Below are 48,032 nucleotides of genomic sequence, written 5' to 3'. Positions count from 1 at the left end.
TGGTCTTTTTTTTGCCTGAAATTCAGTGGTTTTAAGCTGGCATAGAAAGCGTCGGGCTCGGCCCTTTATAAGGGCAGGAAGGTCGTTGGTTAAGATCTGGCTCCGCTACCAACGTAATAATCAGAGGTGTATCGAAAGGGTATGCCTTTTTATGTCTGATGTAAGTCAAGCGTGTCGTATCTTAATTATTCGTTAACTGAGATAGCCTTTATTTTGTGGATAGCCTTTATTTTGTGACTTCAATCTTAAAGTCTTGCTGAAGCTTAGCCCAATGCGATCTAAGGTCTTCTTTGTGCGCTTCGTTCATCGGTAATGCTTTCAGAGCCTCAGGCCATAACTCTCTTGCCTTGCTCATTGTATCGTCCAAGTTAGGCTTGATCACTCGCCACGGAATGCCAGACCTGCCTGCCCACGACTGAAAGTGTGCCATGGTGACTGTATACCACTCTTTTGTTTTACCTAAATTGAGCGCGTATTGGGTTTCATTCTCGATATAGACATTGGTTGTTACGATATCGTATGCAGGAGAAAGTCGAGGCGTAACCTTATCAGGGTACAGGAAGCTCCAGTTCTTAAGGTGCGCATCGCCATTCGCCAAGAGAATATTCACCAGTAACCGCCTTGCGAACTGCTGAGCGTCGGCCAGCCCGTCGCCAGAAAAGTCATAGATGACTTTGCCGATATTCTCGTAATTAGCGGAAGTGTATTTTTCGTGCGGGTACTTCACCAGAATTTGCGCGAAGTCTTCCATGTGGATGCGCTGACTCATGTTTTGATCTACGGGGTCACGATCAAACCGCTTAATAGCAAAGGCTTGCTTTTCATCTGGCAGGTTAATTTGTGGCAGATTATCCAGCTTGTCCAGTTCAACCAGCTTGATTTCGGGAATATCAACTCCAGCTAATGCGGCTAAGGACATGGTAGTGTATTCGTTCAGAGGTACGAACTTATGCTTGGTTGAGGGCGTTTTGATAATCCAGTCGCCCAGTACATCACCTTTGGATAAGTTATAGCGTCCATCCTTTTCCTTCATAGAAAACTTCATCTGCACGCCAGCCAAGGAAAACTTGTTTTCTCTTCCTTTCTTGTGAAGAGTATCTTTATCGAACTTAATCGCCTTAGCCTTTCCGTGCGTGTTCAGTACGTAATCGGGAACATCATCCGGCTCCATTGGCGTGGCTTCTATAGCCCCCGGCAAGTCTTCGCCAAGATACGAGAGAATATGAAATTCATTATCAACGTGCACCTTCAGGCCTTGAGCGATTAGTTCTCGCAAAGATCCTTCCGGCAGCAAGTTTGAAAGCACGGGATGTAGTCGCTGATTTCTTGCCCATGACTCTGCCATGAGCCTGGCTGCATTCGGAAACTTCGGGTGGGTAATCAGGCTGAATGTTGGGCGATCAGGGTTGTTCCTGAATGAATCTGCAAAGCTCAACACATTGCGGCCATTCTTAAACCCTGCGAGATAGCCGATTAATACGCCATGAATTGAGAGCTGTAATACATTCATTTCATCGCCCACTTCATTTCTGGCATCTGCGCTCATTCATTTTCTCCCAACAAACCCTTCCATGGATCATCCGCCAATGGGTTACTTTGTTCTTTTCTCTTCTGGCTTTGCTTAGTTTGTGTCCCAGTTGATGCCAAATTATCGTCGGCCAGTACCGCCAGCACAGCATTCAGCTTTTCCTGTGGTATCAGCATCAATTCACCTTTTAGCCCCTTGGCGACAAGCTCAAGGGTATCCAGACGCGGATTGCCCTTGGATTCCAATCGTTGATATTGCTGGCGCGATATACCAACGCGCAGCATCATATCGTGCTGCTTGAGTTTTAGTGCGATACGGCGTTTTTTGATCTGTTCGAGTAATGAATTCATGATGAAACTTATATGTTGCTATTTTTCCATGAGAAACATATTAGTTTCTTTTTTGTAATAAAGCAACGTATAGATTGCTTTTTGGTATGTAGAGCGATTTGATTAGAAAAAGAAGCATATATGTTGCATCCTATCAATGAGTCTATTTTGAGTCGCTTGCTTATCGTACGCATTTAGGAAAGCTAAATATCAAAAGCTTATAAAGCTCCCCGGTCAGCTTTTCAGGTTGGCAAAGCAAGTGGCGTAAGAGGCTACGGGTCACCGGCTGCCAAGCCCATCCTGTGTCATCTGATGGCAATGCTATCGCGTTTCTACGGTTGCAGTTCGGCTGACGATCTACTGGGTTACTAAATCGTTATTATGCCTTCCATATAGGTTACCGCTTTACCTGATATGTGGACTTCATCGGCTGCGTTTTGGCAGAATAACGTCCCCTCTCTGGATGATAACTGCAATGCAGTCATCTGGTTACGGGATAGCTTCTCGGCCCAGTAGGGGATAAGAGAACAGTGGGCTGAACCTGTAACCGGATCTTCCAGAATACTCGCCTGAGGGGTAAAGAAACGAGAAACAAAGTCCACACTATCGCCTTTGGCAGTAACGATAATTCCTCCCGGATCCAGATTGATCTGATCAAGAATATTCCTGTTTGGCTGTATGCTGCGAATATCTGCTTCGCTATCAAAGACAAGGAGATAGTCACGGGCTTTAAGTACTTCGATGGGGGGAATATGCAAGGCATCCAATATCGCCTGAGGGGCTTTATCGGTTAATGGTTTTCGGGATGGAAAAATCAACGTAATCAGATCGTTATTGATTTTGACCGGGAGTTTGCCGCTTGTAGACTGGAAAATCAGATCTGATTTGCTATAGCCTAAGTGCTTTGTTATTACATGTGCTGCTGCCAGAGTGGCATGGCCGCACAGATCCATTTCAATTTCGGGCGTGAACCAGCGGATCTCAAAACCTACTTTATTCGGAACAAAAAACGCGGTTTCAGCCACAGAGTTTTCCATCGCTATTTGTTGCATCAGCGCGTCACTGATCCACTCTTTCAGCGGACAAACGGCGGCTGGGTTACCTCCAAATAGCGTGTCTGTAAATGCATCAACCTGGAAAATACGCAACTTCACTAGTGACTCCTTAAGGGGAAGGGGGAGAGATGGATGGAAGGTGGCCTATGCTGATGAAAGACAGCCCTAACTTTTTTGCAAAACTCAACCAGCTTACTGATTACATCAGCAGGCTGGTGGCGAGGAATAGCATCAGGCCCATACCGAGAATATCGGTAAAGGTGGTCAGGAAGATGCTGCTGGCCATTGCCGGGTCGGCACCAAAACGTTTCAGGGTTACAGGGACCAGTACCCCAAAAATTCCGCTGCCGATGCAGGCGCCCACCATGGCGACTAACACCACCAGTGCAAGTATTGCAGAATTTTCTGTGCCACTGATACCTGCATAGATCCACATTGCCAGTGCAGCGACTAAACCCACAAAGAAGCCGTTCATGGCACCAAGAATAATCTCTTTTCGCAGCACTCTGGAGATGGATATGCCGGCCAGTTCTCCCAGCGTCATACTCCTCAGTGTGATTGCCAGCGCCTGACAGCCGGTGTTGCCACTTTGCCCTGCGAGCACCGGCAGAAATACGGCAAGCACGACGATACGGGCGATGGTATCTTCAAACATCCCGACGACAAAGGCCGCAGCAAATGCAGTCAGCAGGTTGACCTGTAGCCAGGGGTGACGCATGCGAAATGATTCAAGTATCGGGGTGGTGATGCGCTCCTCTTTATCCACACCTACCATTGATCCTGCCTGAGCACTGATCTCGGTGGCGACATATTCAAACAACCGCCAGCCGTAGACCAGCCCCAGCAGGGTGCCCTCTTCATCGGTCACCGGATAGAGGCGATGGCGTTGTAACAGGGCCGCGTTGACCGCTTCAGGCATCTCAACATCGGGTGTGAAGGAAAATGGATCGTGCGTCATGATCTGTTCAAGAGTCTGTCCGGGACTTGCGAGCAGCAGATCGCGCATCGCCACAACCCCCAGTAGTTTCTCGTCTTCATCGGTAACGTAGATATAGGTGATGGTGATGGAGGGGTCTGCTCTGACAATGTAATCGAGAGCGCTGGCCACGGTATCATCCGGTGACAGAGTGCCGAAAACCTCTGTCATAAGTTGACCAATGGTTCCCTTGATGCCTTCGAGAGAGTGTTGTTCGTTGTCATCATTTTCTTTGCGGCCCGCCTCAGATGCGAGGTGGGCGGCTATTTTCAGCGTGACCTCACTCGGTAGGTCGTGAAGTGTGCTTTCAATCGTATGGGGTGCTTGCCGGGCCAGCAGTGATGCGGCAATCGCCGAATCCATATCGGCTAAGGTGATTGTGCTGGCGTCAGTGACACCGTTGTCGCTATTCATATCAGGAGCTCTCATGACCGATTATCAGCAGGTTATACGTAAACAGCTAAACAATAGTCCAGTTATATGACATACGCTACAGCTGTTGTTTTACAAACCCTTTTAAATTCAATGTCTTCACTACTTATAGAATATGAAAATTGTAATAGTGGTTGCAATTTAGTTAATATGTTAACAAAATAGGCGAATTAAACTGACTGTGGTCTGTCATGTAGATGATGTGATCGCGTGTGCTGAGTGCGGTCTGCCTGAATGGGGTTTTCAGTCTGACATATTCAGCCCCGTCTGTGGATAACAAGAGATAAGAGGAAACTGAAATGGGTAAACTGGCATTAGTCGCGAAAATTACGCATGTTCCCAGCATGTATCTGTCTGAACTGGATGGACCGCAAAAGGGCTCACGACAGTCTGCTATTGATGGCCATATAGAGATCGGCAGACGCTGCCGGGAGCTGGGTGTTGATACCATTGTGGTGTTTGATACCCACTGGCTGGTCAATGCCAACTATCACATCAACTGCGCGCCCCATTTCAAAGGGAACTATACCAGCGGCGAACTGCCTCACTTTATCTCTAATATGGAGTTTGAATATGATGGCAACCCGGAGCTGGGTAAAATTCTTGCAGCTGAGTGCAGTAAGCAAGGGGTAGAAACACTGGCTCATGATAAAACCTCACTGGGGCCAGAGTATGGCACTATTGTGCCTATGCGTTATATGAATGAAGACCGCCACTTTAAGGTGATCTCTGTGTCCGCGTTATGTACCGTTCACTATCTGAATGATTCAGCCCGTCTGGGCTGGGCGATGCGCGAGGCGATTGAAAAGCATTACGATGGTACGGTGGCCTTCTTTGCCAGTGGTTCACTGTCTCATCGTTTTGCGCAGAATGGTCAGGCGCCTGAGTTTGCCAATAAGGTCTGGAGTCCGTTCCTGGAAACCCTTGATCATCAAGTGGTGGAGATGTGGCAGCGGGGCGACTGGAAAACCTTCTGCGAGATGCTGCCTGAATACGCCGCCAAAGGTCACGGCGAAGGCTTTATGCATGATACCGCGATGATGCTGGGAGCGTTGGGGTGGAGTGACTACGAAGGTCAGGCTGAGGTTCTGACACCCTATTTTGGTAGTTCAGGCACCGGTCAGATCAATTGTGTATTCCCGGTAACCGAGCAGGACGGATCTGCAGTACCCGGGCCTCAGGCATCGGTTACCGCCAGCTTCGCACCGGGGGCCAGCCGTTTGTAAGTTTAACTGTTTTAAAACCTAAAAGTTCTTGCCGGGAGGTCAGCCTGACCTCCCGTCACCTAAGTTCGGCCCCCTCTCTGACTTACCTCTTTTGCAATTATCTGTTTTGAATAGCTTTTTACGCACGGTGTAATATTTACGAAATTTATCCTGAGTAAAATGCCCGGTCTTGTTGCTGTATCACCGCCGGAGTTACGTCGTGAAAACTACTCTGTTTGACCTGATTTGGAAGCTGAAGCGAGCCCTGGAGAAACAGGGGCATGAAGCCATTGATCTGCATAAGTTTACCGAGGATGGCGAGTATCGCCGAACCATTCTGTTGAACGCAGATAGTGGCCAGTTTCAGTTCAGTGCTGGAATCCGGGCGATTTATAAAGATCTGCTGAAAGATGAAGCCCTGGACCTGACCAAAGAGATCGATCTGCAGCAGGCTGTGGCGGATGATCCGGATAACTTTGTTGCAGCAAAAGTTGAGGTTGCGCCGCCCGTCGACGTTAAGTTAACGTCCGAATCGCAACCAAGGCCCCGCAGAATTGTTCCGGTACTGTTGGGGTTGATGCTGTTGTTGGTGCTGGGCGCTGGTTTTCGGTATTTTTCACCCTCGGAGAGTAGTGCAACCGCGTCTCAGGTGTTTGCGCAAGCCCCGCTGAATCCAGGTGCTGCACCCGAACGGTCGCTCTTAAAAGAGCAACGCCTGTTTCGTTTACACGGTTCAAACACTATTGGCGAGACCCTGGCACCGGAGCTGCTGAAAGCCTTTTTGACTGACCTGGGGGCAGAGGATATTCAGTTGCGCGCAACCCCGGTTGATGTCGAGAATAATCTTCTGTTCCATATGCCTGGGGATAACGTTATCTCACGTATCGAGATGCAGGCGCACGGTTCCAGTACCGGGTTTAAAGCACTTGAGCAAGGGCTTACCGACCTGGCGATGGCTTCACGGCGGATTAAAGATACTGAGAATGAGAGGTTGTCGGGGCGCTATGGTGATCTGAGATCGAAAGGCACCGAGCATATTATCGGTATGGATGGGCTGGCGGTGATCGTTAACCCGGCTAACCCGGTCAGTCATCTGAGCACGGCGCAGCTGGCGATGCTGTTTTCCGGCACCGTGGATAACTGGTCGGCGTTTGGCGGGCCGGATCTTCCGGTTAAAGTGTATGCCCGGGATGCAAATTCAGGTACCTGGGACTCGTTTAAGTCGATGGTGCTGAAAACACATGATAAGACGCTTTCCGCGCAGGCTGAACGGATTGAGTCCAGTATTGAACTGTCTGATCTGGTTAGTAAAGAAGCCGGTGCGATCGGTTTTATCGGCCTTCCCTATATTCTGCGGGCTAAGGCACTGGCGATCTCAGATGAGACCAACGCTCAGCCGATCTATCCGACCTCGTTTACTATCTCTACCGAGGATTATCCGCTGGTGCGCCGGTTGTACATGTATGAGCCAGCAACCGTAGGCACCGGCTCTGTTATAGATCAGTTTATCCGTTTCGTGTTGTCTGAAAAGGGTCAGGATGTCGTCAAAAAGGCTGGATTTATCTCGCAGAATGTTTACAAAACCCGGCCTGTTCTAAGTAATCATCTGCCTTTGGAATATCGGCAGCTGACGCAAAATGCAGAAAGGCTCTCTCTCAATTTCCGTTTTCACAGTGGCACTATCATGCTGGATAACAAAGCCCTGCGAGATCTTGACCGGGTGGTGAAATACTTTGAAGATCATCCGGGGCAGTCCGCTATTCTGGTGGGCTTTTCCGACAGTATTGGTGAGCCGGAGAGCAATCAGCATATTTCCCAGCAGCGAGCTCAGACGGTGGGGCAGGCCCTGCTGGCGCGGGGTATCAATGTGCAGCTTGTTGAGGGGCTGGGGGAAGCGGTGCCTATCGCCTCCAATACAACCCGCTCAGGGCGTCAGCGTAACCGTCGGGTAGAGATCTGGGTGCGCAGCCCGGATGCGCTTGCCGGGTATTAAAGCGGCCTGATTATGTTGAGCCCAATGACTTACCAGGCATTGTCGGGCTGCGATACCTTGCATGTTGTTGCCACCTGATGTTTGCGTTTCTCTACAGTACTTCGTAGAAATGCATCTCGACCCGATCGGGCCTGCGAATCCCGGTACCGATAAACATACGTTCGGTGATCCACCTCATGGATGGCGCATCCGTTTCAAAGGTTGGGTGGCAGCGGAAGTATATCTCCGCTGGATCGACCGGCTCCCCTTTGATCAGTCGTTCAGTGATTTCCGGTGCTGCGACCCGTATGGCTCGGTTATGCACATAGATCAGCTCTCCCTCAGAGGTTTCCAGCACATAGTGAGCATCCAGGTCTGCCATGCGCGGTGTCAGAATCAGCTGATAATCCGCGCCACCCGGAAGGACCTTGCCCGACCAGCCATGGCCTTCGACACTTCCGCCAGTAATGGGTATCACCCGTCGTTGTCCGTGCTGCGCATGGCCAATCTCCTGGGGGGCATCGACTTTGACTGTTAATTCTGCAAAGTGTTTAAGCTGCGGCGTGTGACTCATTCTTATTGTTCCTTTAATTGCCGGTATTCAACGTAACCATCTGTTTTGCTGTCTGTGCTATTTTCTTATAAGAAAAATATTGAGGGGGGGCGAAATTTGTTTAGCTTCTTCCCTATAGTCTTTTTGTTAATATGCTAATTAATACTCATTGTTTAGTATGTCAACAGTAGAGGGTTTTATCAACGATCAGAGAGGAAACCGATAAGGGAGAGAGCGCAGGTTTATGCCATGAGTCCCGCGGATAAACACCGGGGTGTGGCGTTTCAAGTAAGGCTTTTTGTTCAACCAACAACTAATCAGGAAGCAGAGATGAAAAAAATAACAAAACTCTTAGCCTCAGCAACTGCGTGTGCCGGGGTGTTTATATCACTCAGTGCATCGGCTGTCACAATGCTGAAGGTGGGAACCTGGCTGCCACCGACGGCACCACAAAATGCGATTGTCTGGCCTACCTGGGCAAAGTGGGTTGAAGAGGCCACCGAAGGACGGGTTAAAGTTGAACTTGAATATGGCCTGGGGCATCCCAAGTCGATGTTTGATCTGGTAGAAGACCAGGTTATCGATGCCAGCTTTACCGTTAATGGCTATGTTCCAGGCCGTTTCTCTCTGGGGAGCATTGCCGAGCTTCCGGGAGAAAGCCCCGATGCTGAGAAAGCCTCTGTTGCGCTGTGGAAGGTACAGGAAAAATATTTCAACCAGGCAAATGAATATGATGGGCTGAAATTACTGGGGCTGTTTGTACATGGGCCTGGTCAGCTGCACACCACCTTCCCGGTTAATTCACTGGCGGACCTGAAGGGTAAGAAGATTCGTATTGGGGGCGGCATAGCCAGTGAAGTGGCGAAGCGTCTTGAAGTAACTGAAGTGGCGGCTCCTGCACCAAAAATCTATGAGATGATGCAGCAAGGGGTGGTTGAAGGGGTTTTTCTGCCGGTATTGGACCTGAAGTATCTGCGACTGGCTGAAGTCTCTAAATATCTCACGGCCTTCCCGGATGGGATGTACACCACGACCTTTAGTTTCTTTATCAATCCGGACTCATTTGCTGCGCTGAGTGAAAAGGATCAGCAGGCGCTGATGAGTGTATCAGGTGAGAAACTGTCCCGTTTAGCGGGTAAAACCTGGGGTGAAGCGGATGTCAACGGCTATGCTGCAGCCAAAGAGAACGGCATTGTAATCAATCGTCTGAGTGAAACTGATCCGATGGTGGTTGAGCTGAAAGCAAAAACTGCCGATATGGCAGCGCAGTGGGTTGAAACGGCGAAAGCTAAAAACGTTGATGGTGCCGCGGCGCTGGAAATGTTCCGCTCGCTGGCTAAGTAACGTCAATCAAAGAGGTTTATAAAGAGTGTCTCTGAAGAGGGTTGGCAGCCAGTTTTCATCTGAAATTGTCTGTCAGACCCTTTTTGCTGTAGGCGGTCTGCTTTAGTCGGCCGGTCGCTGACTGTTGTCCAGCTGGCGGATTAAACCGTAAAGTGCAGCGATACAGGGCACCTCTTTACCAAGCTTTTCCGCTATCTCATAGACCACACCAACAAGGGCTGCATATTCCAGCGGTCGCCCCGCCTCAATATCCTGTAGCATTGAGGTTTTGAATGCGCCAAGTTTTCGGGTCGTTGCGTTTCGCTCTTCGGGCGTTTGCGTAACAATGCAGCCTAGCAGATTGCCGATCTCCAATGCTTCGTGCATCGCTTTGCAGCAGAACTGATTCACCAGTGGGTCATCAAGGATGCGATCAGCGGTCGCGCGGGTCAGGGCTGAAACCGGGTTGATGGTCATATTCCCCAACAGCTTGTACCAGATATCCTGTTGGATTCTGTGTGATATCTCAACCTCGAAACCCGCATCTTCGAGGATTTTACCCAGTCGCAGAGTTGGTTCTGACGGTGCGCCATAGGGTTCACCGATAATCAGGTTATTGCCCATGTTTAGTCGGACGATGCCCGGAGAGAGGGTGGTTGCTGCGAGGTGAACAACACAGCCAATAAGCTGATGACTGGGGATGAAATCCCGCAGGTCTCCCTGAGGGTCGATTGTGTTAAGTATGCGGTCAGCAGGTGCACCCGGAAGGCCATCAAAGAACCACCAGGGAACCCCATTCATTGCCAGAAGAACACGGGTGTGCTCTCCGATCAGCGGTTTAAGCTGTTTGATGATCGCATTCATCGAAGGTTGCTTAACGGCGATAATAATCAGATCCTGCACGCCAAGACTATCCGGTGCGGACACCGCCGTCACCGGATAAAAACGGGTTTGATCATCTTCTGTCAGTCCGACCCCGTGTTGCTGCAATGATTGCAGAGTGTCTCCCCGGGCAATCACGGTAACCGCTATTCCCGCAGCACTGAGCCGCGCGGTAATCAGGCCGCCGATTGCGCCAGCACCATATACAGATACATTCATAGCGGGGCTCCTTTAAGCAGATTAGCGTTTGTATGAGGGATCCTGTTTTTCAACCAGTCGCTTCATTGCGGCAAACACATCTGCGCCCGCGCCAAACTTAGGATCAAAGTTTAGTGAGTCTCTGGTGCACTTCTTCACGATCTCTTCAGGAATCTCACGTACTTTACCCATCGCCATTGAGGCACACTGCACTTCGCAGGCACGGTTTACCAGCCACATCAGGGCAAACGCCTGGGCAAGGTTGGCTCCGATTACCACCGGGCCATGGTTGCGTAGCATCAGCACCGGTTTATCTCCGGCGCTGGCGAGGATCCTCTCACCCTCATCCATATGTACCGTGATCCCCTCAAACTCATGATAGGCAATCTTATCGTGTAACTGCGCTGCGTAGAAGTTGCTGTAGGAGAGGCCCTCTTCTAAGCAGCATACTGCCAGTGTCGCCGTGGTGTGAACATGCATGACACAGTGGCCACCGGGGACTTTATCGTGAATCTGACTGTGAAAGGTAAAGCCTGCGGGATTGATGGGCCAGTCTGAGTGACCGATGATATTGCCCTCAATATCAACTTTGACCAGATTGGACGCGCAGACCTCGCTGTAGTGCAGGCCGAAGGGGTTGATGAGAAAGTGGTTATCCTCATCGGGGGCCCGTAAAGAGATGTGGTTGTAGATCGATTCATCCCATTTCTGGTAAGCAAAGATTCGATACATAGCCGCCAGCTCTATCCGGGCCTGCCACTCGGTTTCGCTGAATCGGGATGGGCGATCATAGTAGCGGTTAGTTAAAGACATTCTCTATTCTCATATTTATTTTGTGTGATCCAGGTGTCGATATTAATTAAACTCGCCACAATAAAAAGCATAACAAATATTGGTCTGCTCAATATTTTTCTTATATGCTTTCGCGATGAATACAAAACAGCTGATCTACTTCCTTAAAACCGCAGAGCTGAGCAGTATCGCCGCTGCAGCGCGTGAGCTGGATATTGCGCAGCCGAGTATCAGTCTGCAGCTGGAAAACCTTGAACATGAGCTGGGCACCTCGCTGTTTGATCGTGACTATCGGGGCGTGCGGCTGACGGAGAGTGGCCAGTTATTCAGAACGCATGCGGAATCCATCATGCGCCAGGTCGATCAGGCTAAACTGGATATCCGGCAGGCTGAACTGGAACCCGTAGGTCGGTTGGTGCTGGGTATGACGCAACCGATTGGCAACGTTGTTTCTGTGCCATTATTGAAGCGGGTGGAGCAGCGCTATCCAAAAATAGAGCTGGATCTGTTTGCCGGGCTTTCCTATAACCTGTCGGCACAGTTGCTCAGCGGTGAGATTGATCTGGCGATCTCCTCTCCAGATGGTAGTGATATGAAGCAGCTGACCCGGGAAGCGCTGTTCCGGGAGAAGCTCTATCTGGCGATGGGGGCATCGCCTCAGGTGAGTACGCAGTTGCCACTGCGTGAACGTTCGCAGATCACCTTTACTGAGTTTGCCCAGCATGAGGTTATTGTCACGGGGCGGCAAGACTCACTGGGCTATGTGTTACGTCAGTATGAGCAGCAGACCGGTGTTAAGGTGCGGCAAAAACCTGCCTTTGGTCAGTTAATGACAACCTTGCGCTACGTTTCCGATGGCTATGGTATGTTATTGAGTCCATCCTCATCGTTTTATCACCTGGAGGAGGCTGGGCAGATCCATGCGCTTGAGATTACTGATCCCGCAATCGAACGGGATGTCTATATCTCTACGGTGGCTAACCGTCCGCGTAGTTCGCTGATACGTGCGGTTATCCCACTGATTCATGAAGTTGTCCGGCAGGAACATCGTGCGGGTCACTGGCGCGGTGAACTTATAACGGATGATAATGCGTCTGAATAGATGAAGTTTGCAGAGTGGGGATGCTGCTCAGGACTTAAACATCATGTTTACAGCGCTATCAATTATCTGGTTCATGCTGCTTTGCTCGGTATAGATGCCATCATTTAACAGGCGGCACAGGCCGTGGAGTGTTGCCCAGCAGATCTGAGCGGTTCTTAATGGAGAGTCTCCGGCGTTGATGACTCCCTGGTTACAAAGGGATTCGATCCAGTTTAACCAGCTTTTAAAATGCTGTCGGGAGATCTTCTGTAATGATGCCGTAGGTGTCCCATTGCGCCATATTTCACGGCCAAACATCAGATCGTATTGTTCGCGGTTTTGGTAAGCCTGCTCTATATAGGCATGCACATACTCTGAAAAGAGTGTGCTCAGTTGTGCAGAGCTCTCTTTCGCCCGGATCTCACCCAGAAACGTTTCCACCCGTTCAAAGCCCTGTTCTGCAATCGCACACAGCAGTGCGTTTTTATCTTTAAAGTGATGATAGGGGGCCGTGCGGGAGACGCCTACCCGGTCAGCCAGCTTGCGCATCGAGAGGCTTTCGGTGCCACCTTCTGCGATCATTCTGGTTGCGGTCTCTAACAGTGATGAATAGAGATCGCCATGATGATAGCTACGGGATGTGGGTATGGTGTCGGTATGTTTCATCAGGGCAATTTATCAATCAATCTTGACAGTGTCAAAATATCGTTTTATCTTGACACTGTCCAGTTTGGTGTTTGTGTTGTTTTGCCCGATGTGGGGGCTCGTTGAGCTGCCTGTAGCGTTAATACCGTGATGGACGCCTGATTCAGAATAAGAATATTGAGGAACAAAACATGAGCACTACCGCCAACCGCTACCCTCATCTATTAGCGCCGCTTGAGCTGGGCTTTACGACGCTGAAAAACCGGGTCCTGATGGGGTCCATGCATGTCGGCCTCGAAGAGGTACCCAACGGTTTTGAACGTATGGCTGACTTTTATGCGGAACGGGTCAGAGGTGGTGTTGGTCTGATTGTTACCGGCGGCATTGCCCCTAACCCTGAAGGTGGTGTAGTTGCAGGCGGGGCGATGATGGTGACGCCGGAGGATGCAGAACGGCATCGCATTGTTACCGACAGAGTACATGCCGAGGGCGGCAAGATCTGTATGCAGATTCTGCATACGGGGAGATACGCCTACAACCCTAAGCTGATTGCGCCATCGGCCCTGCAAGCACCGATTAACCCTTTCCCGCCCCATGAAGTGACCCCGGAAGAGATCGAACAACAGCTAGAGGATTTTGCCCGCTGTGCCGGGCTGGCGCAGCAGGCAGGCTATGACGGTGTAGAGGTGATGGGGTCAGAGGGCTATTTTATCAATCAGTTTATCGCCCGCCGCACCAATCAGCGTGATGACGAGTGGGGGGGCGATTATGATAATCGTATTCGCTTTGCTGTTGAGGTGGTCAAACGGGTGCGCCAGCGCGTTGGGAGCGATTTCATTATCATCTTCCGGTTATCAATGCTGGATCTGGTGGAAGGGGGAAGTAGCTACGATGAGATAATCACCCTGGGTAAAGCGATTGAAAAGGCGGGGGCTAGCATTATTAACACCGGGATTGGCTGGCACGAGGCGCGTATCCCCACCATTGCAACGAAAGTGCCCCGGGCCGCTTTCACCTGGGCTACAGCTAAAGTGCGGCAAGCGCTGTCAGTGCCGGTGATCACCTCTAACCGGATTAATACCCCGGAGGTGGCTGAACAGGTACTGGCCCGGGGCGATGCCGATATGGTCTCGATGGCCCGGCCGTTTCTGGCTGATCCTGAGTTTGTTCGTAAAGCTGCCGAAGGGCGCAGCGACGAGATTAACACCTGTATCGGTTGTAATCAGGCCTGTCTGGATCACATCTTTGCGGGCAAACTGACCAGCTGTCTGGTGAATCCCCGTGCCTGTCATGAAGCTGAGTTTCAGGTTGTCGCCACCGATACACCCAAAACGCTTGCTGTGGTTGGTGCGGGTCCTGCGGGACTGGCGTTTGCTACTACCGCGGCTCAGCGGGGACATAAGGTGACGTTGTTTGACTCGGCAAGCGAAATTGGCGGGCAGTTTAATATTGCTAAGCAGATTCCGGGGAAGGAGGAGTTTAACGAGACGTTGCGTTACTTTGGTCGCCGCATTGAACTCGATGGGGTCTGCCTTAAACTGGAGCACCGGGTAACGGTGGATGAACTGCAGCAGAGTGATTTTGATGAGGTGATTATCGCCACCGGCATTATTCCCCGGGTACCTGATATTGAGGGCAAGGATCACCCTAAAGTCCTTAGTTATCTGGATGTGGTTCGTGGTGCCCCTGTGGGTCGTAGTGTCGCGGTGATTGGTGCCGGAGGGATCGGTTTTGATATCAGTGAATATCTGACCCATCAGGGGCCATCAACCAGTCAGGATATTCCCGCCTTTATGCGTGAATGGGGAGTGGATATGAGTATGCAGTCCCGTGGTGGTGTAGAGGGTGTCGAAGCGGCTCCGGAACCTGCTGCGCGGCAGATCTATCTGCTGCAGCGTAAAACCTCTAAAGTGGGTAACGGATTAGGCAAAACAACCGGTTGGGCGCATCGGTTAGGCCTGCAAAAGCGCCATGTGGAGATGTTATCCGGCTGTGAATATCAGCGTATCGATGATGTCGGTTTACATCTCAGCGTCAATGGTGAAAACCGCTTGCTGCAAGTCGATAATGTTGTCCTCTGTGCCGGACAGGAGTCTCTGCGGGAGCTGACCGTGGGTCTGGATAAGCCATTTCATCTTATCGGCGGGGCGGATCTGGCAGCCGAGCTGGATGCCAAACGGGCGATAGAGCAGGGCACCCGTCTGGCGTTAACTATCTGAGTTATAGCAATAGCGCAGCCGGGGCCTTCCGGTTGCGCTTTTTCAGATAGAACAGCCGCCGTGACCGTTCTTAGCATGGTACTGCTGATGGTATTCTTCGGCTCGCCAGAACTGTTCAGCGGGGGTGATTTCGGTAACAATCGGGTTGCCAAAAATACCGCTTTTATCCAGTACGACTTTGCTTTGCTCGGCCATAATGCGTTGATGATCATTATGGTAGAAAATGGCAGAGCGGTATTGATCTCCAATATCAGGTCCCTGCCGGTTGAGGGTGGTTGGGTCATGCATCTGCCAGAAAATATCCAGTAGAGTGTCATAACTCACTTTCTGCTCATCGAACTCCAGCTGTACGACTTCTGCATGGCCAGTCATCCTGTCACAGACATCCTTATAGGTGGGGTTTTCAGTATGTCCTCCCATATATCCTACGGCGGTTGATGTCACCCCAGGGGTGCTGGCAAAGCGTGATTCCACTCCCCAAAAGCATCCTGCTGCAAATGTTGCGGTTGGCATGCTACTGCTCCTGTTTGTTTCTGATCTGTTGTTCTTTGCTTATAGATAGATGTTAGACGGATTTTCATCTTTTTGGATCATTTTTATTGTGTTTATTTGCTAAATGACAGCCTGATGACATAAATGTTAATTTTTGGTGCGGTGCAGCACGTAATGCGCTTTTGTGGTTCCCGCAGGTTATTGCGCACGCTATGCGATTTTTATCAACTATTTGATAAATATGGAGATAGCACGCTCATGGCGTGCTGCTTGCTACCCCTTTTCTCAGTTAATAACTCTTTTGCATTGCAAAAAGACTATCTGTAAGGGGAACGTCAATGAAAAAGCTTACTAAAACGCTAATCGCTTCTGCGCTGCTATCTGCTTCTGCTGCCAGCTTTGCCGGTGTGTCCGCCAATGTGGGTGCTATGAGCGACTACTGGTTCCGTGGTCTGGATCAGTCTGGTGATGGTGGTAATGCCAGCATGATGGGTGGTCTGGATTATGAAAGCGATATGGGCTTCTATGCAGGTACCTGGCTGGCATCACTGCCAAATAATATCGAGTATGACCTGTATGGAGGTTATAACGGCTCGTATGAGGACTTCAGTTATGGCGTTGGTGTAATAACCTACCTGTATGATGACTCTGATACCGGCAAGTATTTTGAGTATAACCTGAGTGCTGGTTATGGGCCGATCTCTATTGGTTACAATATTGGTACTCTGAAAGATGTACCGGGTTCTGCCGATGTGGATTACACCTTTGCCAGCATTACGGGTGAATACGAAGGTGCTTACCTGACCTATGGTGTTTATGGCGACGAAGTTGATGGTTCCTATTTCGAAGCGGGTTATGGCATGACCTATGAAGGTCTGGATATGTCGGTTGCGGCAATTTTCCCGGATGATGACAACTCAGCCAATGCCTGGGTAAGTGATACCGACAAGCTGACCTTTACCATCAGCAAGAGCTTTGATCTGTTCTAAGGTGTTCGGTTTCAGGGAGAGGTTTGTATCTCTCCAGAGTATTTAACGTAAACTGGTTTTGCCCCGGCAGCGATGTTGTCGGGGCATTTTTTTTGCACATTGATCAATAAAAAAACCGGTCAGCGCAGTGGGCGCTGACCGGCTTGGTGTGATGCTTTTGATGATCAGCTGTTGGCTAATGCATCCAGCTTCTGTTTCAGTAATCCCTGCACCTGACCCGGGTTAGCTTTACCTTGGGAGGCCTGCATTACCTTGCCCATAAAGAAGCCGATCATCTTGCCGCGCTTATCTGGCTCAGCGCTGACATACTGATCAACCTGGGCTTGGTTAGCGGCGATCACTTCATCCACCATCGACTCAATCGCACCCGTGTCAGTAACCTGCTTCAGGCCTTTCGCTTCGATCACTTCATCTGCGCTGCCTTCGCCAGCCCACATCGCTTCAAACACCTGCTTGGCAAGCTTGCCGGTAATGGTGTTATCTTTGATGCGTAACAACAGGCCGCCGAGCTGTTCCGCGCTGACCGGAGAGTCATTGATGTCGGTGTCGTTCTGATTCAGGTGTTTTGACAGCTCGCCCATCACCCAGTTGGCGGTTAGCTTGGCATCGTCAGCAGCCTGAGCGGCGGTTTCGAAATAGCTGCTCAGATCACGGTAGGCGGAGAGCACCATCGCATCGTATTCGCTCAGTTGATACTGCTCGATAAAGCGTGCTTTACGGGCATCCGGTAGTTCCGGCAACGTGTTACGCAGCTGCTCGATATACTCATCATCAATAACGATGGGCAGCAGGTCGGGGCAGGGGAAGTAGCGGTAATCGTTGGCTTCCTCTTTGCTGCGCATTGAGCGGGTTTCATCTTTATTAGCATCATAGAGGCGGGTTTCCTGGGTGATATGGCCGCCATCTTCGAGAATATCGATCTGCCGTATAATCTCGCCTTTAATCGCTTTTTCAATAAAGCGGAAGGAGTTGATGTTTTTGGTTTCGGTACGGTTGCCGAACTTTTCCTCACCCTTGTAGCGTACTGAAACGTTACAGTCACAACGGAATGAGCCTTCCGACATGTTGCCGTCACAGATTCCCAGGTTGGTGACGATGGCGTGAATCTTTTTCACGTAAGCAACCGCTTCCTCAGCGCTGCGCATATCCGGCTCGGAGACGATCTCCAGCAGAGGTGTGCCTGCCCGGTTAAGGTCGATACCGGTCATGCTCGGGAACTCCTCATGCAGAGATTTACCGGCATCCTCTTCCAGGTGTGCCCGGGTAACACCGACGCGCTTGGTGGTGCCGTCTTCCAGTTCGATATCAACATGGCCGATACCCACAATTGGGTGGAACAGCTGGCTGGTCTGGTAGCCTTTAGGCAGATCGGGGTAGAAATAGTTTTTCCGGTCAAACACTGATGTATGACCGATCTTTGCATCAATTGCCAGACCAAATAATACCGCCATTCGCAACGCTTCAGCATTGAACACAGGTAGTGTGCCTGGCAGGGCCAGATCGACTGCGCAGGCCTGAGTGTTGGGTTCAGCACCAAAGGCGGTGCTGGCGCCGGAAAATATTTTGGACTTAGTCGCCAGTTGGGCGTGAATCTCAAGCCCGATGACTGCTTCCCATTCCATTCTGTAAACCTCATCTTGCAGCGTGTTAAGCCTTTAGCCTGAACAGCAACTGCGTTAAATTCTGTTTCCCGTGGCGGCCGCCGTTGAGCGGCCAGGTCGTTTTAGCGAGCGGGTCTCTTCAACGTACGGGGCGTTGCGTGTGCCAGTCGGTTGCCTGCTGGAACTGGTGCGCAGCATTCAACAGGCGCTCTTCGGCAAAGTAGTTGCCGATCAGTTGCAGGCCAACGGGTAGTCCGTTGGCAAAACCACAGGGGATAGACATACCTGGCATACCGGCGAGGTTGAGGGAGATGGTAAAAATATCTTCCATATACATCGCTACCGGGTCAGATGTTTTCTCGCCCAGCTTAAACGCCGGATGAGGTGTAGTTGGCCCCATGATGATGTCCACCTCTGTCAGCGCCTTGACAAAATCCTGCTGAATCAGACGACGGATCTGCAGTGCTTTTTTGTAGTAAGCATCGTAGAAACCCTCTGATAACGCATAGGTGCCGACCATGATACGGCGCTTAACCTCTTCGCCAAATCCCTCTCCGCGACTGCGTTTGTACATATCTTCCAGATCAACCGGATCTTCACAGCGGTAACCGTAACGCACACCGTCAAACCGGGACAGGTTAGATGAGGCTTCAGCCGGCGCAATAATGTAGTACGCCGGAATCGCCAGATGGCTGTTTGGCAGGCTGACCTCTTTAATGGTCGCTCCCAGTGCCTCAAACTCTTTGATGGCGGCCTGCACCTGTGCGGTGATCTGCGGATCGATCTCATCAGAGAAAAACTCTTTTGGCAGACCAATTTTTAACCCTTTAAGCGAGTCATTAAGCTTCAGGGTGTAATCGGGAACCGGCTGGTCGAGGCTGGTGGAGTCCTTAGGATCGAAACCGGCCATTACGTTCAGCATCATCGCTGTGTCTTCCGCGGTACGCGCCATTGGGCCGCCCTGATCCAGCGAGGAGGCATAGGCGATCATGCCGTAGCGGGATACCCGCCCATAGGTCGGCTTCAGTCCGGTAATGCCGCACAGCGCGGCAGGCTGGCGAATGGAGCCACCGGTGTCAGTTCCGGTGGCGCCGGGTACCAGGCCGCCGGCAATGGCCGCTGCGGAGCCGCCGGATGAGCCTCCCGGGACACAGTCGGTGTTCCAGGGGTTGCGTGCCGGGCCGTAAAAAGCTGGATTCGTTGGAGGAGCCCATGGCGAACTCGTCCATATTGGTTTTACCCAGGCTTACTGCACCAGCGCTGTTGAATTTTTCAATTACTGTGGCGTTGTAGGGTGAGATAAAGTTGTTCAGCATGCGTGAGCCGCAACTGGTGCGTACACCCTGGGTGCAAAAAATATCTTTGTGGGCGATCGGCAGACCGGTAAAGGGGCCTGCGTCGCCAGCGGCGCGGCGCTGATCAGCGGTTTCAGCCTGAGCGAGTGCCTGCTCTTCGGTGACAGTAATAAAGCTGTTCAGGGCGCCATCTTCGGTGTTGATCCGGTCAAGGTAGTTGCGGGTCAGCTCAACACTGCTGTATTCACCAGTTGCTAACCCCTGCGCCAGTTCGGCGAGTGTCTTGTCTAACATAACGTTTTTAAATCCTTAAAACGGGTGTCTGGTGCGAGATTACTCGATCACTTTAGGAACCTGAAACAGCCCGGCTTCAACAGCCGGTGCCACGGTCTGAAGCAGGTCACGCTGGTTGCCCTCGGTGACCTCATCAATGCGTAAACGCTGGATCGCATCCATCGGATGGGCCATCGGTGTTACGTCATCGGTATTGATCGCCTGCATCTGGTCAACCAGGTTAAGAATATCACTGAGATTCTCAGCATATTCCTGAATATCTTGCTCGGCGATATTTAATCTTGCCAGATGAGCGATCTTTTCGACGTCTGTGCGGTCTAAAGACATTATTGGATTCTCATTGCTATGGAATTTGGTCTGATAACTAAATAAAGCGCTACGTTAACACATTTGCAGCTTGCCCAAAATCCCCGCCATTGCTACAGTGGGCCTGTTTTTTTGATCAAGTGAATGTGCAGTCGCACAATCTAAGGCGGACAACCGATGTTTAAGAAGATTCGAGGGCTTTTTTCCAGTGACCTTTCTATTGATTTGGGCACTGCCAATACCCTTATTTATGTTCGCGATAAAGACATTGTACTGAATGAACCCTCAGTTGTTGCTATTCGTCAAAGCAGTAATGGGTCGCAGAAGACCGTGGCAGCAGTGGGTACTGATGCAAAACGGATGTTAGGTCGTACGCCGGGTAATATTACCGCTATCCGGCCGATGAAAGATGGCGTTATCGCAGATTTTCATGTCACTGAGAAGATGCTGCAGCATTTCATCAGTAAGGTGCATGGCAACAGTTTTTTGACTCCGAGCCCCCGGGTTCTGGTATGTGTTCCCTGTCAGTCGACACAGGTTGAGCGCAGGGCCATTAAAGAGTCAGCCATGGGCGCAGGTGCCCGCGAAGTCTATCTCATTGAAGAACCGATGGCTGCTGCGATTGGCGCAGGTTTGCCGGTGGATGAGGCGAACGGTTCGATGGTGGTGGATATTGGTGGTGGCACCACTGAGATTGCGATTATATCGCTTAACGGTATTGTCTACGCTGAATCTGTCAGGGTCGGTGGTGACCGTTTTGACGAGGGGATTGTGACCTATGTCCGGCGTAACTACGGCAGCCTGATTGGTGATGCCACCGCTGAGCGGATTAAGCAGGAGATCGGTACGGCATACCCGACCTCTGAAACCCTCGAAATTGATGTGCGCGGCCGTAACCTGGCCGAAGGTATCCCCCGTAGTTTCACACTCAACAGTAATGAGATTATGGAAGCCCTGCAGGAGCCTCTCTCGGCGATTGTTCAGTCAGTTAAAAGCGCGCTGGAGCAGTGTCCTCCTGAGCTGGCATCAGATATCGCTGAACGCGGCATTGTATTGACCGGTGGTGGTGCGTTGTTACGCAACCTGGATAAGTTGATTAGTGAGGAGACGGGTTTACCCGTGATCGTTGCTGATGACCCTCTGACCTGTGTTGCCCGTGGCGGTGGCCGGGCCCTGGAGCTGCTGGATAAACACGCATTTGAACTGCTGACCTTTGAATAAGTCTGAATGATCTGAATGGTTGATTTACCCAATCTAATGGAACAGTTCCAACAGGGGGTGTTCCATCGCTAGTATATTCAGTAGCGGGTCCTTACGGGCCCGTTTTATTGTGCTTCTGGTGCTGTCTATTGTGCTGATTGTGCTGGACCTTAAGTGGGCCAGTATGCATAAAACACGCTCCTACCTTTCTCTGCTGATTACCCCGTTGCAATGGGTAGTTGATGCTCCGGCGCAGGTGGCGGATGACCTCAGCGATGTGTTGGTGACCCGCAGTCAGCTGTCTGACGAAAATCGGCGCTTACGTCAGGAGGCCTTGTTGCTGAAGCAGCGGGTGCAGCAGGTGTCGGCGCTGACCGCTGAGAATGTGCGTTTGCGCGAGCTGCTCAATGGTCGTCAGCGACTCGAGCAGGATGTCTTCCTCACCGAGCTGATTGGTGTCAATCCGGATCCATTTCAACATCAGATTATCCTTAACCGGGGTTCAGAAGATCATGCCTATGTGGGTCAGGCGGTGCTCGATTCCGGTGGTATTATGGGACAGGTAGTTGAAGTGAGTCACTATACCAGCCGGGCGATGCTGATTACCGATTCGCGCCATGCGATCCCGGTTGAGGTTAATCGTAACGGCTTTCGCTCTATTGCGCTGGGAAATGGTTCGGTCAATCAGCTTGAGCTGGTGCATGTACCTGATACTGCCGATATTCGTGAAGGGGATCTGCTGGTGTCTTCCGGACTGGGTGGACGTTTCCCGCGGGGCTATCCGGTCGCTAAAGTGGTCAGTGTGCAGCGAGACCCTGGTGAGCCATTTGCGTTGGTTAAAGCGGAACCCGCCGCCATGCTGAATAAAAGTCGCCATATCTTGTTGGTAGATATGCCGCAAGCGCCGGAGCTGCCTCCCGAAGATAAACCGTTACACACTGAGAAGCTAAAGCCTCAGCAGGCCGGTATCGATGTTCAGGAGAGTGAGGGTGAATAATCAGGGAGGCGGTGGCGGATCGATTATCCTGGCCACCTTTCTGGTGGGTTATATGCTTAGTCAGATGCCGCTGCCGCAGTTTGCCGAGTGGTTCAGGCCTGAGTGGGTTGCCATGATTTTGATCTACTGGGTGATGGCACTGCCTGAGCGGGTTGGCCTGGGGACAGCAGCGCTGGTAGGTTTAGGACTCGATCTGATTAAAGGCAGCCCGATGGGGCTGAATGTTTTATCTCTGTTGATTATCGCTTATCTGACATTGCTGCTGTACAAACGCCTGAGGATGTTTCCGCTGGTGCAACAGGCGGTGATGGTGATGGTGCTGGTGGGGATTAATCAATTGATCTTTAACTGGGTTCACAGTCTGATGGGAACCCGCAGTGATAGTCTGATCTTTCTTCTGCCTGCAGTGATGAGTGCGGTGCTGTGGCCCTGGTTGTTTATTGTTCTGAGAGGGCTGCGCAGAGCCTTCAGGGTGTCCTGATGTCTGGTGGTGCCTTATATGACTGATAGAAGTGGGGAGGTTCCCAATCTGGTGCTTGCCTCTGCGTCTCCCCGACGCTTAGAACTGCTGCAACAGATCGGTGTGAACTGCAGTGTCAGCCCGGTTGATATCCCTGAGATTCCCGGTGTGGGAGAACTGCCACAGTGCTTTGTTGAGCGACTGGCGCGGGAAAAAGCCCGTGCTGGTTTAGCGGTCGCGGCGGAAGGCGCAGTGGTGCTGGGGGCTGATACCGTGGTGGTCTGTGATGGCCGGATTCTGGGCAAGCCGGTTAACCGGGAAGATGGCCTGGCAATGTTGCAGCAGCTTTCCGGCTCTGAACATCAGGTGATGACCGCCGTGGCGGTCACCAACCGGGAACGAATGCTGACAGAAGTAGTCACTACAGATGTACGTTTTCAAATATTGAGCCTGGCTCAGTGTGAGCAGTACTGGGCGAGTGGCGAGCCCTGTGATAAAGCCGGAGCTTATGCTATTCAGGGGTTGGGTGCCGTGTTTGTCGCGAATATTAAGGGCAGCTATTCTGCGGTGGTCGGTTTGCCATTGATGGAGACTGCCGTACTGCTGGATGCCTTTGGTATCCCGGTGTGGCAGGTTTAGCGATCAGTCAGACCAGCAGGCACTGATGAAGAGCTCAGTGCAGCTACGCGTGGCTTTTGTCCCGGTCTTGTTTTAACGTAACGTAGAGAACAGCAGTGTTACCGTCGCTACAGATAACGCTGCTTTTGGACAGTACCAGAGTATATTGACGGGGCCTGCAGGTGGGTCTCCTAGGGACGGATTATGAGTGAAGAGATTCTGATTAACTTTACCCCGATTGAGACCCGTGTCGCGGTGATTGAAAACGGTATGCCGCAGGAGATCTACGTCGAAAGGGCTGAGCGTCGCGGTATTGTCGGTAATATCTATAAGGGTAAAGTCGTTCGCGTTCTGCCTGGTATGCAGGCCGCATTTGTCGATATCGGCCTGGAGCGGGCTGCGTTTATTCATGTCGATGAGTTACAGCATCCGGATGATGATGAGTCGGGTAGTAACGGTAAAGCGAATCTGACCATCAATCGTTTGCTGCGAGAGGGTCAGTCACTCACCGTACAGGTGACCAAAGACCCGCTCGGTACCAAAGGTGCGCGCCTGACAACCAATCTTTCTATTCCCTCACGATACCTGGTGTATATGCCGGGCAATGAACATATCGGCATCTCCCAGCGCATTGAAGATAGCGAAGAGCGTGAACGTCTGCGTAAAGCGGTGGAAGAGGTGGTTGCTGGAATGGAGGACCAGAATACCAAGGTAGGCGGATTTATTCTGCGTACTGTATCAGAGGGGGTCTCAGAGGCTGAGCTGAAACAGGATATTCTGTTTCTCTGTCGCTTATGGGACTCGATCTCACGCAAAGTTGAAGAATACAGCGCACCCACTTGTATCTATGAAGATCTGCCCCTGAATATGCGGGCGTTGCGGGATATGGCGCATGCCGGAATTGAGCGGATCCGGGTGGATTCTAAAGAGACCTTTCAGCGCTCACAGCAATTTGCTGAAGCACTGGTACCTGAGATCAGTAATATCCTTGAGTACTATCCCGGTGAACGACCTATTTTTGACCTCTATAATATCGAAGAGGAGATTCAGAAAGCACTGGGACGCAAAGTAGAGCTGAAGTCTGGCGGTTATCTGATTTTTGATCAGACCGAAGCGATGACCACTGTGGATATCAATACCGGTGCTTATGTAGGTCATCGTAATCTGGAAGAGACGATCTTTAAGACCAATCTGGAAGCGGCTACGGCGATCGGCCGTCAGCTGCGGCTGAGAAACCTGGGCGGCATCATTATTATCGACTTCATCGATATGCTTGATGAAGATCATCAGCGTCAGGTGTTGCGAACCCTCGAACGGGTGTTGGAAAAAGATCATGTTAAATGCAAGGTCACCGGGGTGTCTGAGCTGGGGTTAGTCGAGATGACCCGCAAGCGGACCCGCGAAAGCCTGGAACATATTCTCTGTGAACCCTGCGCACACTGTCAGGGCCGTGGTTCGGTAAAAACCCCGGAAACCGTCTGTTATGAGATATTCCGCGAGATATTACGACAGCACCGTGCCTATGATACCGATGCCTATCTGGTGCTGGCATCTGACCGGGTGGTGGCGATGTTATTGGATGAGCTGTCGGATCATGTCGCTGAGCTGGAGGCCTTTATTGCGAAAACAATCCGTTTTCAGGTTGAGCCGATGTATGGCCCTGAACAATATGATGTGGTGTTAAGGTAGTTGTGTCGTCTGTCGGGCGGATATTAAGGGCGCTTAATCGCTGGCTGGGCTGGGTTATGGTCATCCTTATTCTGACCATCGCCTTGCTCACGGTGGCTGTCAGACAGTTGTTGCCTGGGGTACTGGACTACCGCACAGAGATTGAACAATATCTGAGTGAACGCCTGCGTACCGAGGTGACCATTGGCGACATCAATGCCAGCTGGGAGGGACGTTTTCCCCGGTTGCTGCTCCAGGATGTGGTGATTGCTGATCACCGTTCACACAATATCGGTCGTATAGAACTGGGACAGCTGGTATTGGGGCTGAATCCGGTCAGCAGTCTGATGCAATGGCAGCCCGTGCTCAGCAAAGTCGAAATCTGGTCACTGCATACGCAGGTGAAACTGGTTCGCTGGCCGCGCCCCTCAGTCGCTGCTGCAGAACAGGCAGACTCCACGACATCCGGCGTGGATCCTTTGGCGGCACTGTGGTTACAGCCGCATATATTTTTCTACGATACGCAGATTGACCTGACGTTGCCATCGGGCAAACAGCTGCTGTTGCAGAGCGAGCGTTTTAATCTGGAAAACAGTCGCCGTCAGCACCATTTCGCCGGTGAACTTCAGGTTACATTTGAGCAGCGACTGGCCGCTGCTACCCTGAGGATCGAATCAGATAGTTATCGCTTCGACCCTAAAACCACTAATTTTGATTTTTATCTGAAACTGGCAGGCATCGATACGCCATTGCTGGATGCTGCCCGTGAACTGTTTCCGGTGCCCGACGCTCTTGAGCAACTGGAGCTGGCTACAGAGATCTGGGGAAACTGGTCTGAAGGCCGTCTGACCCGTGTGTTTGGCGAGCTTGATACTGGTTTGTTACAACTGGCCACAGAACTGCAGGCGATGCCTGAGCTGGCAATTAAGGATCTGAGAACCCGTTTCGCACTGTTACAGCCTGAGCACCGCCGCTTCCAGTTGCAGATTGATGATTTTTCCGCATTGATTAATGAGCAGTCACTGCAACTGCCGCAGCTGGTGGTCAATCGTCAACAGGGACGTATTGAGTCCCTGGCGATGACTGAATTTAATATCACTGCCGCTGCCGCGTTTTTGGGTCAACAGCCGCTTGTGCCAGATGACATCCGGGCCGTGCTTAAGCGGGTTGCACCCACCGGGATGATTCGTAATTTGTTGCTGCAATGGCCAGACCGGGAGCCGCCGGTGCTGCCTGAGTCAGATATTCAACCTGCCACTCTGGCTAGCAGTGCTGTCGCTGCTGTCACTGAAACTGGCGCCTCTGACGCTATCCAGAATCCTGCTATAGACGCAACAATCACTCCCACCAACCTCTCTCAGACAGTAAGCGCAGCAGTCAGCAGTTCTCAGACGATTAGTAGTGTAATAAAGAACACAGAAAACGCTGAGGCCGATAAGCCGCAAGACTGGACGCAGCTAACATTGCAGGGGGATCTGCAGGATGTAGCTTTCAACGCTGCGTATGGTGCTCCCGCTATGTCCGGGGTCACCGGCTTGCTGCAACTGGAATATGATCAGACAGGGCTGCAGGGTCGCATCGACCTGGAGAGTAATAACCTGGGTCTGCATTTTCCGGAAATTTTTGATCAGGGTTGGGTGTTTAACGCTGCACGGGGCACCACCCATTTTAGCCTGGCGAATAATACTCTGCACCTGAGCAGCGAGCATGTCACAGTGCAAAAGCCGGGCATTAATGCTTCGGGCCGCTGGAGCCTCTATCTGCCATTGGAGCATGATATTCAGAGTGAACTGACGCTCTTGATTGGCGTTAAAGACTCGGATGGCAGCCTTGCGCCAGAGCTGGTGCCTGACCATGAGATCGACCCGGAAATTAAAAAATGGGTGGTGCAGTCGATTAAGCAGGGACACCTGAATCAGGGTGGCTTTATGCTGCATACCGGCACCCGCAGTATCCCTTCGCGTCAGCCACCGACGGTGCAAATGTTTATGGATATTGCCGATGCCTCGGTAGACTATCAGCCAGGCTGGCCTGCGGTGAGTGGTGCGGATGCCTCTTTGCTGCTGCGGGATCAGGGGCTGGCGATCAGCGTCAGTGACGGGAAGATCTACGATAGCAAAATAGAGCACGGCTGGGTCTATCTTCCTCCAGGATCACACAATCTGCATCTGCTGGCTGCGATCAATGGTGACAGTGCAGATATTGGCAAAACGCTGTTGGGCAGCCCGGTTATTGGTGGTGACAAAAAAGAGCTGCTGCGATGGCGGCTCAGTGGTAATACTGACACTCGCCTGAATCTGATGATACCGTTGAATGGTGGCGAGCCGGATGTTGATGTCAGCACGGCTTTTTCCGACCTTACTCTGGCATCAGATAGCCGCAAATTAAGCGTTAATAAGCTGGCGGGTGAGATCGGTTATCGCAATGAGTCGGGGTTGTATGCAAAGTCGCTCACCGGGCAGTTTTTTGGCCATCCACTGAGTGCATCGATTGCGACAACGGGCAAAAACAAAACAGAGAAAATCACTGCGCGACTGAAGTCATCTATCGCTATGCCGCAGTTGCGGGAGTGGAGCGGGATCGATATGTTGGCGCTGGCTGAGGGAGTTCAGCCATATGATGCGGAGCTGGATATCTGTATTCGTGCGGACTGCTCGGGATTAACGCTACGCTCTGACCTGAAGGAGGTGGCGCTGGATCTTATCCCGCCTTACCGTAAGAAGATGGGTCAGCCATTACCGCTGCTAATACATACTGATTTTGAGTCGCCTCAGACCTTTAATATTAAGGCTGGAGAGCTGCTCAGCGCCTGGCTGCAACTGCAGGATGAGCAACTCCATCGCGGGCATCTTGTGTTAGGTACGGGGGATGCCCGGCCGACAACCTATAACGGGCTGGAGATTAGCGGGCATTTAGATCAGCTTGATTATGATCAGCTAAACACTATGTTACAGCGGGGGGGCATCATCACTGGCTCTACCACTGCAAGCAGTACTGCAGCAAGGGCGATTGCGGTTAGAGGGGGCGTTGATGTGGCGGCCCTGAGCTACTCCGATCTGCTGCTGCAACGTGCCCGGTTATCATTTGAACGTGCTGCCCATGCCTGGGATATCGGTGTTATTGCTGCGGACATGAGTCTGCAGGTCACGGTGCCTGATAAGGCTTCGATAGCGCCGACATTGCGCTTTGAACAGCTGAATCTGGACGCTCTGCTATCCCCGGGAGAAGAGAGTGCTGTTCTGCCGGCAGAGGTTAACCCTGTGGGCGCATTGCAGCCCGGCGTGCTGCCGGATCTGGATATAGAGGTTCGCGATCTGGTGCTGAGAGGCAAGCGTTGGGGGCAGTGGAGTTTTACTGTTCGCAACCGGGATAAAAGCACTTATATCGAGAATATTCTCGGTCAGCTGCCTGAACTCAGTGTCCGGGGGGGGATCATCTGGCACCCGGGTGATCCCAGTCAAAGTGAGCTGAACATTAAACTCGAAGCAAAAAATCTGGGGCGCGCGCTTGCAAGTGCAGGCTATGCAACGGTGCTGGAAACGGAGAAAACCGATGCTGATTTGCAGTTGCAATGGCCGGGGGCGCCCTGGGAGTATGCTCTCGCCAGTGCCGATGGCAGTTTAAAATTTATTGCCCGTAATGGTCGGGTGATTGAGGCGGGCAGTGGTACCGGTATCTTGCGGGTATTTGGTCTTCTCAATATGAATGCGCTGGGGCGGCGGTTGAAACTTGATTTTGCCGATCTGTTTGCCAAAGGGGTCAGTTTTGACCGGATGGAGGGCGATTACCGCATCGTTAACGGAGTGGCGTCTACGATCACTCCCTTTGTGATGCGTGGGCCCTCTGTGGATATGGCGATGAGTGGTGATATCGATCTGGTTAACGAGACGGTCAATCAGCAGATGGCGGTGACTCTGCCAGTGACGGATAACATCCCCCTGGCTGCGGTATTGCTGGGGGCTCCGCAGATCGCAGGACTGGCTTTTTTGCTCGATAAGCTGATCGGAGATGAGGTGAAGAAAGAGTTTGCCACCGTGACTTACACCATGGAAGGGGATTGGGGCGACCCGAAAGTTGAGTTGCTCCAGAAGCCTGTGTCGTCTGATAGCCCCGCCGATCTGAAATCTGATCTGAAGTAAGCGGGGTTACAGGTATTGGATACGCTGTTTACACACCGGCTCTGTCACGCAGGTATTTAAACAGTTTTTTAGCTGAGGCCGGTGGTTTTTCCAGACTAGCCTCTTTTTTGGCGTTGCGGATCAGCTGGCGCAGATACTGGATATCCGCCGCAGAATCTTCCGCCAGATAGGCTTCCAGGTCAGTATTATCCCCCAGTATCAGACGGTCTCGCCAGCGTTCCAGTTTATGGAATACCTGCAGGTGTGCCTGCTTTCCGGCTTCAAAACGGTCGACTGCGTTTTGTATCTCATCGGCATCTTCTGAGCGCATCAGGCGGCCAATATACTGCAGCTGGCGTCTGATCGCTTCGCATCGGGGAGGCAGGCGTTGCGCCTCAACAACCGCCGCGCGCAGAATATCGCTCATTGGTACCTTGGAGAGCTGGTCTTTATTCAGCTCTGGCAGTCGCGCTCCCAACGCCTGTAACTCTTCCATTTCCCGTTTGCGACGGGTTTTTGAAACCCACTCTTCATCGAATGGGTGGTCATCATCGGGGAGAAAATCGTCGTTCTGACTCATATAGATCTCTTATGTGGGCCGCTCTAGCTATAGAAAAAGGTAGCCAGACCGAGAAAAGCAAAAAAGCCGACTACATCTGTAATCGTAGTTAACAAAACGCTGCCAGCGAGCGCCGGGTCAATGCCCCATGTTTTTAACAGGATCGGCAGCATTGTGCCTGCCAGCGCCGCAGCTAATAGATTAATAATGATAGCACAGGCGATAATAATTCCGATGGTCAGATCCTGGAACCAGAGCACGGCAATCACTGCCACCACCAGTGCCCAGAGAAGCCCGTTCAGTGCACCAACCACCATCTCCCGGTTTAACAGCCAGCCTGCGTTGGAGCGCTCGACGTGACCGAGAGCCTGGCCTCGAATCATTAGCGTTAATACCTGACTGCCGGCGATGCCACCCATACTCGCAACAATCGGCATCAGCACCGCCAGGGCGACCACTTTGCCGATGGTTTCTTCAAACAGGCCGATCACCGCCGAGGCAAGAAATGCAGTGACCAGGTTGATGCCCAGCCAGACTGCCCTGCGTCGGGTCGTTTTCATAATCGGCGCGAAGGTATCTTCATCTTCTTCCAGACCGGCCATGCTCATCAGTGAGTGGTCTGCATCCTCGCGGATAACATCGACCACGTCATCGATGGTGATACGTCCCAGCAGCTGGCCGTCCTCATCCACCACCGGTGCGGATACCAGGTCTTCCTGTTCAAACAGTTTTGCAACCAGGGTATCTTCCATATCCGCTGGAATCGGTGGCTTATCGGTGACCATCATCTCCCGCACGGTACTGGAGGGGTCACTTACGAGCATCCGGGTTAGCGGCAGGCTACCGATATAAGTATCTTTACGACTGACAACAAACAGGCAGTCGGTCATGTCCGGCAGTTCATCATGGCGGCGCAGATAGCGCATCGCGGCCTCAATGGTGATGTCCGGGCGGATGGTGATGGTGTCGGTATTCATCAGACCGCCGGCGGTATCTTCCGGATAAGAAAGTACCTTTTCCAGCCGCTCCCGGTTCTGATGATCCATTGATCGCAGCAGCTCGTGCATCACCGTTTCCGGCAGCTGTTGCATCATGTCGACAAGGTCATCGGTCTCCAGCGATTCCGAGATCGCCAGAACTTCTGAAGCGTTCATCTTACTGAGAATTTCAGACTTTACATCGTCGCCGAGTTCTTGCAGAACATCGGCCTCGATATCCTTGTGGATCAGGCTCCATAACAGACGCCGCTCTTTGGGCGGTGATTTCTCGATCAGATGGGCGACTTCAGAGGGTCGCAGAGTCTTATTCAGGGTATAACGTATCTGTCTGAAGGCTCCCTCTTCGAGGGCAGTATTCAGTTTATCCAGTTCGGTCTCGTTTGTGCTGGCGTTCATGGCCGGACCCCGGTCAGACAGATAAAATCAGAATGCCATACAGGCAGTCGGCAATGACACAAACTGCCGACATTTATAGTTAGTGAGGCATTATAGCGTATTGGTTTTAAAGGAATAGGGTGTGACGGTTATTCTTCTTCGTCAAAGCGGTTATTGATCAACAGTTCAATCGCATCAATTGCCTGCTGTTCATCCTCTCCTGAGGTGGTGATAACCAGCTCAGTGCCTTTGCTGGCAGCCAGCATCATTACTGACATAATGCTCTTGCCATCCACCGTGCGGCCATCTTTAGTGATTTTTATGTCTGAGGAAAATGCGCTGGTCACATTAATCAGTTTGGCTGCTGCACGTGCATGCAGGCCGAGCTTATTGATAATGGTGATCTGTTTTTCCAGCATCGTTTGAAATCCTTGGTTAATTAAGCTCTCGATGTCTAATCTGGACATTATCCATAGTTGCCCGGAAATGACCAGCGAGACGTTCACTAAGGAATACTGAACGGTGTTGACCGCCGGTGCAGCCGATGCCAACGGTAATATAACTGCGGTTATTTTTTTCAAACAGCGGCAGCCATTTCTCCAGAAAAGCCGTTATGTCGGCAAACATTTCCAACATCTCTGGCTGTTGTTCAAGAAACTCGATAACCGGTTGTTCCTGACCGGTGAAACCGCGTAGCTCTGGTAGCCAGTAAGGGTTGGGCAGGCAGCGGACATCGAAGGTGAAATCAACATCCAGAGGGATGCCATGTTTATAGCCAAAAGATTCAAACTGCAGTGACAGCTCCTGCTCCTGGCGTTTAGCAACTCTCAGCTTGATGCTGTCGCGCAGCTCGTAGAGTGACAGGCGGGTGGTGTCGATGCGGATCGCCGCCAGATCTGAGACAGGCTCTAATAACTGTTTTTCATAGCTGATTGCCTGTTGTAGCCCCTGTGAGTCATTCGACAGCGGATGTTTTCGGCGGGTGGCACTGTAACGCTGTAACAGGGTCGTTTCTGAACTGTCGAGATAGATGACTTCGCAATCCAGTCCGCGGGTTTCACGCAGGCGTTTATAAATGTCCGGAAACTGTTTCAGGTTACTGTGCTGGTTGCGGGCATCGATACTGACAGCTAGCTTGTTGGGGTGATCGGGATCACGCAGGATCTGATTCACCAGATCAGGCAGCAGCGGTGCCGGGAGATTATCTATGCAGTAGAAGCCAACATCTTCCAGTGCCTGCAATGCGGTAGACTTACCTGAACCAGAGCGTCCACTGATGATAATCAGCTTCATCCGTATTATTCCCGACTGGATTCAGTCATGATGGTGTAAAGTGTTTCTGCTGAGGTGGCGCTGCGAAGTTGTTCGCGGAAATCGGCCTGACTGAACAGCTCTGCGAGCTTACCCAGTGTTTGCAGATGCTGATCGCAGGCTTCGGAGGGCACTAGCAGGGCAAACAGCAGATCGACCGGTTTGCCATCAACGGCATCGAAGTCGATAGGTTCGATAAGCTGGATCAGCAGGGCAGTTGCCTGGTTGCACTCATCCAGACGGCAATGAGGAATTGCCACACCATCTCCGATCCCTGTACTGCCCAGTCTTTCACGTCCTAACAGGCCAGCGAAGATGGTTTCAGCTTTAAGTCCAGGATGCAGTTCAGCGATATGCTGACTGGCAATTTCGAGAATACGTTTTTTGCTACCTCCCTCCAGAGCACAAAGTACTCCGGAGGGCGCTAGTAGTTCTGAGATTAGCATCGTTTGTTATTTACTTGTGAGTTTTCATCTTTTCTTTGTGCTTAATGATCTGACGGTCAAGCTTGTCGATCAGGCCATCAATCGCTACGTACATATCATCCTGTTCATCGGAAGCAAACAGCTGGCCTCCGGCTATATGTACATCGCCCTCCGCTTTCTGGCGGTTTTTCTCAACACTTAAAGTGACCTGTGCGTTGGTGATGTTATCGAAATGACGTTCAAGTTTTTCGAATTTACTCTGAACATAGTCATTCAGGGAATCAGTCAATTCAACGTGGTGACCAGTAATATTGATCTGCATGGTAATCTCCTAGTGTTGTTTTACCGGGGGGAAACCCGGTTCCCATGAATATAAAGTCATTAAACCAGACGCTTGCGTTCATTAGAAGGCGGAATGCTAAGCGATTCACGGTATTTTGCAATGGTTCGTCTTGCAACGTTGATGCCCTGGTCCTCAAGGAGCTGGGCAATTTTATTATCACTTAATGGTTTGACCGGATTTTCAGCCGTAACCAGTTTCTTGATCAGGGCTCTGATCGCGGTAGATGAGCATGTTCCACCTGTTACCGTCGTTACATGGCTGGAGAAAAAGTACTTGAGTTCAAAAATACCCCTGGGGGTGTGCATATATTTTTGTGTGGTCACCCGGGAGATGGTTGATTCATGCATCTCCACTGCTTCGGCGATATCGTGCAGCACCATGGGGCGCATCGCCTCATCACCGTGTTCCAGAAACGCCTCCTGGCGGGTGACGATCTCGCGGGCTACCTTCATCAGGGTGTCGTTACGACTCAGCAAACTTTTAATAAACCAGCGGGCTTCCTGCAGGTGGTTCTTCAGATAGGTGTTGTCTGGGCTGTTATCGGCCCGTCTGATAAGGTCGGCGTAGCTGTCATTGATACGCAGTTTGGGGGCTACTTCAGGGTTTAGAGTGACCTGCCAGACACCTTTTTCTTTGTACACCAGAACGTCAGGGATGACGTACTCAGATTGCGAACTGGTAATCATTGAACCCGGCTTGGGATTCAGGGTTTTGATCAGATTGATCGCCTGCAACAACTGCGGCTCGCGAATACGTGCTTTGCGCATCAGCTGTTTGTAATCATGGTTACCCAACAGGTGGATATATTGCGTGACGACTTTCAGGGCTTCAGCGCGATATTCGGTATTTTCCGGGAGTTGCTGCAGCTGAATCGCCAGACACTCACTCAGATTCCGGGCGGCAACTCCGGGAGGATCAAATTGTTGCACCCGGCGTAATACGGCCTCAATCTCATCCAGCTCAATACTGCTGAGCTGGTCATCGTCCTGGCTATTGAAGTATTCGAGTATTGAGTCCAGTTCGACGGTGAGATAGCCATCCACATCGATACCATCGATGATGTTGGTGGCAATCAGCTGATCTACGTGGCTCATGGGGGTGAGATTCAGTTGCCAGTATAGATGGTCCTGCAGGGTTTCATCGGCGGTGTCATTGGACTCCATCTCCATATCGGAAAAATCATGGGATGAGGACGATGAAGAGCCTGATGCGGTTTGAAAGGTGTCTTCCCAGTTGCTATCGGTTGACAATTCATTGGGAATGTCGTCGTTCCAGTCGCTGTCAGGTGCCTGAATCTCTTCTGATTCGGTGGTCTGTGCAGATGCAGAGGCCGATTCATGGTTGCTGATTTCAGTGTCAGACGCATCGCGCTCAGCACTGCCGTCAGATGTCCCTTCATCTTCGCTGACTTCCAGCATTGGATTCGATTCGAGAGCTTCCTGTATCTCCTGTTGCAGATCAAGCGTAGATAGCTGCAGCAAGCGGATCGCCTGCTGCAGTTGTGGGGTCATGGTCAGGTGCTGACCCATTTTTAATTGTAACGCTTGTTTCATAAGAGTCGCTTTTATACCTGTTACAGCCTGAATTGCTCACCCAGATAGGCTTCCCTGACCTGCTGGTTCGCAAGTATATCCTCTGGCGCTCCCTCGGCAAGGATATAGCCTTCACTGACAATGTAAGCCTGCTCGCAAATGTCCAGCGTTTCGCGAACGTTATGATCGGTGATCAGTACGCCGATTCCCTTGCTTTGCAGGTGTTTTACGGTCTGCTTAATATCATTGACGGAGATTGGATCGACTCCGGCAAAGGGTTCATCAAGCAGGATAAATGTTGGTTCAGTTGCCAGAGCCCGGGCGATCTCAACCCGGCGCCTTTCGCCACCGGAGAGGCTCATGCCCAGGCTCTTGCTCAGATGAGTAATATGAAACTCTTCTAAGAGCTCTTCCATTTTTTGCTTGCGTTGATTCCGGTCCAGCTCTTTTCGGGTTTCCAGAATCGCCATCAGATTGTCGTGCACGCTGAGTTTACGGAAGATGGATGCTTCCTGTGGCAGATAGCCAATCCCTTTGCGGGCTCTGCCGTGCATCGGCTCGTTAGTCAGATCCTGATGGTCAATTTTGATGCGCCCATGATCCGCATCGACCAGTCCAACAATCATGTAAAAGCAGGTTGTTTTGCCCGCCCCGTTGGGCCCCAGCAAGCCGACGATCTGCCCGCTGTCGACGTTCATCGAGACATCTTTAACGACGGCCCGACCTTTATAACTTTTAGCCAGATTCAGCGCTTCTAATCGACTCATTGGTTGCTGAGCTCTCCCGCAGCTGCATCTGCAGCGGGTTGTTGTCCGGTTGCCGTGTTGTCTTCGGCAGGTGTTGTCTGTTGCGTTGATTTTGGCTGGATAATCATCTGCACCCGTTGACCATCAATGCTGTGATCACTAAACGCATTGACGGTACTTTTATTCATATCATAGACAATTCGATTGCCGCTAAAACTATCGCTACCCTGGGATATTCTGGCCTGGCCGGTTATCTCCAGCTCTTTGGTACGGATATTGTAATCCAGAACCTCGCCGTATGCATGAGTTACTTCTTTATTGGCAGCCGGACGTTGCTGGAACTCAGCAGGGTGGCCTTTGGCGATAATGGTGGAGATGCTTGTCCCGGTCTGTCTCAGTTCGATGCTGTCACCGGTGACTTTCATCGTGCCCTGGGTTAATAGCACGTCACCTTTGTAGAGGGTAATGCCGGTCTGGTCGTTACGGGTCGCGCTGTCTGCCGTGATGTGAATAGCCTGGCGAGCATCATCAGGCATCGCCATCGCCATGGGATGCCAGCTTAGCAGCATTGCGCACAGGGCTTTGGTTGCACTGTTAATTAACATGGTAGACTCCGGTTACATCAGACAGGAGGTTAAGAATGCCACTGTCGGTGTCTATTGTCATGCCAACACTGCTGGTAGTGCCCGAACTGTTGGAGATAACCACCCGGTCATCGGTTCTGGCCATACTTTGTTGTGGCAGGATGGTTAGTGATTCGGTGCGTAGGGTTGTTGCTATACTGGCATCCCCGTTATCCTGAAACAATACCTCGCCTTCAAGCGTCACTTCATCATTATTATCGCTGATGATGCCCTTGTGACTGCTGACTCTCCGGTTTGGCTGGTGAGTGTTGAAAATCTGCATCTCGGGGTTGGTGACCACAGTTTGCTGTAACGCAGGCTGGTGTTCCAGTTGGGTTGAGCTGAGTTGCTGTTTCAGCAGCCCGGTGTTGTCAAAGTCTCTGATCTGGCCATTAACAATATAATAATCTGCTTGCTGATAGGCTGGGTTGGGCTCCTGTTTTACCTGCACCGGGCGGCGTTCGCTGTCCATCCCCAGATAGATAACGGCGGGGATAAGGATTGCCGCTGCGGCAGCCAGTCGTGCTCGCCCGGTTAGCATTCAGAGATACTCACTCAGCAGAGGTTCAAGTTTTCCCTGAGCCGCCAGAATGGTTTCGCAAAACTCCCGCCCGGCGCCATTGCCGGCGCTACGCAGAGTGCAGAAGTCGGCGTGAGAGGCTACGAACTGATGCCCACCGTTGACGGTGGCACCAAATGCCACGGCGCGAATGGCTGCCAGATCCGGCAGATCATCACCGATATAGGCGGTTTGTGCTGCGCTGAAACCGGTGTCAAGCCAGAGTTCCTGCAGGGCGATTAGCTTATCTTCACGGCCCTGATAGAGGTAGTCGATACCCAGTGCTTCAGCGCGGCGCTCCACTTGCGGTGAAAGGCGTCCGGTTATGATGGCGGTTTTGATTCCCGCCTGCGCAAGCAGTTTGATGCCCAACCCATCGAGGGTGTTGAAGTTCTTTACTTCACTGCCGTCTGCGAGAAAATTCAGTTTGCCATCGGTGAGCACGCCATCGACATCAAATACCGCCAGCGCGACCTGCTTAATATCGTCAATCTGTGTTGCAGTCAGATTCTGGATTAGTGCTTCAGTATATTGCGCTGGCATCAGATCACACCCGCTTTGAGCATGTCATGCATATTCAGTGCGCCAACCGGGCGGTGTTCGTCATCAAGTACGATCAGTGCGTTGATCTGTTTGTCCTGCATGATCTGAAGCGCTTCTGCAGCCAGAATCTCGCTGGTAACGGTGGTGCACTGGGTGGTCATGACTTCGGTAATCGGGGTGCTTTTCATATCCACGTCATGATCCAGGGTACGACGCAGGTCGCCATCGGTAAAGATACCTTGCAGGATGCCCTGATCGTTGACAACGGTGGTCATTCCCAGGCGTTTATGGGTAACTTCCATCAGCGCTTCACGCAGCATGGTTGAATCGCTGACCACTGGGATATCATCGCCGCTGTGCATGATGTCTGACACTTTCAGTAGCAGACGGCGTCCTAAGCTGCCGCCCGGGTGGGAGAAGGCAAAGTCTTCGGCACTGAAACCCCGGGCTTCCAGCAGGGCGATAGCCAGCGCATCGCCGATGACCAGTGTGGCTGTTGTGCTGGAGGTGGGTGCCAGCCCGAGGGGGCAGGCTTCCTGGCTGATGGTGACATTCAGGTTGGCATCAGCGCTGCGGGACAGGGTTGATTCAGGATTCCCGGTAATGCTGATCAGCGGTGCTTTCATCCGCTTAATCAGCGGTAGGATTGACAGCACTTCGCTGGTTTCGCCAGAGTTAGATAGCGCGATAACAACATCGGCCCGGGTGATCATACCGAGATCGCCATGGCTGGCTTCACCTGGGTGAACAAAGAATGATGGCGTGCCGGTAGAGGCTAGTGTGGCGGCGATCTTGTTGCCGATATGGCCGCTTTTGCCCATTCCGGTGACGATAACCCGGCCTTTGCACTCCAGTGCCAGCTTGCAGGCTTTTTCAAAGTCCGGATCAAGGTAGGCAAGCAGATCATTGACTGCATCCCTTTCCAGCTCAATTGTACGTCTGGCGGATGCCAGAAAGTCCAGTTCGTTATTCATCATTCTCTATTTTTGCTCTTTGTTAATCGCACCTAACGTACACATACTTAACTTAAAGTGCCAGGGTAGAGCGGGCTACGCCCGATCGATTCATTAAACGCTCATATTGTATAGTAGTGCGAGATAACCTGCATAGGCTGCCAGTAGCAATCCGCCTTCGAACCTTGAGATCTTCGGGGGGCGCTGATATAACGCCAACGCTGTTAGTAACAGGGTCAGACCTAAGGTTACGCCGTAATCGCGCCAAAAGACCATCGGTACCAGCTCAATTGGGGCCAGCAGCCCCGGGACTGCCATAACCGCGGCTATGTTAAAGATATTAGAGCCGACCACATTGCCCAGCGCGATATCGGTATGGCCTTTGAGGGCGCTGACGACCGATGCTGCCAGCTCCGGCAGGCTGGTGCCAATGGCAACGATGGTCAGACCGATAACCAGATCACTGACACCAAGGGTAAGCGCGATTTCGGTTGCGCCCCAGACCAGAAGCCGTGAACTGGCGGCGAGCAGTGCCAGTCCGGCAATCAGCCAAAAAATGGCGCGTCCGGTGGGTAGCTCAGGCAGTTCGTCCTCTTCATCGTGGATCTCATCACCTTCCGAGTTTCGCTGGAAACGGGTAAACAGGAACAGGCAGCCTGCCAGTGACAGACAGAGGATGATCGCGTCTACCCGGCCGAGATAAAAGTCATAAAGTACGCCACCCGCCAGCAATGTAATGGCCAGTAGCAGAGGAATCTCCTGTTTCAGTACCTTGGAGCGTACCGGCAATGGAGCAATTAGTGCGGTTATACCCAACACCAGACCAATGTTAGCGATGTTAGATCCCAGTGCGTTGCCTACCGCCAGGTCGCCAGCGCCGGTGGTCGCTGCCATGATCGAGACCAGAATCTCCGGAGCCGAAGTGCCAAAGGAAACCACCGTCAGACCGATCAGCATGGGCGACATGCCGAAGTTCTTTGCTGTTCCGGCGGCGCCGGCGACGAACCGGTCAGCACTCCAGACAAGAATGATGAAACCTAATAGCAGTGCAATAATGGGGTATAGCATCGGGTTGTTTGTTCAGCTGTGGTTAAAACGGAGGCCTATTTAATGAATAATCCGCTGCATGTGCAAGAGGTAGCTGCAGTTGTCGCTGATTTTATTCAAGTTTAATAGCAAGAGTGTTATAGTCTGCACGCATTTTTTATGGCAGGTTGGCGCTTTTAAGCCGATTGCCGCTAGCTAGCATAGTCGTTTCAGGCTGTCTCTGTTGCCGTTAATACTGCATTAACCTGGAACCCATTACTGTCCCGATTGAGCCATCGTTACTATGGATTTTTTTGACGATATCATAATTGATATTAAACAGCTTACCTTTAGCAGGGGAGAGCGCTATATCTGTAAAAATATAGATATACGTATCCCCCGGGGTAAGGTGACGGCGATTATGGGGCCCAGTGGTACCGGTAAGACAACGCTGTTGAAACTGATTGGCGGGCAGCTGAAACCTGATTCCGGCTCTATCTTGCTGGATGGTGATGATATCCCCCGCCTGGGGCGTTCTGAGTTGTTCAACGTGCGTGAAAAAATGGGCATGTTGTTTCAGAGCGGCGCACTGTTTACCGATATGACCGTGTTTGAAAACGTCGCCTTTCCATTACGGGTGCATACTAAGCTGCCGCAGGACATGATTCGCGATATCGTCTTGATGAAGCTGCATGCTGTGGGGTTGCGCGGAGCTGCAGAGTTGATGCCCAGCGAGCTTTCCGGAGGGATGGGGCGTCGTGTTGCGCTGGCCCGGGCGATAGTGCTGGATCCGGCGTTGGTGATGTACGATGAGCCATTTACGGGGCAGGACCCGATTGCGATGGGGGTGCTGGTGAATCTGATTAAGAAGCTCAATCAGGCGTTAGGGCATAGTAGTATCATCGTTTCTCATGATATCAAAGAGACCCTGAGCATCGCTGATTATATCTATATTCTGGCGGATGCCAGTGTGATTGCCCATGGTACGCCGGAGCAGCTGAAACAGAATAACTCTGAGCAGGTGCGACAGTTTATGCAGGGCTTGCCGGATGGCCCGGTGCCGTTCCATTTTCCTGCCGCCGATTATGAAACTGAACTGATGGAGGGGTGTTGATGCAAGCAGTAGCCAATAATTTAATCCTTCTCGGTCGTTTTGTGCTTGAGAGGATAGCGGCTATAGGTCGTTCAGGCATGATTTTGATGCACGCCATTATCGCCCGGCCAGACCCGCTGACCTCATTCCCCCTGCTGGTGCGCCAGCTTTATTCAGTGGGCGTTTTATCGATGATCATTATTGTGGTCTCGGGTCTGTTTATCGGTATGGTGCTGGCATTGCAGGGCTATACCATTCTGGTGGATTACGGTACTGAACAGGCGGTAGGGCAGATGGTTGCACTCAGCCTGGTACGTGAGCTGGCACCGGTGGTCACCGCGTTGTTGTTTGCCGGTCGTGCAGGGTCGGCGCTGACCGCTGAAATCGGTCTGATGAAGACCACCGAGCAACTCTCCAGCATGGAGATGATCGGTGTTGACCCGCTGCGTCGCATAATCGCGCCGCGCTTTTGGGCCGGGTTGATCAGCCTGCCAATTCTGACCATGATCTTCAGTGCCGTTGGCATCTGGGGTGGGGTGTTGGTTGGTGTTGAGTGGCTGGGAATCTATGAGGGTTCATTCTGGTCGAATATGCAAAACTCAGTCGATTTTTTTGATGATATCGGCAACGGGTTGATTAAGTCCCTGGTGTTTGGTTTGGTGGTGACCTGGGTTGCTGTGTTTCAGGGGTACGATTCGGTACCAACGTCAGAGGGAATCAGTCAGGCGACTACAAAAACGGTGGTCTACTCATCCCTCGCCATCCTGGGGCTGGATTTTATTTTGACCGCTTTGATGTTTGGAGATCTTTAATACATGCGTAACCGTGGAGTTGAGTTAGGCGTCGGTATTTTTATGTTGGTGGGCGCTCTCGCACTTACCATGCTGGCGATAAATGTGAGCGGCCTGAGTCTGTCTAAACAGCAAGATTCCTATAAGATATATGCCCGGTTTGAAAATGTGGGGGGGCTGACGGCCCGCTCAAAAGTGACTATGTCAGGTGTTACTATCGGGAAGGTCAGAAGTATCACTATTGATCGTAAAAAGCTGATGGCGCTGGTAGAAATGGATATTAACGCAGATGTCAATTACCTGACTTCTGACAGTTCTGCATCCATTCTTACTGCGGGTCTGCTGGGCGAGAAATATATCGGTATTACCAGTGGTGCTGCCGATGATGAGATATTGAAAGAGGGCGACTTTATTGAAGACACTCAGTCGGCTCTGGTGTTGGAAGAGTTGATTGGTAAGTTTCTTTTCAACCAGGCTTCGGAATAGAGTCAGTCAGCTAGTGTTGTAACGGTATAGGAAGTGTAAAAATGAGATATTTGAATCGTTGGTTGGTCGTATTGGCTCTGGTGTTTACCTCGGTGACGGCAAATGCTTCATGGGATGAAGCGCGAAATGCCGTAGAACAGGCCTCTGCAAAAATGATGAAAGTGCTTGAAAATGAGTCTCTCAAGGCACCTGAGCAAAATGAGCAGCTGATCAGTGAGATCGAATCCATTCTTAATCCAGTGGTGGACTTTGATTACGTTTCCAAGCGGGTTATGGGCAAGTTTTATAACCGGGTGGACGAAAAGCAGCAGAAGATTTTTGCGGTTGTTTTTAAAGATACCATGGTGCGTACCTATGCGAAGTCGCTTACCGGTTTTGATATTGTCAGATATGAAGTGGCGCCAGAAGGCTCGCCAAGCCCTGACGCGGATAAGCAGGTAGTGAGTGTTAATGTATTCTCGGCTAAAGGTGATGCGTACACGCTGGTGTACTATATGCTGAAAGAGGATAGCGGCTGGAAGCTGGTAAATGTGCTGGTCGACGGGATTAATCTGCGACTCAATTTCAAAAATCAATTTTCTGATATGGTGTCGCGCACCAATGGTAATGTGGAGCAGGTCATCGCTGACTGGCAAGCCGCTGTGGCTGGTAATGGCAGTAAGGATAGCTGATGACATCTCAGGTAGAGGTTAGTGGCGATGTTATTCTACTGAAGGGTGATCTGCTGTTTAGCACGATTATGTCGGTTCGCGAGGCGCTCGCAAAAGCGGTTGCCCAGGCGAATCAGACATGTATCATTGATTTTGCAGGTGTGGGCCGGGTGGATAGCTCTGCCGTGTCGCTCTGGCTTTGTCTGGAGCGTAAAACCCGGTCACGCAAACTCTCACTCAAGGCGGTTAATATTCCCGCTGAACTAAGCTCAATCGTTAGTCTGGTCGGGCTTGAACATACGGGTCTGAATCCCTGAAGGGCTGCCCGGAAGCGCATTGGTAAGCGGTGGCTGTTACGCTACAGTCATCGCCTTTTGTGACATTTTCCGCTATCATATCCGGCCTATTATTTTCCCCCAATACTCATTGGTACCGCGCATGCAAATCGAAGACGTAAAACAGATTCTGGAAGAAAAACTGGAAGGATGTGAAGTATTCCCTGAAGGCGAAGGCTGTAATTTTCAGGTAACTGTTGTTGGGGACATCTTTGAAGGTTTGCGACCAGTTAAAAAGCAACAGATGGTCTACGCCTGCCTTGCTGATCAGATTGCTGATGGCAGTATCCATGCTCTGACCATCAGAACCTTTACCCGTGCCCAGTGGGCAGAACAGAACTGAAGCGCTTAGAGACCCTATATCGATGGATAAACTGATTATTACCGGTGGTAATCGCCTGGACGGTGAAGTACGTATTTCCGGAGCGAAGAATTCGGCGCTGCCTATTCTGGCTGCGACTCTGTTGGCCGATGAACCGGTTACTGTCAGCAATCTGCCTCATCTGCATGATATCACTACAATGCTCGAGCTGCTGCGGCAGATGGGTGTAGAGCTGACGGTCGATGAAAAGCTCAATGTTGAGATCGACCCCCGGACTCTGACCTCCACAATCGCGCCATATGAGTTGGTGAAAACCATGCGTGCTTCGATTCTGGTGCTTGGGCCGCTGTTGGCGCATTTTGGTCATGCTGAAGTCTCCCTGCCGGGCGGCTGTGCCATTGGTAGTCGTCCTGTGGATCTGCACCTTAAGGGCCTTGAAGCTCTGGGAGCACAGATTACTGTTGAGGAAGGCTTTATTCGTGCCACCTGCGATGGTCGTCTGACCGGCGGTCGGGTATTTTTCGATATCGTGACCGTCACCGGAACGGAAAATATCCTGATGGCGGCGGCTCTGGCTGAAGGGCAGTCCATTATTGAAAATGCGGCTCGTGAGCCGGAAATTGTCGACCTGGCTGAGTTTCTCATCGCCATGGGGGCCGATATTACCGGACATGGTACCGATACGATTATCGTTAATGGTGTTGCCTCACTGAAGAGCTGTACCTATTCAGTGGTGGCAGACCGGATTGAAACCGGAACTTATCTGGTGGCTGCAGCGGCCACTCGGGGTAGGGTAAAAGTTAAGAACACCCGCCCGGATATTCTTGATGCGGTGCTGATGAAGCTGGAAGAAGCGGGAGCCGAGATTGAGCGCGGCCCGGACTGGATCAGTCTGGATATGAAAGGTAAGCGTCCAAAAGCGGTTGATGTGACCACGGCACCTTATCCTGCATTCCCCACCGATATGCAGGCGCAGTTTGCGGCGTTGAATATTATTGCTGAAGGTGTGGGGGTGATTAAAGAAACGGTGTTTGAAAACCGTTTCATGCATATGCAGGAGATGCTGCGGATGGGGGCTAAGATCACTATTGATGGCAATACTGCGATTATCGAAGGACGGGAGGTTCTGACCGGTGCGCCGGTGATGGCGACCGATCTGCGGGCCTCTGCAAGTCTGGTAATCGCGGCGATGGTGGCAACCGGTGATACAGTGATTGACCGTATCTACCATATTGACCGTGGTTATGAGTGTATCGAAGAGAAGATGCAGCTGCTGGGTGCTAAGATCAGACGGGTTCCGGGTTAACGATAGCGCGACTGACAAGAGCTCTGTTTAACCAGAACTTAGCATTCCCAGGATAGGCTGCGTGTCTGTACTGAATTATCAAGTGGTAACGAAACAGCAAATATGAAACAGAACCTGACCATTGCGCTATCCAAAGGGCGTATTCTGAAAGATACTCTGCCCCTGTTAGAGGCGGCTAACATCATTCCGGCTGAAGACATTTTCAGCAGCCGTAAGCTGATTTTCGATACCAACCATGAGAACATTAAGTTGGTGGTTATCCGCGCTACTGATGTGCCTACCTATGTTGAACATGGGGGCGCTGACATGGGTGTGGCGGGTAAGGATGTGCTGCTGGAGTATGGTGCTAAAGGGCTGTATGAGCCCCTGGATCTTGATATAGCGAAGTGCCGGCTGATGGTTGCGGGCATGAAAGACGCCGGAGAAGTTGAAGGGCGGATGAAGGTGGCCACCAAGTTCGTTAATATCACCAAAGAGTTTTTTGCCCGGCAGGGGCGTCAGGTTGATATTATTAAACTCTATGGTGCTATGGAACTGGCGCCGATTATGGGGCTCGCTGACCGGATTGTTGATATTGTCGATACTGGTAATACCTTGCGGGCGAACGGTTTGGTGCCGATGGAAGATATCTGCTATGTCAGTTCACGGCTGGTTGTCGGTAAAGCCGCTTTAAAAATGAAACACCGCCAGATACAGCCAATAATTGAACAGTTGGCCGCTGCCGTTGAAGCACGTAAAGAAAGGTCGGAATAGTATGTCCAAACCAGAGATATTAAGGTTAGACAGCCAGCAGGCTGATTTCAGTGAACAGCTGGACAGATTGCTGGCGTGGGAGTCGGTCTCTAACAAAGAGGTAAACCGAACCGTCGAAGATATTCTAGAGCGGGTTAAAGCTGAGGGCGACAGTGCGGTGGTAGAGTTTACCAACCGCTTTGACCGTCTCGGCGTCAGCTCTATGGCTGAACTGGAGTTCTCTCAGGAGGATCTGCAGCAGGCACTGGATAGCCTGCCAGAGGATCAGCATAAAGCACTGACGGTCGCCGCTCGTCGCGTTCGTGATTATCATGAGCGTCAGAAAGGTGAGTCCTGGCAATATCAGGAAGCCGATGGCACTTTGCTGGGACAGAAAGTGACACCTATGGATAAAGCCGGTCTTTATGTGCCCGGTGGTAAAGCGTCTTACCCCTCTTCGGTGCTGATGAATGCGATTCCTGCACACGTAGCGGGTGTTGAAGAGCTGATTATGGTGGTGCCAACGCCGGATGGTGAAGTCAACCAACTGGTACTGGCGGCAGCAGCGCTGGCCGGTGTCAGCCGCGCATTTGCAATCGGTGGAGCACAGGCTGTCGCAGCACTGGCGTATGGTACTGAAACTATTCCCAAAGTGGATAAAATCGTTGGGCCGGGGAATATCTTCGTTGCTACAGCGAAACGCGCAGTCTATGGCACCGTGGGCATCGATATGATTGCGGGTCCCTCAGAGATTCTGGTGATCTGTGATGGCGATACCGATCCTGACTGGATCGCGATGGATCTGTTCTCTCAGGCAGAGCACGATGAAGATGCTCAGCCGATTCTGATCAGTCCGGATGCTGACTTCCTTGACCGGGTGAGCGCCAGTATCAATAAACTGTTGCCAACCATGGAGCGTCAGTCGATCATCAGTCGCTCACTGGCGGATCGTGCGGCACTGATCAAGGTGGTCGATCTTGAAGAAGCTGCCCGGGTTAACAACCGCATCGCGCCAGAGCACCTTGAACTCTCTGTAGCAGACCCTCAGGCGCTGTTACCGTTGATTAAACATGCCGGTGCTATCTTTATGGGACGTTACACAGCTGAGGCTCTGGGCGATTACTGTGCCGGGCCGAATCATGTTCTGCCAACGTCAGGAACCGCGCGTTTCTCCTCACCTCTCGGGGTGTATGACTTTCAGAAGCGCTCTTCGCTGATTATGTTCTCTGAGGATGGTGCATCTGAGATGGGCAAGGTTGCATCGGTCTTAGCCCGGGGAGAAAGCCTGACAGCGCATGCCCGTTCAGCAGAATACCGGATTAAGAAATAACTGCTGATTCGCATCGCTGTGAAACAAAAAAAGCCCTCAGGGGCTTTTTTTGTGGCTGAATAAAAAGGCGTAATAACCTGTTTATTGGGCGTTATTGGCCGCTGTTTGTTTCATCAACCTGGGTTTCATCTGCTTTACCGGTTTCTTCAACGGCTGGGCGTTCTGCAACGGTAATTTCCAGTTCAAGCACTTCGCCGTTACGCCATACTTTCAGTGGCAGAACTGTGCCGGGGGGCATTCGGGCGACACTGTACATGGAGTTGTAACTGTTGATAATCTTTTTGCCGCCGATCTCCAGCAGAATATCGCCGGGCAGCAGGCCGCCTTTGTGCGCTGGGCCATCCCGGAAAATGCCGGCAATAATCAGCCCCTTGGTATCTTTGAGGCCGAAAGACTCGGCCAGCTGCGGAGTAATCTCCTGGGCTTCAACCCCCACCCAGCCGCGCACTACCCGACCATGTTCAATCAGATCCTGCATCACCTGTTTTGCCTGATCCGAAGGGATGGCGAAACCGATCCCCTGAGAACCTCCGGAACGGCTGAAAATCGCTGTATTGATGCCGATCAGGTTGCCTTCTGCATTGATCAGCGCACCACCGGAGTTGCCGGGGTTGATTGCCGCATCGGTCTGGATGAAATCTTCATAGGTATTCAGACCCAACTGGTTACGGCCTGTGGCACTGATAATGCCCATGGTGACGGTCTGGCCGACGCCGAACGGATTACCGATGGCCAGAGCAACATCACCGACACGCAGCTTGGCCGATGAGCTGATAGTGATGCTGGGAAGGTCCGGGAGGTCGATTTTCAACACCGCGAGATCGGTATCAGGGTCGTTACCCACCACTTTTGCGGTGGCTTCCCGGCCGTCTTTAAGCGCTACCACTATGCTGTCCGCACCCGAAATGACATGGTTGTTGGTGGCGATATAGCCTTCTTTACTGAGGATTACGCCAGAACCAAGGCTGGATTGAATCCGTTCCTTATTACTGTTCTTGTTATAGTGTTTTTGAATGTTAGGATCGTTATACAGTGGCGGGTTATTGTTAGGTATCACCGTACGGGTATAGATGTTCACCACGCTGGAGGCCGCATGTTCGACCGCATCGGCATAGGAGAATGGTCCGCGCTGGTTGGCAGGGGTGTAGTCTGCTTCATGAATCTGAACAGTATTAGTCGGTGGCGCAAACATATCCGGCAGATAGATCAGCAGCGCAACTGCGGCCAGTATCCCGGATAGAATGGGCCAGATAAGAAAAGCCAAGCGTTGAATCAATTAATGACGCCTTATAAACAGTGGTAAAGTTGATCTGCTGTTTTAGAATTATACGGATAAAAAACGCTATTTGGGAATATAAAGAGAAGATTATGGCTGTATCGCTGAAACAATTGGTTAATTATTGTGACTCTTTGCTAACGCCTGAAAAGTATAGGGATTATTGCCCCAATGGCCTGCAGGTTGAAGGACGTGCCGAGGTTCGGCGGATCGTCTCGGGTGTTACCGCCAGTCAGGCGCTGCTGGAACGGGCAGTGATTTTGGGTGCTGATCTGATTCTGGTGCATCATGGCTACTTCTGGAAAGGCGAGCCTGAAGCCGTGACGGGCATGAAAAAACGCCGTCTGCAGACACTGTTGCGTCATGATATCAGTCTGCTGGCATACCACCTGCCGTTGGATGGGCATCCGCAGCTGGGCAACAATGTCTGCCTTGCCGAGCAGCTAGGACTTCAGATTAGTGGTGGACTTGAGCCGGATAACCCCCTCAG

At 51.5% G+C, this 48,032-nt stretch carries 47 protein-coding genes and 1 pseudogene (1 of these 48 cut by a window edge); 22 read left to right on the top strand and 26 right to left on the bottom strand.

Features of this window, described 5'->3' with window-relative positions:
- Positions 1–226: 226 nt before the first annotated feature.
- The 4 genes from ACQY8X_RS02600 to ACQY8X_RS02585 all read right to left on the bottom strand — a co-directional run bounded on the left by ACQY8X_RS02600 (position 227) and on the right by ACQY8X_RS02585 (position 4,302).
- Positions 227–1,546, bottom strand: a complete 1,320-nt coding sequence (locus ACQY8X_RS02600) for a type II toxin-antitoxin system HipA family toxin (protein WP_428033577.1) — start codon at positions 1,544–1,546, stop codon at positions 227–229.
- Entirely contained in the window at positions 1,543–1,878 is a 336-nt protein-coding gene (locus tag ACQY8X_RS02595; protein ID WP_428033576.1) for a helix-turn-helix domain-containing protein, read from the bottom strand. The genes ACQY8X_RS02600 and ACQY8X_RS02595 overlap by 4 nt, the downstream gene beginning before the upstream one ends.
- A 347-nt stretch (positions 1,879–2,225) precedes the next feature.
- Positions 2,226–3,011, bottom strand: coding sequence for a PhzF family phenazine biosynthesis protein (locus tag ACQY8X_RS02590; RefSeq protein WP_428033575.1), 786 nt, complete (start codon positions 3,009–3,011; stop codon positions 2,226–2,228).
- A gap of 100 nt (positions 3,012–3,111) precedes the next feature.
- Entirely contained in the window at positions 3,112–4,302 is a 1,191-nt protein-coding gene (locus ACQY8X_RS02585) for a magnesium transporter (RefSeq protein WP_428033574.1), read from the bottom strand.
- Positions 4,303–4,619: 317 nt separating this feature from the next.
- Between ACQY8X_RS02585 and hpaD the strand changes: the two genes are divergently transcribed.
- A complete protein-coding gene (gene hpaD / locus ACQY8X_RS02580; protein ID WP_428033573.1) occupies positions 4,620–5,546 on the top strand; it encodes a 3,4-dihydroxyphenylacetate 2,3-dioxygenase in 927 nt (308 codons plus the stop codon).
- A 199-nt stretch (positions 5,547–5,745) separates the two neighbouring features.
- Positions 5,746–7,518, top strand: coding sequence for a substrate-binding domain-containing protein (locus tag ACQY8X_RS02575; RefSeq protein WP_428033572.1), 1,773 nt, complete (start codon positions 5,746–5,748; stop codon positions 7,516–7,518).
- 91 nt (positions 7,519–7,609) lie between these two features.
- Here the strand turns inward: ACQY8X_RS02575 and ACQY8X_RS02570 are convergent, their stop codons facing one another.
- Positions 7,610–8,071, bottom strand: coding sequence for a DUF3237 domain-containing protein (locus ACQY8X_RS02570; RefSeq protein WP_428033571.1), 462 nt, complete (start codon positions 8,069–8,071; stop codon positions 7,610–7,612).
- 309 nt (positions 8,072–8,380) lie between these two features.
- Here ACQY8X_RS02570 and ACQY8X_RS02565 point away from each other — a divergent pair, with 309 nt between their 5' ends.
- Entirely contained in the window at positions 8,381–9,394 is a 1,014-nt protein-coding gene (locus ACQY8X_RS02565) for a TRAP transporter substrate-binding protein (RefSeq protein ID WP_428033570.1), read from the top strand.
- Positions 9,395–9,496: 102 nt separating this feature from the next.
- Here the strand turns inward: ACQY8X_RS02565 and ACQY8X_RS02560 are convergent, their stop codons facing one another.
- Positions 9,497–10,474, bottom strand: coding sequence for a 2-dehydropantoate 2-reductase (locus ACQY8X_RS02560; RefSeq protein WP_428033569.1), 978 nt, complete (start codon positions 10,472–10,474; stop codon positions 9,497–9,499).
- Positions 10,475–10,495: 21 nt separating this feature from the next.
- Positions 10,496–11,266, bottom strand: coding sequence for a class II aldolase/adducin family protein (locus ACQY8X_RS02555; RefSeq protein ID WP_428033568.1), 771 nt, complete (start codon positions 11,264–11,266; stop codon positions 10,496–10,498).
- A 115-nt stretch (positions 11,267–11,381) separates the two neighbouring features.
- On the opposite strand from ACQY8X_RS02555, the gene ACQY8X_RS02550 reads away from it, so the two are divergent.
- Complete coding sequence (locus ACQY8X_RS02550; protein WP_428033567.1) at positions 11,382–12,347, top strand: LysR family transcriptional regulator; 966 nt, start codon at positions 11,382–11,384, stop codon at positions 12,345–12,347.
- A gap of 27 nt (positions 12,348–12,374) precedes the next feature.
- Here the strand turns inward: ACQY8X_RS02550 and ACQY8X_RS02545 are convergent, their stop codons facing one another.
- On the bottom strand, positions 12,375–12,992 hold the full coding sequence (locus tag ACQY8X_RS02545; protein WP_428033566.1) for a TetR/AcrR family transcriptional regulator: 618 nt from the start codon (positions 12,990–12,992) through the stop codon (positions 12,375–12,377).
- Positions 12,993–13,162: 170 nt separating this feature from the next.
- On the opposite strand from ACQY8X_RS02545, the gene ACQY8X_RS02540 reads away from it, so the two are divergent.
- Positions 13,163–15,190, top strand: a complete 2,028-nt coding sequence (locus ACQY8X_RS02540; RefSeq protein WP_428033565.1) for an FAD-dependent oxidoreductase — start codon at positions 13,163–13,165, stop codon at positions 15,188–15,190.
- Between the two features lie 42 nt (positions 15,191–15,232).
- On the opposite strand, the gene msrA is transcribed toward ACQY8X_RS02540, so the two are convergent.
- The gene (gene msrA / locus ACQY8X_RS02535; RefSeq protein ID WP_428033564.1) at positions 15,233–15,703 is read right to left on the bottom strand and encodes a peptide-methionine (S)-S-oxide reductase MsrA; all 471 of its coding nucleotides are present in this window, start codon (positions 15,701–15,703) and stop codon (positions 15,233–15,235) included.
- A gap of 317 nt (positions 15,704–16,020) precedes the next feature.
- Between msrA and ACQY8X_RS02530 the strand changes: the two genes are divergently transcribed.
- Complete coding sequence (locus ACQY8X_RS02530; RefSeq protein ID WP_428033563.1) at positions 16,021–16,671, top strand: TorF family putative porin; 651 nt, start codon at positions 16,021–16,023, stop codon at positions 16,669–16,671.
- 164 nt (positions 16,672–16,835) lie between these two features.
- On the opposite strand, the gene gatB is transcribed toward ACQY8X_RS02530, so the two are convergent.
- The 3 genes and pseudogenes from gatB to gatC form a co-directional block, all read right to left on the bottom strand.
- Positions 16,836–18,293, bottom strand: coding sequence for an Asp-tRNA(Asn)/Glu-tRNA(Gln) amidotransferase subunit GatB (gene gatB / locus ACQY8X_RS02525; protein WP_428033562.1), 1,458 nt, complete (start codon positions 18,291–18,293; stop codon positions 16,836–16,838).
- A 118-nt stretch (positions 18,294–18,411) separates the two neighbouring features.
- Positions 18,412–19,861 (bottom strand): annotated as a pseudogene (gene gatA / locus ACQY8X_RS02520) (Asp-tRNA(Asn)/Glu-tRNA(Gln) amidotransferase subunit GatA).
- Positions 19,862–19,900: 39 nt separating this feature from the next.
- On the bottom strand, positions 19,901–20,188 hold the full coding sequence (gatC, locus tag ACQY8X_RS02515) for an Asp-tRNA(Asn)/Glu-tRNA(Gln) amidotransferase subunit GatC (RefSeq protein WP_428033561.1): 288 nt from the start codon (positions 20,186–20,188) through the stop codon (positions 19,901–19,903).
- A gap of 156 nt (positions 20,189–20,344) precedes the next feature.
- Between gatC and ACQY8X_RS02510 the strand changes: the two genes are divergently transcribed.
- The 6 genes from ACQY8X_RS02510 (at position 20,345) to ACQY8X_RS02485 (ending at position 29,249) form a co-directional block, all read left to right on the top strand.
- Positions 20,345–21,388, top strand: coding sequence for a rod shape-determining protein (locus ACQY8X_RS02510; protein WP_428033560.1), 1,044 nt, complete (start codon positions 20,345–20,347; stop codon positions 21,386–21,388).
- Between the two features lie 64 nt (positions 21,389–21,452).
- Positions 21,453–22,364 (top strand): rod shape-determining protein MreC, encoded by a 912-nt coding sequence (mreC, locus tag ACQY8X_RS02505; protein ID WP_428033581.1) that lies wholly within the window; start codon positions 21,453–21,455, stop codon positions 22,362–22,364.
- Complete coding sequence (gene mreD / locus ACQY8X_RS02500; protein ID WP_428033559.1) at positions 22,357–22,845, top strand: rod shape-determining protein MreD; 489 nt, start codon at positions 22,357–22,359, stop codon at positions 22,843–22,845. Before mreC ends, mreD begins: the two co-directional genes overlap by 8 nt.
- A gap of 18 nt (positions 22,846–22,863) precedes the next feature.
- On the top strand, positions 22,864–23,463 hold the full coding sequence (locus ACQY8X_RS02495; protein ID WP_428033558.1) for a Maf family protein: 600 nt from the start codon (positions 22,864–22,866) through the stop codon (positions 23,461–23,463).
- A 183-nt stretch (positions 23,464–23,646) separates the two neighbouring features.
- Positions 23,647–25,131: a ribonuclease G gene (gene rng, locus ACQY8X_RS02490; protein ID WP_428033557.1), complete on the top strand. Its 1,485-nt coding sequence runs from the start codon at positions 23,647–23,649 to the stop codon at positions 25,129–25,131.
- A gap of 56 nt (positions 25,132–25,187) precedes the next feature.
- The gene (locus tag ACQY8X_RS02485; protein WP_428033556.1) at positions 25,188–29,249 is read left to right on the top strand and encodes a YhdP family protein; all 4,062 of its coding nucleotides are present in this window, start codon (positions 25,188–25,190) and stop codon (positions 29,247–29,249) included.
- 28 nt (positions 29,250–29,277) lie between these two features.
- On the opposite strand, the gene yjgA is transcribed toward ACQY8X_RS02485, so the two are convergent.
- The 13 genes from yjgA to ACQY8X_RS02420 form a co-directional block, all read right to left on the bottom strand.
- Positions 29,278–29,808, bottom strand: a complete 531-nt coding sequence (gene yjgA, locus ACQY8X_RS02480) for a ribosome biogenesis factor YjgA (protein ID WP_428033555.1) — start codon at positions 29,806–29,808, stop codon at positions 29,278–29,280.
- 23 nt (positions 29,809–29,831) lie between these two features.
- Positions 29,832–31,181: a magnesium transporter gene (mgtE, locus tag ACQY8X_RS02475; protein ID WP_428033554.1), complete on the bottom strand. Its 1,350-nt coding sequence runs from the start codon at positions 31,179–31,181 to the stop codon at positions 29,832–29,834.
- A gap of 128 nt (positions 31,182–31,309) precedes the next feature.
- Positions 31,310–31,579, bottom strand: a complete 270-nt coding sequence (locus tag ACQY8X_RS02470) for an HPr family phosphocarrier protein (protein WP_428033553.1) — start codon at positions 31,577–31,579, stop codon at positions 31,310–31,312.
- 16 nt (positions 31,580–31,595) lie between these two features.
- A complete protein-coding gene (gene rapZ / locus ACQY8X_RS02465; protein ID WP_428033552.1) occupies positions 31,596–32,453 on the bottom strand; it encodes an RNase adapter RapZ in 858 nt (285 codons plus the stop codon).
- A gap of 5 nt (positions 32,454–32,458) precedes the next feature.
- A complete protein-coding gene (ptsN, locus tag ACQY8X_RS02460) occupies positions 32,459–32,917 on the bottom strand; it encodes a PTS IIA-like nitrogen regulatory protein PtsN (protein WP_428033551.1) in 459 nt (152 codons plus the stop codon).
- Positions 32,918–32,927: 10 nt separating this feature from the next.
- Entirely contained in the window at positions 32,928–33,218 is a 291-nt protein-coding gene (hpf, locus tag ACQY8X_RS02455; protein ID WP_428033550.1) for a ribosome hibernation-promoting factor, HPF/YfiA family, read from the bottom strand.
- Positions 33,219–33,277: 59 nt separating this feature from the next.
- Positions 33,278–34,792, bottom strand: a complete 1,515-nt coding sequence (locus tag ACQY8X_RS02450) for an RNA polymerase factor sigma-54 (RefSeq protein WP_428033549.1) — start codon at positions 34,790–34,792, stop codon at positions 33,278–33,280.
- Positions 34,793–34,812: 20 nt separating this feature from the next.
- On the bottom strand, positions 34,813–35,538 hold the full coding sequence (gene lptB / locus ACQY8X_RS02445) for an LPS export ABC transporter ATP-binding protein (protein ID WP_428033548.1): 726 nt from the start codon (positions 35,536–35,538) through the stop codon (positions 34,813–34,815).
- Complete coding sequence (lptA, locus tag ACQY8X_RS02440) at positions 35,535–36,122, bottom strand: lipopolysaccharide transport periplasmic protein LptA (RefSeq protein ID WP_428033547.1); 588 nt, start codon at positions 36,120–36,122, stop codon at positions 35,535–35,537. The genes lptB and lptA overlap by 4 nt, the downstream gene beginning before the upstream one ends.
- Positions 36,112–36,681 (bottom strand): LPS export ABC transporter periplasmic protein LptC, encoded by a 570-nt coding sequence (gene lptC, locus ACQY8X_RS02435; protein ID WP_428033546.1) that lies wholly within the window; start codon positions 36,679–36,681, stop codon positions 36,112–36,114. Before lptC ends, lptA begins: the two co-directional genes overlap by 11 nt.
- Positions 36,682–37,242 (bottom strand): KdsC family phosphatase, encoded by a 561-nt coding sequence (locus ACQY8X_RS02430; protein ID WP_428033545.1) that lies wholly within the window; start codon positions 37,240–37,242, stop codon positions 36,682–36,684.
- A complete protein-coding gene (locus tag ACQY8X_RS02425; protein WP_428033580.1) occupies positions 37,242–38,216 on the bottom strand; it encodes a KpsF/GutQ family sugar-phosphate isomerase in 975 nt (324 codons plus the stop codon). Before ACQY8X_RS02425 ends, ACQY8X_RS02430 begins: the two co-directional genes overlap by 1 nt.
- 93 nt (positions 38,217–38,309) lie before the next feature.
- Entirely contained in the window at positions 38,310–39,263 is a 954-nt protein-coding gene (locus ACQY8X_RS02420) for a calcium/sodium antiporter (protein ID WP_428033544.1), read from the bottom strand.
- A gap of 262 nt (positions 39,264–39,525) precedes the next feature.
- On the opposite strand from ACQY8X_RS02420, the gene ACQY8X_RS02415 reads away from it, so the two are divergent.
- The 9 genes from ACQY8X_RS02415 (at position 39,526) to hisD (ending at position 46,266) form a co-directional block, all read left to right on the top strand.
- Positions 39,526–40,335, top strand: a complete 810-nt coding sequence (locus ACQY8X_RS02415) for an ATP-binding cassette domain-containing protein (protein WP_428033543.1) — start codon at positions 39,526–39,528, stop codon at positions 40,333–40,335.
- A complete protein-coding gene (mlaE, locus tag ACQY8X_RS02410; RefSeq protein ID WP_428033542.1) occupies positions 40,335–41,126 on the top strand; it encodes a lipid asymmetry maintenance ABC transporter permease subunit MlaE in 792 nt (263 codons plus the stop codon). The genes ACQY8X_RS02415 and mlaE overlap by 1 nt, the downstream gene beginning before the upstream one ends.
- A 3-nt stretch (positions 41,127–41,129) precedes the next feature.
- The gene (gene mlaD, locus ACQY8X_RS02405; protein WP_428033541.1) at positions 41,130–41,591 is read left to right on the top strand and encodes an outer membrane lipid asymmetry maintenance protein MlaD; all 462 of its coding nucleotides are present in this window, start codon (positions 41,130–41,132) and stop codon (positions 41,589–41,591) included.
- A 41-nt stretch (positions 41,592–41,632) separates the two neighbouring features.
- Positions 41,633–42,262, top strand: coding sequence for an MlaC/ttg2D family ABC transporter substrate-binding protein (locus ACQY8X_RS02400; protein WP_428033540.1), 630 nt, complete (start codon positions 41,633–41,635; stop codon positions 42,260–42,262).
- Complete coding sequence (locus tag ACQY8X_RS02395; RefSeq protein WP_428033539.1) at positions 42,262–42,558, top strand: STAS domain-containing protein; 297 nt, start codon at positions 42,262–42,264, stop codon at positions 42,556–42,558. The genes ACQY8X_RS02400 and ACQY8X_RS02395 overlap by 1 nt, the downstream gene beginning before the upstream one ends.
- 121 nt (positions 42,559–42,679) lie before the next feature.
- The gene (locus tag ACQY8X_RS02390; RefSeq protein WP_428033538.1) at positions 42,680–42,919 is read left to right on the top strand and encodes a BolA family protein; all 240 of its coding nucleotides are present in this window, start codon (positions 42,680–42,682) and stop codon (positions 42,917–42,919) included.
- Between the two features lie 22 nt (positions 42,920–42,941).
- A complete protein-coding gene (murA, locus tag ACQY8X_RS02385) occupies positions 42,942–44,204 on the top strand; it encodes a UDP-N-acetylglucosamine 1-carboxyvinyltransferase (RefSeq protein ID WP_428033537.1) in 1,263 nt (420 codons plus the stop codon).
- Between the two features lie 102 nt (positions 44,205–44,306).
- The gene (hisG, locus tag ACQY8X_RS02380; protein ID WP_428033536.1) at positions 44,307–44,957 is read left to right on the top strand and encodes an ATP phosphoribosyltransferase; all 651 of its coding nucleotides are present in this window, start codon (positions 44,307–44,309) and stop codon (positions 44,955–44,957) included.
- A 1-nt stretch (position 44,958) separates the two neighbouring features.
- Positions 44,959–46,266 carry a histidinol dehydrogenase gene (gene hisD, locus ACQY8X_RS02375; RefSeq protein ID WP_428033535.1) on the top strand — a complete coding sequence of 436 codons (1,308 nt, stop codon included), beginning with the start codon at positions 44,959–44,961 and terminating at the stop codon, positions 46,264–46,266.
- Between the two features lie 91 nt (positions 46,267–46,357).
- Here hisD and ACQY8X_RS02370 read toward each other — a convergent pair whose 3' ends face one another.
- Complete coding sequence (locus tag ACQY8X_RS02370; RefSeq protein WP_428033579.1) at positions 46,358–47,539, bottom strand: S1C family serine protease; 1,182 nt, start codon at positions 47,537–47,539, stop codon at positions 46,358–46,360.
- Between the two features lie 95 nt (positions 47,540–47,634).
- On the opposite strand from ACQY8X_RS02370, the gene ACQY8X_RS02365 reads away from it, so the two are divergent.
- Positions 47,635–48,032, top strand: the 5' portion of a protein-coding gene (locus ACQY8X_RS02365; protein ID WP_428033534.1) for a Nif3-like dinuclear metal center hexameric protein. Its footprint extends 364 nt past the window's final position; 398 of the gene's 762 nt are visible here — the first part of the coding sequence; it begins with the start codon at positions 47,635–47,637; its stop codon lies beyond the right edge, outside the window.

Source organism: Amphritea sp., assembly GCF_050300915.1.
In the GTDB taxonomy this organism is placed as follows: domain Bacteria; phylum Pseudomonadota; class Gammaproteobacteria; order Pseudomonadales; family Balneatricaceae; genus Amphritea.
The sequence above is the reverse complement of the archived record's forward strand: the minus strand, read 5'-3'. Positions and strand labels throughout refer to the sequence as shown.

What these genes read in the sequence shown, in the direction of transcription:
- ACQY8X_RS02415 (WP_428033543.1), top strand. Translation starts at nt 39,526, where the DNA reads ATGGATTTTTTTGACGATATCATAATTGATATTAAACAGCTTACCTTT.
- hpaD (WP_428033573.1), top strand. Translation starts at nt 4,620, where the DNA reads ATGGGTAAACTGGCATTAGTCGCGAAAATTACGCATGTTCCCAGCATG.
- ACQY8X_RS02425 (WP_428033580.1), bottom strand. Translation starts at nt 38,216, where the DNA reads ATGAATAACGAACTGGACTTTCTGGCATCCGCCAGACGTACAATTGAG.
- ACQY8X_RS02450 (WP_428033549.1), bottom strand. Translation starts at nt 34,792, where the DNA reads ATGAAACAAGCGTTACAATTAAAAATGGGTCAGCACCTGACCATGACC.
- ACQY8X_RS02550 (WP_428033567.1), top strand. Translation starts at nt 11,382, where the DNA reads ATGAATACAAAACAGCTGATCTACTTCCTTAAAACCGCAGAGCTGAGC.
- ACQY8X_RS02530 (WP_428033563.1), top strand. Translation starts at nt 16,021, where the DNA reads ATGAAAAAGCTTACTAAAACGCTAATCGCTTCTGCGCTGCTATCTGCT.
- ACQY8X_RS02565 (WP_428033570.1), top strand. Translation starts at nt 8,381, where the DNA reads ATGAAAAAAATAACAAAACTCTTAGCCTCAGCAACTGCGTGTGCCGGG.
- rapZ (WP_428033552.1), bottom strand. Translation starts at nt 32,453, where the DNA reads ATGAAGCTGATTATCATCAGTGGACGCTCTGGTTCAGGTAAGTCTACC.
- ACQY8X_RS02595 (WP_428033576.1), bottom strand. Translation starts at nt 1,878, where the DNA reads ATGAATTCATTACTCGAACAGATCAAAAAACGCCGTATCGCACTAAAA.
- lptC (WP_428033546.1), bottom strand. Translation starts at nt 36,681, where the DNA reads ATGCTAACCGGGCGAGCACGACTGGCTGCCGCAGCGGCAATCCTTATC.
- ACQY8X_RS02390 (WP_428033538.1), top strand. Translation starts at nt 42,680, where the DNA reads ATGCAAATCGAAGACGTAAAACAGATTCTGGAAGAAAAACTGGAAGGA.
- ACQY8X_RS02470 (WP_428033553.1), bottom strand. Translation starts at nt 31,579, where the DNA reads ATGCTGGAAAAACAGATCACCATTATCAATAAGCTCGGCCTGCATGCA.
- gatC (WP_428033561.1), bottom strand. Translation starts at nt 20,188, where the DNA reads ATGTCTTTAGACCGCACAGACGTCGAAAAGATCGCTCATCTGGCAAGA.
- ACQY8X_RS02560 (WP_428033569.1), bottom strand. Translation starts at nt 10,474, where the DNA reads ATGAATGTATCTGTATATGGTGCTGGCGCAATCGGCGGCCTGATTACC.
- mgtE (WP_428033554.1), bottom strand. Translation starts at nt 31,181, where the DNA reads ATGAACGCCAGCACAAACGAGACCGAACTGGATAAACTGAATACTGCC.
- ACQY8X_RS02600 (WP_428033577.1), bottom strand. Translation starts at nt 1,546, where the DNA reads ATGAGCGCAGATGCCAGAAATGAAGTGGGCGATGAAATGAATGTATTA.
- msrA (WP_428033564.1), bottom strand. Translation starts at nt 15,703, where the DNA reads ATGCCAACCGCAACATTTGCAGCAGGATGCTTTTGGGGAGTGGAATCA.
- hisG (WP_428033536.1), top strand. Translation starts at nt 44,307, where the DNA reads ATGAAACAGAACCTGACCATTGCGCTATCCAAAGGGCGTATTCTGAAA.
- mlaD (WP_428033541.1), top strand. Translation starts at nt 41,130, where the DNA reads ATGCGTAACCGTGGAGTTGAGTTAGGCGTCGGTATTTTTATGTTGGTG.
- lptA (WP_428033547.1), bottom strand. Translation starts at nt 36,122, where the DNA reads ATGTTAATTAACAGTGCAACCAAAGCCCTGTGCGCAATGCTGCTAAGC.
- ACQY8X_RS02545 (WP_428033566.1), bottom strand. Translation starts at nt 12,992, where the DNA reads ATGAAACATACCGACACCATACCCACATCCCGTAGCTATCATCATGGC.
- ACQY8X_RS02400 (WP_428033540.1), top strand. Translation starts at nt 41,633, where the DNA reads ATGAGATATTTGAATCGTTGGTTGGTCGTATTGGCTCTGGTGTTTACC.
- hisD (WP_428033535.1), top strand. Translation starts at nt 44,959, where the DNA reads ATGTCCAAACCAGAGATATTAAGGTTAGACAGCCAGCAGGCTGATTTC.
- lptB (WP_428033548.1), bottom strand. Translation starts at nt 35,538, where the DNA reads ATGAGTCGATTAGAAGCGCTGAATCTGGCTAAAAGTTATAAAGGTCGG.
- ACQY8X_RS02430 (WP_428033545.1), bottom strand. Translation starts at nt 37,242, where the DNA reads ATGCCAGCGCAATATACTGAAGCACTAATCCAGAATCTGACTGCAACA.
- hpf (WP_428033550.1), bottom strand. Translation starts at nt 33,218, where the DNA reads ATGCAGATCAATATTACTGGTCACCACGTTGAATTGACTGATTCCCTG.
- ACQY8X_RS02485 (WP_428033556.1), top strand. Translation starts at nt 25,188, where the DNA reads ATGGTCATCCTTATTCTGACCATCGCCTTGCTCACGGTGGCTGTCAGA.
- ACQY8X_RS02510 (WP_428033560.1), top strand. Translation starts at nt 20,345, where the DNA reads ATGTTTAAGAAGATTCGAGGGCTTTTTTCCAGTGACCTTTCTATTGAT.
- ACQY8X_RS02540 (WP_428033565.1), top strand. Translation starts at nt 13,163, where the DNA reads ATGAGCACTACCGCCAACCGCTACCCTCATCTATTAGCGCCGCTTGAG.
- ACQY8X_RS02495 (WP_428033558.1), top strand. Translation starts at nt 22,864, where the DNA reads ATGACTGATAGAAGTGGGGAGGTTCCCAATCTGGTGCTTGCCTCTGCG.
- ACQY8X_RS02395 (WP_428033539.1), top strand. Translation starts at nt 42,262, where the DNA reads ATGACATCTCAGGTAGAGGTTAGTGGCGATGTTATTCTACTGAAGGGT.
- ptsN (WP_428033551.1), bottom strand. Translation starts at nt 32,917, where the DNA reads ATGCTAATCTCAGAACTACTAGCGCCCTCCGGAGTACTTTGTGCTCTG.
- murA (WP_428033537.1), top strand. Translation starts at nt 42,942, where the DNA reads ATGGATAAACTGATTATTACCGGTGGTAATCGCCTGGACGGTGAAGTA.
- ACQY8X_RS02420 (WP_428033544.1), bottom strand. Translation starts at nt 39,263, where the DNA reads ATGCTATACCCCATTATTGCACTGCTATTAGGTTTCATCATTCTTGTC.
- ACQY8X_RS02555 (WP_428033568.1), bottom strand. Translation starts at nt 11,266, where the DNA reads ATGTCTTTAACTAACCGCTACTATGATCGCCCATCCCGATTCAGCGAA.
- yjgA (WP_428033555.1), bottom strand. Translation starts at nt 29,808, where the DNA reads ATGAGTCAGAACGACGATTTTCTCCCCGATGATGACCACCCATTCGAT.
- rng (WP_428033557.1), top strand. Translation starts at nt 23,647, where the DNA reads ATGAGTGAAGAGATTCTGATTAACTTTACCCCGATTGAGACCCGTGTC.
- gatB (WP_428033562.1), bottom strand. Translation starts at nt 18,293, where the DNA reads ATGGAATGGGAAGCAGTCATCGGGCTTGAGATTCACGCCCAACTGGCG.
- ACQY8X_RS02585 (WP_428033574.1), bottom strand. Translation starts at nt 4,302, where the DNA reads ATGAATAGCGACAACGGTGTCACTGACGCCAGCACAATCACCTTAGCC.
- ACQY8X_RS02570 (WP_428033571.1), bottom strand. Translation starts at nt 8,071, where the DNA reads ATGAGTCACACGCCGCAGCTTAAACACTTTGCAGAATTAACAGTCAAA.
- mlaE (WP_428033542.1), top strand. Translation starts at nt 40,335, where the DNA reads ATGCAAGCAGTAGCCAATAATTTAATCCTTCTCGGTCGTTTTGTGCTT.